The 45620-nt window shown below is 58.2% G+C and carries 29 protein-coding genes, 1 tRNA gene and 1 pseudogene (1 of these 31 running past the window's edge); 18 read left to right on the top strand and 13 right to left on the bottom strand.

The features are described from left to right. Both JJQ51_RS29530 and JJQ51_RS29525 read right to left on the bottom strand, forming a co-directional pair. Positions 1–1105 (bottom strand): ShlB/FhaC/HecB family hemolysin secretion/activation protein (locus JJQ51_RS29530; RefSeq protein WP_269245625.1); only part of this gene is annotated, 1105 nt, incomplete at its 3' end. A 13-nt stretch (positions 1106–1118) separates the two neighbouring features. Beyond that, positions 1119–1796 (bottom strand): invasion associated locus B family protein, encoded by a 678-nt coding sequence (locus JJQ51_RS29525; RefSeq protein ID WP_152095659.1) that lies wholly within the window; start codon positions 1794–1796, stop codon positions 1119–1121. A gap of 847 nt (positions 1797–2643) precedes the next feature. Between JJQ51_RS29525 and JJQ51_RS29520 the strand changes: the two genes are divergently transcribed. Then, complete coding sequence (locus JJQ51_RS29520; RefSeq protein ID WP_152095658.1) at positions 2644–4899, top strand: bifunctional diguanylate cyclase/phosphodiesterase; 2256 nt, start codon at positions 2644–2646, stop codon at positions 4897–4899. Between the two features lie 346 nt (positions 4900–5245). Here JJQ51_RS29520 and JJQ51_RS29515 read toward each other — a convergent pair whose 3' ends face one another. Continuing rightward, complete coding sequence (locus tag JJQ51_RS29515; RefSeq protein WP_269245624.1) at positions 5246–18628, bottom strand: beta strand repeat-containing protein; 13383 nt, start codon at positions 18626–18628, stop codon at positions 5246–5248. 241 nt (positions 18629–18869) lie between these two features. Here JJQ51_RS29515 and JJQ51_RS29510 point away from each other — a divergent pair, with 241 nt between their 5' ends. Continuing rightward, positions 18870–20081 (top strand): hypothetical protein, encoded by a 1212-nt coding sequence (locus tag JJQ51_RS29510; RefSeq protein ID WP_269245623.1) that lies wholly within the window; start codon positions 18870–18872, stop codon positions 20079–20081. Positions 20082–20340: 259 nt separating this feature from the next. Next, positions 20341–21291 carry a transglutaminase-like cysteine peptidase gene (locus tag JJQ51_RS29505; protein WP_269245622.1) on the top strand — a complete coding sequence of 317 codons (951 nt, stop codon included), beginning with the start codon at positions 20341–20343 and terminating at the stop codon, positions 21289–21291. Positions 21292–21349: 58 nt separating this feature from the next. Here the strand turns inward: JJQ51_RS29505 and JJQ51_RS29500 are convergent, their stop codons facing one another. Genes JJQ51_RS29500 through JJQ51_RS29485 form a run of 4 tightly spaced genes read right to left on the bottom strand, consistent with a single transcriptional unit; the run spans position 21350 to position 26843 of the window. After that, entirely contained in the window at positions 21350–21970 is a 621-nt protein-coding gene (locus JJQ51_RS29500) for a ribbon-helix-helix domain-containing protein (RefSeq protein ID WP_269245621.1), read from the bottom strand. A gap of 41 nt (positions 21971–22011) precedes the next feature. Further along, positions 22012–23316: an HlyD family type I secretion periplasmic adaptor subunit gene (locus JJQ51_RS29495; RefSeq protein WP_113420543.1), complete on the bottom strand. Its 1305-nt coding sequence runs from the start codon at positions 23314–23316 to the stop codon at positions 22012–22014. Next, on the bottom strand, positions 23313–25466 hold the full coding sequence (locus tag JJQ51_RS29490) for a type I secretion system permease/ATPase (protein WP_269245620.1): 2154 nt from the start codon (positions 25464–25466) through the stop codon (positions 23313–23315). Before JJQ51_RS29490 ends, JJQ51_RS29495 begins: the two co-directional genes overlap by 4 nt. Before the next feature lie 21 nt (positions 25467–25487). Beyond that, positions 25488–26843, bottom strand: a complete 1356-nt coding sequence (locus JJQ51_RS29485) for a TolC family outer membrane protein (RefSeq protein WP_162750899.1) — start codon at positions 26841–26843, stop codon at positions 25488–25490. Between the two features lie 1210 nt (positions 26844–28053). On the opposite strand from JJQ51_RS29485, the gene JJQ51_RS29480 reads away from it, so the two are divergent. After that, positions 28054–28674 (top strand): GGDEF domain-containing protein, encoded by a 621-nt coding sequence (locus tag JJQ51_RS29480; protein WP_269245619.1) that lies wholly within the window; start codon positions 28054–28056, stop codon positions 28672–28674. A gap of 44 nt (positions 28675–28718) precedes the next feature. Here JJQ51_RS29480 and JJQ51_RS29475 read toward each other — a convergent pair. The 4 genes and pseudogenes from JJQ51_RS29475 to JJQ51_RS29460 all read right to left on the bottom strand — a co-directional run. Then, a pseudogene (locus JJQ51_RS29475) lies at positions 28719–29217 on the bottom strand (IS5 family transposase); the annotation flags it as partial. 75 nt (positions 29218–29292) lie between these two features. Continuing rightward, a complete protein-coding gene (locus JJQ51_RS29470; RefSeq protein ID WP_113366496.1) occupies positions 29293–29595 on the bottom strand; it encodes an H-NS histone family protein in 303 nt (100 codons plus the stop codon). 1056 nt (positions 29596–30651) lie between these two features. Beyond that, positions 30652–31314, bottom strand: a complete 663-nt coding sequence (locus JJQ51_RS29465) for a flavin reductase family protein (RefSeq protein WP_113420548.1) — start codon at positions 31312–31314, stop codon at positions 30652–30654. Between the two features lie 95 nt (positions 31315–31409). Continuing rightward, positions 31410–31865 (bottom strand): winged helix-turn-helix transcriptional regulator, encoded by a 456-nt coding sequence (locus tag JJQ51_RS29460; RefSeq protein ID WP_113366494.1) that lies wholly within the window; start codon positions 31863–31865, stop codon positions 31410–31412. A 146-nt stretch (positions 31866–32011) separates the two neighbouring features. On the opposite strand from JJQ51_RS29460, the gene JJQ51_RS29455 reads away from it, so the two are divergent. The 3 genes from JJQ51_RS29455 to JJQ51_RS29445 all read left to right on the top strand — a co-directional run bounded on the left by JJQ51_RS29455 (position 32012) and on the right by JJQ51_RS29445 (position 35636). After that, positions 32012–32932, top strand: a complete 921-nt coding sequence (locus tag JJQ51_RS29455) for an alpha/beta fold hydrolase (RefSeq protein ID WP_269245618.1) — start codon at positions 32012–32014, stop codon at positions 32930–32932. Positions 32933–33434: 502 nt separating this feature from the next. After that, complete coding sequence (locus tag JJQ51_RS29450; protein ID WP_269245617.1) at positions 33435–33728, top strand: hypothetical protein; 294 nt, start codon at positions 33435–33437, stop codon at positions 33726–33728. A 1380-nt stretch (positions 33729–35108) separates the two neighbouring features. Then, a complete protein-coding gene (locus tag JJQ51_RS29445) occupies positions 35109–35636 on the top strand; it encodes a cupin domain-containing protein (protein WP_269245616.1) in 528 nt (175 codons plus the stop codon). Positions 35637–35725: 89 nt separating this feature from the next. Here the strand turns inward: JJQ51_RS29445 and JJQ51_RS29440 are convergent, their stop codons facing one another. Both JJQ51_RS29440 and JJQ51_RS29435 read right to left on the bottom strand, forming a co-directional pair. Beyond that, a complete protein-coding gene (locus tag JJQ51_RS29440; RefSeq protein WP_269245615.1) occupies positions 35726–36814 on the bottom strand; it encodes a Fic family protein in 1089 nt (362 codons plus the stop codon). A gap of 247 nt (positions 36815–37061) precedes the next feature. Further along, a tRNA-Ser gene (locus JJQ51_RS29435) sits at positions 37062–37151 on the bottom strand. 305 nt (positions 37152–37456) lie between these two features. On the opposite strand from JJQ51_RS29435, the gene rplU reads away from it, so the two are divergent. From rplU to modB, 11 genes are all read left to right on the top strand, one after another. Then, on the top strand, positions 37457–37774 hold the full coding sequence (gene rplU, locus JJQ51_RS29430; RefSeq protein WP_028753733.1) for a 50S ribosomal protein L21: 318 nt from the start codon (positions 37457–37459) through the stop codon (positions 37772–37774). 32 nt (positions 37775–37806) lie between these two features. Further along, complete coding sequence (rpmA, locus tag JJQ51_RS29425) at positions 37807–38076, top strand: 50S ribosomal protein L27 (protein WP_004127267.1); 270 nt, start codon at positions 37807–37809, stop codon at positions 38074–38076. Positions 38077–38204: 128 nt separating this feature from the next. After that, the gene (locus JJQ51_RS29420; protein ID WP_113352816.1) at positions 38205–38840 is read left to right on the top strand and encodes a GNAT family N-acetyltransferase; all 636 of its coding nucleotides are present in this window, start codon (positions 38205–38207) and stop codon (positions 38838–38840) included. Then, positions 38837–39424 carry a GNAT family N-acetyltransferase gene (locus JJQ51_RS29415; protein ID WP_113333478.1) on the top strand — a complete coding sequence of 196 codons (588 nt, stop codon included), beginning with the start codon at positions 38837–38839 and terminating at the stop codon, positions 39422–39424. Before JJQ51_RS29420 ends, JJQ51_RS29415 begins: the two co-directional genes overlap by 4 nt. Positions 39425–39691: 267 nt before the next feature. Further along, positions 39692–40783: a GTPase ObgE gene (gene obgE, locus JJQ51_RS29410; RefSeq protein ID WP_269245614.1), complete on the top strand. Its 1092-nt coding sequence runs from the start codon at positions 39692–39694 to the stop codon at positions 40781–40783. Further along, positions 40780–41949 (top strand): glutamate 5-kinase, encoded by a 1170-nt coding sequence (gene proB / locus JJQ51_RS29405; protein WP_113420554.1) that lies wholly within the window; start codon positions 40780–40782, stop codon positions 41947–41949. Before obgE ends, proB begins: the two co-directional genes overlap by 4 nt. Continuing rightward, a complete protein-coding gene (locus JJQ51_RS29400) occupies positions 41942–43225 on the top strand; it encodes a glutamate-5-semialdehyde dehydrogenase (RefSeq protein WP_269245613.1) in 1284 nt (427 codons plus the stop codon). The genes proB and JJQ51_RS29400 overlap by 8 nt, the downstream gene beginning before the upstream one ends. A gap of 37 nt (positions 43226–43262) precedes the next feature. Next, complete coding sequence (locus JJQ51_RS29395; protein ID WP_269245628.1) at positions 43263–43844, top strand: nicotinate-nucleotide adenylyltransferase; 582 nt, start codon at positions 43263–43265, stop codon at positions 43842–43844. Between the two features lie 53 nt (positions 43845–43897). Then, positions 43898–44071, top strand: coding sequence for a hypothetical protein (locus tag JJQ51_RS29390; protein ID WP_162750795.1), 174 nt, complete (start codon positions 43898–43900; stop codon positions 44069–44071). Between the two features lie 330 nt (positions 44072–44401). Beyond that, a complete protein-coding gene (gene modA / locus JJQ51_RS29385) occupies positions 44402–45199 on the top strand; it encodes a molybdate ABC transporter substrate-binding protein (RefSeq protein ID WP_269245612.1) in 798 nt (265 codons plus the stop codon). An 89-nt stretch (positions 45200–45288) separates the two neighbouring features. Continuing rightward, positions 45289–45620 carry the 5' end (the start) of a molybdate ABC transporter permease subunit gene (modB, locus tag JJQ51_RS29380; protein WP_113395784.1) on the top strand. The gene runs 370 nt beyond the window's last position, so only the first 332 of its 702 coding nucleotides appear in the window; the start codon lies at positions 45289–45291; its stop codon lies off the right edge, out of view.

Genomic DNA, 45620 nt, shown 5'->3' with positions numbered 1-45620 from the left:
TCCTGTTGCCGAGCAGGAAATTGTTGGTTTCCTTGTAGGTCAGGCCGCTGTTGAAGGTGGTGATCGAATCCTTGTCCCGGAAGATTACGCGATCGGCGCCGATGCCAACCTGCTTGCTGTCGCCTGACGTATTGAGCGGCCCGAAATTGCCGGGAACGGAACTGTCGTACTCATACCAGGAGCCATTGGCGGAAAAGGTCCAGTAGCCATAGGGCACGCTGACATTGCCGGAATAGCTGTTGCTCTTGCCGTGACCATCATCGCGCCAGGGGTAATCGGGGCCGGTATGCTCATAGCCGAAATTCCACTGATCGTTGATGCCGAACAGATTGTCGTAGCCGATGGAGGCCGAGCTCTTGGAATAGCCGGTCTGCTCCTGGCCGAGATTGCTGCTGCCGAATGACAGATGCCAGGGATGGCTGGGCTTGTTCTCGATATTGAGGATGGAGGTGCCATCCGTCTTGCCGGGCAGCATCGCCGTCTTGGCATTGTTGGAGGTCAGACGATTGATCTGGTCGAGCCCCTGCTCGATATCGCGCAGATTGGTGATCTTACCCCTCATGCCGGGAAAGGCCGTGGCGATCACGCCGGAGCCCGCCGCACCGAAACCCGAAACCGGCTTGCCGTTGATGTAAATATCGGCAAGCGAGCCCTCGACGGCAACGAGGCGCAGCACCTTGGTCTTGGCGATATCCTGCGCCGGCACATAGACACGGGAACTGACAAAACCCTTGTCGAGATAGAGATGCGTCAGGTCGCGCAGAAGCGCGTTGATCTCGCCGACGCCGACGCAGCGGTTCGCGTAGGGAGCGGTGACCTTGTCGATCGCGCCGGCCGAAAACTGCTTGGCGCCCTCGACCTCGATATGGGTGATGGCAAAGCACGGGCCAGACTTGCCGCCACCAGCCTTCTCCGGCTGCTGAACTTCGGCCGCAGAGGGCTTCGGCGTCATATGACCCAAGCTCTGCAGCCGCTGCTGCTCCGCTTCCTGCGCCTGACGGCGCGCGAAGTCATCATTCGGAGTTTGGGCGGCCGCGGTCGACACCACGAGGACCGCTGCCAAAAGCCCACCGATGGCGGTCGCCGCACGCGAGATTGAGGTCATAGGCTCGCTCGGATCAGTTGGAGGCGGCCTTCTGGAGCGCATCGAGCGCCGCCGACAATCCCTTCAGCGAGAATTTGATGTTGACCTTCTGACCATTCATCATCTGGACATGGCCGGTACCATCCGACGCCTTGGAAAGAGCCGACACCATCTTGGCGTCCAGCTTCTGTTGCGCCCAGCAACCCGCCTGATTGCAGTTGCGGTAGGCAAGCTGCACGACGGGCTTGTCGCTTGCATCGATGCCGATGCCCGCTGGCAGAAACATATTGAGCGGCACGAGCGTCGTCAGCACCAGTTCACTGGCCGGTTGCTTTGCCGCCTTCTTGTCCGTCGTGGCGGGCGCCGCAACCTTGGCGATCGCCAGCGTCAAAACGTTGACGTCCTGGTCACCCTGCTTCACCGTCGCAATCTGCGCGACTTCGCAGTTCGTCGTCGCTGAACCGTCCGCCGCCTTGCCGTCAATGCAGCGATAGTACCAATCATCGAATTTCTGAACGCGTGCCTGCGGCGCGGGCTGCTGCTCACTTGCCGCGGCAGAGGAGGCCTGAGCAGAACCGGTGTTGGACGACGTATTAGCTGCAGCCGGAGCAGGCTGTTCCTGCGCGGCCGCCGAAAATGCAACCAGCGCCGAGGAAAGGAACGCGATAGCGGTGAAGCTCTTGAAGGAGAAAGACTTAATTGCGGGGGGCATACTAACTACCAGGTCAAAGCCATCCGCTTGCGCAAGGCGCACGTACCTTGCTCAATCGGCATGTCGGTCGAAAATCAGGAAGGTTCACCACAGGGTGGCGTAGCCGATCATGGGCCTAATCCGCTCAATAGCAGATTTCTAAAAAAGTACAGCAAAAAGTAGCAAGCACATGAGCGATTCACACGCTCGTTTTTAGATATGCGTGTAAAATCTGCAACACCGACGTTCAACAATTGAGTAAAATTGTTGTTTGCTCTTGAAGGCACCTCTCCGGCCGATGGGCGGAGCGCGCCCGAGGAATCCTATCGTTTGGAATGATGCCAATCATCCACCTGCTTTTGCTGTTTAAGAGCGCATCACCGATTATGAGCTGCCATTCAGCGCGGATTTTAAACCCAACTCACCCCAGCAGGCGGCTTAGTTTAAAGCGTTTCGATGGTCCAGCGCGAGGGGCTCATGAATGGACGGCCTTCCTTGGCAAGGAATTTTGGTGTGACAGCGACTTGGTCGGGCGCAGGCACTCCAAAACCGGCTCAGTTCCGCGTCGAACCAACAGCAAAACAACCGCAATGATGATACGTTCCGACCATTAGAGCGCATGGTTTGAAACAAATGTAACCGTTCCCAAGTCGGGAGCGGGAAAAACTTGGGGTAAGGATCTTTGGCAATCGGGTGCTTTTCTGGAAGTGGTATTCGTGACAGCTCGGATCTCTGCAATAACAATATTCAGACTTCCAATTTAAGAAAAGCGGACAGCTTTCCTCGACAGTAGGTTAGTGGTGGACCTTAGCGTTGCTTTAAAGAAGCTGTGCAAGGATGCAGGTGCGTCTCATATACCGGCAACCTGATGAAGTTTCGAAAAAATCCAAAGATATTGCGTGGCTTCGCGAGTTCTGCAGTAAACCATACTAGCGCATTTGCTCCGGCAATATTTGCGACGATCATCGCAGTAATCGTCGTCTATGTTGCAACCAACTGGCGGCTGGAACGATCACTCGCCGACGAGCGCTCGCTGGTTGCCGGCGAACTTGCTACCATATCATCTCGGCTTCAGACGAACCTCAACAGCAATGTGAAGCTGCTGCAAGGACTGGCGGCCGGTATAACAGTCAACCCGGCAATGGACCAAAGTGCCTTTTCGAAACTCGCCGCGGAGATTTTGCAGCCGGATTCACAGTTGCGAAGCTTCGCAGCAGCCCCCGGCATGGTGGTCAAGTGGGTTTATCCAGAAAAACCAAACCAAAAAGCGATCGGTCTCGACTATCGAACGAACGAAAAGCAACGCGATAGCGCAATGCTGGCGCGCAATACTCATAATATTGTCCTGACAGGTCCTGTGGACCTCCTTCAAGGCGGAAGGGCTTTCGTTGTCAGATGCCCAGTTTATATCACGGACGGAACAAGCCAGATCTTCTGGGGTCTTGTTTCCGGAATCGTAGACATACCGAGGCTCTACCAAGATAGCGGTCTGGTATCTACCGATCTCGAGATTGCCATCAGCGACACACCGGAACCGACGATACCCAAACAAGTTTTTCTCGGCGACCTCGATACTTTTTCGAAGAATCCGGTCGTAGCATCCGTTGATATGACTTATGGCCGATGGACACTTGCCGCAGTACCTCGGGACGGATGGGGTCAAAACAGGGGATTGGCCACTTTCGAGCTCTATGCTTGCTTATTGTCCGTGTGTGTCCTTGCACCGATTGTCTGGATAGGCTTTCTGACCAAATCACGCCAAAGGACCATCGAAAAGCTTCGCCTTCACAAGAAAAAGCTTGTTCGAGCACGGCAACGGCTCGAGCACCTGTCTTTGCACGACGCGCTAACGGGCCTTCCCAATCGCCGATTTATTGACCAGATGATCTCACAGCCGCCGAGGCCGGGTCCGAAAGATTGTCTGATACTGATTCATATCGACCTGGATCGATTTAAGGAGATCAACGACACCAAGGGACATGCCGGAGGTGATACGGTCTTGCAGGCGGCAGCTTCGCGCCTTGTCGACTTGGCCGGCCCAAACGACGTGGCGGCTCGGATCGGCGGAGATGAGTTCATCTTCGCTAGCTGGAGCGCCGATCCCGCGCCGAGGGCAACTAAATTGGCTCAACAGATCGTCGATACACTCAAGCTGCCCTTGTTCGTTGACGGTTTAGAGTGTGTGGTCGGAGCAAGCGTCGGCGTGGCCTGGGAGACTGAACGTGCACAGCGAGATCTCAGTCAGCTGCGTCTCAACGCCGATTTGGCTCTATACGAAGCGAAGAAGAGGGGTCGGGGCCGGGCGGCCATATTCACCGAGGAGCTTCGCAGTGCTGCCATCCATACGAAGGAATTGGCGGACGAATTCAATCATGCGCTCGATTGCGATGAACTGGTTGCGTTCTTCCAACCGCAGTTTCATGCAGACACATTGGATATTGCGGGCGTCGAAACACTTGCGCGTTGGGATCACCCGCAAAAAGGTCTGCTCACCCCGGATAAATTTCTCGCGGTCGCGGAAAATTTGGGACGCTCCGGCGACATGGATCGGCTGATCCTCCAAAAGGCGCTGTTCGAGCTTACAAGATGGGACAGCTTGGGAATGCGCATCCCCCGCGTCTCGGTCAATATTTCCGCGCGTCGACTGGCCCAGCCAAATCTGCTTGCTGAACTGGCTGAGCTTCCTTTAGTCAAGGGTCGCCTGTGTTTTGAGCTGCTTGAAACAATCTCTTTTGACGATCTTCAACCAGCTCTCGACGAGATAATTCCGGCCGTCAAAGAGCTCGGTATCGAAATCGAGATCGATGATTTCGGCACCGGACATGCCAGTATCGTCAGTTTGCTTAGATTTGAGCCACGACGGCTTAAAATCGATCGGGAGATTGTCAAGCCGATCGTGACATCTCCATCTCAGCGCCGCCTGGTCTCTTCGATTATCGAAATCGGCCGATCGCAGAACATCGACATCGTCGCCGAAGGCGTGGAGACGATGGAGCATGCGAAGATCTTGAAAGAGCTTGGCTGCCATTTGCTGCAAGGCTATGCTCTGGCAAGACCAATGTCCTCAAAGCGGTTAATCGAATTTTGCCGCACGAAGGATAAGAAGCTCAAGCTGGTGGGATAGTCCCGGCCATCAGGAAGACTTCAGCATATCGACATGGCGATGGACGGGCTTCCATTCCCACTCCGCAGGCCGGAAGACCTTCATCAAGCGCAGCGACATCGGAACGATATCAGGGCCTGACTTCCTGACTTTGGTGTGCTGGCCTCCTGTCCAAAAGCCGGTTTCCATCCGGCGAGTTTCGAAAGACTTCGAAACTGCCCGTGCCTCCCTCCTTAAACGAGACGGTCCTTTTCGAGACGTTGACCGCCGCCGCGCCTTCCATCCTGTCCGGGACGGAGGAAAGAATGCACGACAGCGCCATCGATGAAAAGCGTTGCTTCCAGATACAGGTTCCGACACCAGGCCGTCAGGCGCCGGCGGTCTGCGCATGGGTCGCAAGCTGCTCCTCATGGTTGTTGAACAGTACGTGGACTGCATCGTGACCCGTAGGTGCGTAGTTCTGCAGCGTGGCGACCACATGGGTCTCCGAACCAGTGTTGACGCTGATCTTCGTCGAATTCGCTGCAGTATCGACCTCGGCAGTCATCGACGCGACCGCACTCGCCTCGGTCATGCCCGGATGTTCGCCGACCAGCGCATTGAGCAGGTTCGAGACATCCAGTTTGTCGCCGTCTCCCTTCGGGCTGAAGTCCGTGATGACATCCGCCATGTTGAGGTTGTGCAGGGCCTTAACATCGAGAACGAAGGTATCCGCACCAGCGCCACCTGTCATGATGTCGCCACCGCCGCCTGTCAGCAAATCGTTTCCGTCAGTGCCATAGAGGTGGTCGATCCCGCTGAAGTCGATCTCGGCCGATGCGCCGTCATGACCGAGTGAGAACTCACTGGCCGAATACTCGCCCGTGAGACCGATGGAGGCGGTGTGGGTGCCATCGGTGACGGTCAACACGCCGCCGGTCTTTGCTGCGTTCTCCGCATAGGAGAAGCTGGCGGTCGCGGCGGAGATGTCGCCGAACCGCAAGGCGTCGTTGCCGTCGAGGCCGGCGATCGTGCCGCTGAAGGCAGCCGCGTGGTCGATGGTGATCGTAGCCTGAGCGTCCTTGCCAAGCGTGATTGCCTCGTTGAACGAGCCGCCGATTTCGAGGTTGGCATGACCGGACAACAGCACGGTGCCGGTGCCGCTGACATTGCCGTCGAGATTGAGGTCGCCGCCATTCGCCCACAGCAGGCCATTATTGACGACATCGCTGTGGATATGGAGGCCACCCGTCCCGGTCGCCTCCAGCGTGCCGGTGTTGCTCACCGCATTGACGCCGGTGTCGATGACGAGCGCGTGGCTGCCGTCGGCAATGATCGTGCCTGCGTTGACCAGCGTGAGGTGGCCATCGCCGATCTGGCCGGCGCCGGAGATGGTGTTGTCGATATTCGTCAGCGTGACATGGTCACCGCTGCCGAAAATGACATTGGATGCGCTGTCGGACAGTGTCACCTTGCCGCCGCCGGTCAGCGTGAGACCTTGTTGAACGATTTCGAAGTCCGTCTCGCTGCCGGCCGAAGAGATATGGATGCTGCCGATGTTGTCGAGCGTACCGCTGAAGGGCATCAACGCACCGTCGGCAATCACCATGTCTCCGCTATTGTGCGTAACGACCGCTTCGTTGAAGAGGAAGTCGTCCGCAGTCAGCGTCGCGGCGCTGACACCTGCCAGGGTAATGGTCTCGCCATTGCCGAGTGTAATGACGGCATTGCCGGAGGCATCGCTGGACAGATGGGCCAGAGCATCGGCGAAGCTGTTGAAGCCCGCAAAGCCGATAAGGTCGATCTTGTCATGCGCCACATCGAACTTGTGCACGACGTCTGTGCCAATGGTGTTTGCAAAGACCAGTACGTCGCTGCCGCTCGATGCTGTCAGCGTGTCGTCGCCCGACCAGGCAAAGATCGGCGAACCCTTGGCATAGGCCTCGACATTATCGGCCACGGTGGCCATTCCAGTCGAACCATCGGCATTGGTCCAAGTCTCAGTGACCTGGAGAACCACCGCACCGGTTACGCCATCGGGCGAAGTCACCGTCAGCGAGGACGGATTGTTCGTCACCACGGTCCAGGTGCCGTCGGCATTATGCGTGCCTTCGTTGAGCACCCAGCCGGCGGGAAGGCCGGCAACGCTCAACGTGACCGCGCCGACGTGATGCGACGGATCTGTGACCGCGAGGTTGATGGCCTCACCGGAGACGCCGGCAGGCTTGAAGGCGTCCGAAGAGCCGCCGATTCCCGAATTGCCGGCCAGATCGGTATAACTATTCGCGTCGACCGTCACATACTTCCAGCCGTTGTTGTTGGAGTTGTAGGTGAAATTCACCGTATAAACGTCCTGGCCTGAGCCGTTTAGGCCAAGGTGCTGGAAGTTGAAAAGACTGAGAATGTTAAAAGCTGTGATGTCCGCAGCCGTAAATCCAGATACCGCCTGGCTGAAAGTGAAGGTGAAGGTGCCGACTCCGCTCCCATGGGTTTGCGTTATCGCGACTGTCGGCGGCGCGGTATCGATCTTGATGTCATAGGCGCCACTCTGCGATAGCGGGCTGGTGGTACCCGCATCCGTAAGCGAAGCCCTGAAGTTATAAGTCGATCCGTTCGTCAGCGTTGGTGTAGTGATATCGACATATCCATTGCTGATGTCGATCGCCGTCAGCGTCACCGCGGAGCCGAGTACGGTCGTGCCATTATAAAGCTGCACCGTATCACCACTGACGGCACCCGTGCCGGCCAGGCTCACCCGGATATCAAGATTGGTGTCATCCGTAACCGCACCGTCAGCCAGGCTGCCTTTGATCGATCCAACGTTGTCCGTGACCCTGCTGATGCTTGGTGCCGCCACCGCCTCGTTGGCGCCGTGGATGGTTACAACAATATCCTGCGAAGCTGTTCCATCCGCGGACGCTACAGTCAGCTTATCCGTAACCGTCTGCCCTCCATTCAACGCCTGAACATTCGATGCAGAGTTGTTGAGCGTGTAGCCCCATATACCGGTCGTCGCATTGAAGGTGAACGTGCCGTAGGTGCCAGTCAACGATGCCGGCGTCTGGAAATGGCTCTGACCGTTGTCGACGTCGGCAACCGTCAGCGCGCCATTCGCCGTCAACTGGCCATCCTCGGTGACCGAGCCGGTCGCCGTGCCGGAGATCGACGCTGCATCATTCGTGCCGTTAACTGTCACCACGACCGTCTGCGTCGTGAGACCGCCCTGGCCGTCACTCAGCTGAACTGTGAAGTTTTCCTTCGGATGATCAAAGACATTCAGCGGATCGGCCTTCGACTGGTCCAGAACATAGGTCCAGATGCCGTTCGCATTGACGTTCAGCGTGCCGTAAGTGCCGGTGACCGACCCACCCCCATTGGCAGTCTGGCCGCTGCCGGCGACTATCGACCACGCCAGTAAGGTGCTGTCGACATCAGCCCCGGTCAGATGGCCCGAGATCGTGTTGTGAGCGCTGTCATCGGCAACACCAATGCCGGCCTCGGTCACGGCGCCGCTGGCGCTATCGCCATTGGCGATCGTGATCGTCGGTGCGTCGTTCGTACCGTTGACCGTCACCACGACCGTTTGTGTCGTAACGCCACCTTGGCCGTCGCTCAACTGAACCGTGAAGCTTTCCTGCCGATGGTCCGAGGCCGTCAGCGTATCAGCCTTCGACTGATCCAGGACATAGCTCCAAGTGCCGTCCGTACCAACGCTCAGCGTGCCGTAAGTGCCGGTGACCGACCCACCATTGGCAGTCTGGCCGCTGCCCGCAACCACCGACCACGTCAGGGTCGAGCTGTCGACATCAGCCCCAGTCAGATGACCGGAAACCGTGTTGTGAGCGCTGTCGTTGGCAATGCCAATGCCGGCCTCGGTCACGGCACCGCTGACGCTGTCGCCGTTGGCGATCGAGATCTTCGGCGCATCGTTGGTGCCGTTGACCGTCACCACGACCGTCTGCGTCGTCACCCCGCCCAGGCCGTCGCTCAGCTGAACCGTGAAGCTTTCCTGCGGATGATCGGAGGCATTCAGCGGATCGGCCTTCGACTGATCCAGCACGTAGGTCCAGGTACCGTTCGCGCCGACGCTCAGCGTGCCGTAGGCACCTGTTACCGAGCCGTCGACATTGGCGGTCTGGCCGTTGCCGGAGATCAGCGACCAGGTGAGCGACGGGCCGTCCACATCAGCACCCGTCAAATGGCCGGTCGCCGTGTTGTGAGCCGCTTCGTCAGATACATTGACGCCTGCCTCGGTCACACTGCCGGCGGCGCTGTCGCTGTCGACAAGCGCAATCGTCGGCGCATCGTTCGTACCGTTGACCGTGACCACGACCGTCTGCGTCGTGACGCCACCCTGGCCATCGCTCAGCTGAACGGTGAAACTCTCCTGCGGATGATTGGAGATATTCAGCGGATCAGCCTTCGACTGATCCAGCACGTAGGTCCAGGTACCGTTCGCGCCGACGCTCAGCGTGCCGTAAGCACCGGTCACGGAGCCGTCGATATTGCCGGTCTGGCCGTTGCCAACGACCAGCGACCAGTTAAGCCCCGGGCCGTCCACATCTGCACCCGTCAGATGGCCGGTCGCTGTATTGTGAAACCCGTCATTGGGAATATTGACGCCCGCCTCGGTCACACTGCCGGCGGCGCTGTCGCTGTCGACAAGGGTAATCGTCGGAGCATCGTTCGTGCCGTTGATCGTGATGTCGATCTGTTGGGACGTGCCGTCCGCCGTCGTCACTGTGACGATGTCGTGCAGCGTCGTGTTATTGCCGGTGCTGTTCAGCGCCTGGACGGCACTATTACTGTTATCCAGCAGGTAACTCCAGTGACCGTCAGCGCCGATCGTGAAGTGACCGTAGCTCGTCGCCACGTTGCTTTGAGCGGTAAACGAAGGATCGCTATCGACATCCGTCGCCGAAAGTATTCCGCTCGCGACGGGCACCCCAGCCGCCCCGTTGTTGACGCCACCGGCTTCCGTGACACTGGCAGATACGTCACCGGTGATCACCGCAGCATCGTTTGCGCCGTTGATCGTGATGTTGAACGTGCCGCTGCTTTTGCTGCCGTCACCATCAGTCAAGGTATAGCCGATCGACAGGATCGATGTGTGACCCACTGACAGGGCATCGAACGCAGTTCCCGGCGTAATGGTCACATGGCCGGCGTCGATCGAGATCATCGACGGGCTCAGCGTCAAGCCGGCGAGATCACCCGTGGCCTTGACGCTATCGACATGGATCGCACCGTTCGCGGCCGCCCCATCGGCGCCGAAAGCGATGGTGCCAGCAGCAAGAGTAAAGGTTGGATTGTCGTTCTCAAGCATAGACCCAAGCGAAACGGTGCTTGCGATCGGCTTGTCGTCGCTGATGTTGAAGGTCAGTGTCGCGGTCTGGCTTTCACCGTCAATCGGCGCATCGCTGATTTTGACCGCGAAGTCGTCATGATTGCTCGCGCCGCTGGTCGCGCCGGTCAGCGTATAAGTATAGTTGATAGCCGTGGTAGTGACGCTGAGGATATGCAGCGTTCCATGGGCGCCCTGAATGGTGGCATTGGTATCGCCGTTGGCGATAGCGGTGCCGACGTTGAACGTATGGCCATTGATCGTCACGATCGAGGGCGCATCGCCTGCGGTGATCGCGATGCTGCCGGAATGGACGTTGGCGACGCCGGCTGTCCCCGTGCCACCTGGCAAGCCGCTTTCGCTGACACTTGACACCAGGCTCGCCGAAGAGATTGTCGGAAGGCTGTCCGTCGCCGACTGAACGACAATGGTTGCGGAACCGCCGCTCAAGGTGACGGAATCGCCGTCGAAATCCGTCGCTGTCAGATATTTCGAGAAGTCGAGCGGCAGCGTCTTGCCGCCGTCGATCGGATGGTAGAGATCGAATATGGCGTGACCGGTCGCAGGATCGACGGTCAACGTGAAGACCGTGACGCCTCCGGCCGAGCCGGTGATCGTGTGCCCATCCGCGCTGGCAAGCGTGATGGCCGCGCCGTTGTAGGTCAATCCGGTACCGCCCGTCAGGCTGCCGGACGACGTTCCAGTGGTGATGGCGTTCACCGACCAGATCAGGGGACTATCGGCGCCAGCGTGAACCAGCGAGGTCAGATCCAGCGTTGTCTCAGCGGGGGCATTGGTGGGCGTCGTCGTCGTGTCGATAACATGAATGTTGTCGAGCGTGATCGTCAGCGAATTGTCATGCGGATCGATCTCGAGTGACGTCAGTTGTTTGCCTTCGAGGGCGGTGCCGGCGGCAGAGAAGGTCGTACCAGTAGTCGTCACTGAATAGGTGTTGCCATTGGCATCGGTGCCGATGATCGTGACCGTCTTGGACGACGCACCTTTGTGGTCAAACACACCTATATCCATCTGGGTGAGGACAAAGGTCGTTCCCGTATTGGACACGAGCACGATATCGCCCCCCTTGGACGACGATTCCACATGGCCGTCGCTGACACTGCCCTCGCTGACCGTCAGTTTGGCAGCCGCAGGGTTCACCGTGTCGAAATCGATCGCGTAAGATGCCGTCGTCACTGCGGGAGCATTAATGGTCGTTTCCGAGACGGTCGCGGAAACCGAGGCATGATCAGCTAGCGTCGGCACATCATCGATCACATCGACGGAGAAGCTCTGCGTGCCGGTCGTGGTGTCGCCGTCGCCGTCATGTCCAGCAACCTGGAAGGTCAGCTTGATATCCGAGAGGTTGGTTTGATCGTTGACGTCGTCGAGCGACTTGTAAAGCGTGAAGTCGTAGGCGCCGGTGGCGTGGCCGCTGTCCTGAGACAGGGCAACCTTAAAGACCCAGCTCGACTGGTCGGCGGCGTTGCTGCCCGTATAGGCGATCAGCGTCATACCGTCGCTGCTGACCGAGTAGGACAACGCATGGCCGCCGGAGCTGAGCTTGGTCGCATCCAGGCTCTGATTGTTGCCGTAGCTCGCGGTGAAATAGCTGCCGTTCGAATGTGCCACGAAGGTAACGGCATGGGCGGCCGGGCCATCGGCGCCGAAGGCGAAATTGAGCGCAACCGCGCCGGTGCTGACGCCGGAAGGCGACAGCGAGCCCGAATTCGTCACAAGATCATGCTCGGCGAGCGTCTTCGTCGAGACGGCACCGCCAATCGACGGGCCGTCATCATCGAAACGAATGCTGCTGCCGATGGAAACAGACTTGGCGACAGTGTCGCCGTCGCTATCTGTCGCGCTCAGCACCGCCGAGAGCTTGCCGGTAAGATCGACCATATCGCCGTCCGACTTAGACGTGTTCGGGTTGGCGAGCGACATGTACTGTGCGATGCTGACCTTGCCGCTGTCATCGATGCGGATCGCAAAGGCGATTTCGCCGTCGCCGATCTTGCCGACAACCGTGCCGTCCGCGAGCTGCGAGAGCGTGATCGGCTGACCAGCACTCGTCTTCAAGCCGGAGTCGGCATTGTCGATATGAAGCGTCAGGCTGCTCGACGTACCCGGCGCATCGTCAGCGCCCATGGAGATCGACGGCGAAACGACGTTGTGCTGAGCGTAGACCGTCGACATATAGGGATCGGTGCCGCCGGTGATGCCGGCAAACAGGCTCTTGACCGCATTGCTGGCGCTGACGTCGTTGTCGCCGCTGCCGCTCTCATCGATCGTGATCGAGCCCGTGAGGGCCAGATCGACCCTCGGCGTGTCATCGACGATCGTGACTTTCAAAGCACCGGTCAGTGTCACGCGGTCGCCGTCACCGTCAGTCGCTTGAATGACCGAGCCGAAGTCGATGGCCGAGATCGAGCCATTGCCCGAACGCAGATCGTTGCCAGGACCGGCAACGTTGTCGAGCTGATCGTATTGCTGAAAGGTGAAATTGCCGCCGCCAGATAGCGACAATGACAGGACTGGCCGGTCGACAAGCGGATTGAAGCCGCTATGGTGATCGTTATCGACATAGCCGATGATCACATTGTTAACGACGGCATAGGAGAGCGCTTCGCCACCCGAAGTCAGATGCAGCGCGGCGAGCGTCGATGTCGCGTTGGAGGTGAAGCTGAAGCCGCCGCCGACAGCTGCGCCATCGGCACCGAAGGAGACGGTGGACGCAACGGAGCCAGATACGGTGGCGGCAAAGCCGAGACCAATCAGAGCGGGCTGCGAGGACGATCCGTCATGCGTGCCGTCGAGCGGGCTGTTGCCCTGCGACAGGGCGTTGTAGATATCGCCTTCGTCTGCCCTCACCGAGATGGTCGTGCCGGAAGCAACCGGGACATCGTCCGTAATGGCAATCGCCAGCGAACCCTTCGCTGCATCGCCGTCACCATCCGTGACCGTGAAGCCGAAATTCAGCTTCAAGCTGTCTTCGGTGGTCGACGATGTCGAATGAACGAGCGGCGCATCTGTGGTGAAGCTGTAGGAACCGTCCGAGCCAATCGTCAGAACTGCAACGGTGGCATGACTGGATACGCCGGTTGCCGTCCAGGTCGTCACGCCGTTCGTCGAAGACGACGCCCACGTCACGGATTCCTGGTGGCCGATGCCATGGCTGTCGAGATAGATCGCCTTCAGCGTCGGGAGGCTGTCCATCGACACGCTCTTGACGCCATCGGCGCCAGCGGAGAACAGGGCTCCTGCATTGCCGTTGATCGTGTTGACGTCCGCGCTGCCGCCGTCGAGGTTGCCATGTGCCTGTGCGTCGTCGTTAAGTGGCGTCGAGGTGACATCAACCTTATAGGCGATCGGTGCGTCGTCCTTGACGGTAATCGTGAGCGCGCCGCTGGCCGTATCGCTGTCGCCATCGGTAACAGTGAAGTTGAAAGTCAGATCCTGCGTATTTTCCGCAGTCTGGCTCGCGCCATGAGCAATCGGTGCACTCAGCGTGAAACTGTAGGAACCATCCGTGCCGATCGTCAGCGTCGCGACCGTCTGGCCGCTGTCCTTGCCCGTCGCGACCCAGATCGTCTCGCCGCCCGCCGCCATCGTCGGGCTGCCCCAGACGACCGACTCGACATGGGCAAAGCCGTCCTTGCCGGTATAGATGGCGCTGAAATCCGTGGTCGCTCCGAGCGTTACCTGATGAACTCCGTCCGCGCCGCCCGTAAAGAGCGTGCCGCTCGTGCCACTGACGCTATCGGTGTCGGCGACACCGACCGTCTCCGGGTTTCCGCCCTTCAGGGCATCGTCGTTCAACGTCACGCTGGTGACGGTGACGGTGTTTGACAGCGGCACATCGTCCGTAACATGCAGGGTCAGCGAGCCGGTCGACGTGTCGTTGTCGCCGTCCGTCACTGTGAAGGTGAAGGTCAGCGGCAAGCTTTCTTCCGTTGTGCCGGAGGTCGGATGCACGAGCGGCGCACTGGTGCTGAAGCTATAGGAGCCGTCTGCATTGATGGTCAGCGTGGCGACGGTCTCGTGGTTGGCGCTGTAGGCAACCCAAGTCGTCGCACCGCCGGAAACCGTCGGCTTGCCCCAGGTCACGTCTTCCTGCTGCGCGAAACCATTGGCATCGACATAGATCGTCTTCAATGCCGGCAGGCTGGATTGGTCGATCGAGACACTGGAAAAACCGTCGGCGCCAGCGCTGAACAGGGCACCGGCAGCGCCCGAGACGCTGTTCGTGTCGGCGCCGTTGCCGTCCAGGTTGCCGCCGGTCTGCGCATCGTCGTTGACCGATGAGGCCGTATTGTCAACCGTGTGAGCGATCGGCACGTCATCCTTGACGCCAACCGTCAGCGAGCCCGCTGCCTTGTCGCCGTCGCCATCGGTGACGGTGAAATTGAAGGTCAGGGACAAGGTCTCTTCATCGGCTTGCGCGGTCGGATGCGCAAGCGGCGCACCGGTCGAGAACGTGTAGGAACCATCGGCATTGATGATCAAGGTGGCGACGGTCTCATGATGTGCGCTGCTCGCAACCCAGGTGGTGCTGCCATCAGTGACCTGCGCCTTGCTCCAGCTCACGGCTTCCTGATGCGCAACGCCATCCGCATCGGTGTAGATCGTGGTCAGCGTCGGCAGATCCGAATGAGCAATCGCGACCTTCTTAAAGCCATCCGCGCCCGTGTTGAACAGACTGCCCGATGCGCCGCTGACGCTGTTATATTCATCGGTCTTGTCGGGGTTGCCGCCCGTGAACATATCGTCGTTGAGGAGATGCTCGGCTGTGACGGTGCTTGCGGTCGGAAGGCTGTCGGCGACGTTGAGCGTCAGCGAGCCCGTCGACTTGTCGCCGTCACCGTCGGTGACTTCAAAGCCGATCTTGAAGTTCTCATTGTCAGAGCCCTTGGCGTCGGCAAAGGCGCCGGACTGAACATAGGTATAGCTCCCATCGGCATGGACGGTCAGCGTGAAGATGACGTGGCCGGAATCCCTGCCGGTCGCGGTGTAGATCGTGTCGCCGGAGTCGTCCCTTGAGGTGCTGTAGGATAGACCTTCCTTGTGAGCTACACCGTTTTCATCGATGTTGATGGCCTTGAGACCGGTTGGATTGGTGAAGGTCAGTCGCGCGAAGCCATCGGCGCCGGTCGTGAACAGGCTGCCCGCTGCGCCGCTGACGGAGTCGCTCTTGGCGCCATCCGCCGGTGGCGAGCCTTCGCTCGGCTGCTCGACAAGCAGCTGGACGGGAGATGGATTCGTCTCCGAGGACGTCGACGTGGTGTCATGGAGGCTGCCCGATTCGACCGTCACGTTGTTAGCGACCGGAAGGCTGTCGGCGACGTTAAGCGTCAGCGAGCCTATCGCCTTGTCGCCGTCGCCGTCGGTGACTTCAAAGGAGATCTTGAAATTCTCGTTGTCGGAGCCCTTGGCATCGGCGAACGCGCCGGATTGCACGTAGGTATAGCTGCCGTCCGCACCGACGCTCAGGGTGAAGAGAACCTGGCCCGATTCCTTGCCGGTTGCGGTGTAAACGGTATTGCCCAGATTGTCCGTCGTTGTGCTATAGGACAGGCCCTCCTTGTGAGCGACTCCGTTGGCATCAATATAGATGCCCTTGAGGCCGGTCGGATCCGTGAAGCTGATTTGTTGGAAGCCGTCAGCACCGGCAGTGAACAGGCTGCCCGATCCGCCGCTGACGCTGTCGGTAGCACCTTCCGACGGGATTGACCCCTCGCTCGACTCGACGAGTGGGCGGAGCGGCATCTGCTCAGTCGGTGTTGTGTCGTAAAGACTACCTGTTCCGACCGTGACGTTGCTGGCGACAGGTTTGTCGTCGGCGACAGTGATGGTGAAGCTGTTCGTGGCGGTATCGCCATCGGAATCGGTGGCCGTGTAACCGAAGGTCAGTGTGATGGCGTCCGAGCCCTTGGCGTCGTCGAGCGACTGAACCAGCGTGAAGTTATAATGACCGTTGTCGGTGTCGGAAACCGTTGCATAGAAGACGATATTCGAACCGACCACACTCTTTGCATCTGTGACAGCGGTCGGAGCAACATCACCGGTGTAGCCGACCAGCGTACCGTCAGCGAGCAGTGCCGTGTGCACTGCAAGACCGTGTGAGCTGAGCGTGCCGTTGTTCTCACCCGTCGCCACAACCGTGGCATTGGTGAAGGCGACCGAGCGGTCGCCGGCTCCGCCTTTGTCGGTATTCGCGTTATCAGCACCCCAGGAGATGTTGAGCGAGCCGGTGGCCGTTGCGGCGCCGGTATCATGGGTCAGGGCTGCGTTGCCGGCAGCCAGCACCGCCTCGGTGACGGAGCCAGCATCGCCGGTCGAGGCGACGGGCTTGTCGTCGGCGACCGTGACGGTGAAGCTGTTCGTGGCCGTGTCCCCATCCGAATCGGTGGCCGTGTAGCCAAAGGTCAGCGTGATGGCGTCCGAGCCCTTTGCGTCGTCGAGCGACTGGAGCAACGTGAAATTATAGTGGCCATTGTCGGTGTCGGAAACCGTGGCGTAGAAGACGACGTTGGATGCGGAGGTGGCTGTCGGAGCAACATCACCGGTGTAACCGACCAGCGTACCATTGGCCAAAAGTGCCGTGTGGACGGCCAGGCCATGCGAGGTCAGCGCACCGTTGTCCTCACCCGTCACCGCAACCGTGGCATTGGCGAAGGCGACCGAGCGGTCGCCGGCTCCGCCTTTGTCGGTATTGGCGTTGTCAGCACCCCAGGAGATGTTGAGCGAGCCGGTGGCCGTTGCGGCCCCAGTATCATGGGTCAGGACTGCGTTGCCGGCAGCCAGCGCCGCCTCGGTGATCGAGCCCACATCGCCGGTCGAGGCGACGGGCTTGTCGTCGGCGACCGTGACTGTGAAGCTGTTCGTGGCCGTATCACCATCGGAATCGGTGGCAGTATAGCCGAAGGTCAGCGTGATTGCGTCAGAACCCTTGGCATCATCGAGCGACTGCACCAACGTGAAATTATAGTGGCCGTTGTCGGTGTCGGAGACCGTCGCATAGAAGACGACGTTGGATGCGGAGGTTGCCGTCGGAGCCACCTCACCAGTGTAACCCACCAGCGTACCATTGGCCAAAATCGCCGTGTGCACGGCGAGGCCATGTGAGGTTAGCACGCCGTTGTCCTCACCCGTCGCCGCAACCGTGGCATTGGTGAAGGCGACCGAGCGATCGCCGAGACCGCCCTTGTCGGTGTTTGCGCTATCAGCGCCCCAGGAGATGTTGAGCGAGCCGGTGGCCGTTGCGGCGCCGGTATCATGGGTCAGGACTGCGTTGCCGGAAGCCAGCGCCGCCTCGGTGACCGAACCCGTCGTACCGACGGCCGCAACCGGCACGCTATCGGTGATGTCGACGCTCGCGACAGCCGAAACCGTGTGGCCGCTCGTGTCGGAGACCGTGTAGCGAAATTGCAGTTCAAGCACATCGCTGGCCGAATTGGCACCGCGTGGATGGTCGAGGGCAGCCAGCTGGGTGAAGGTGTACTCGCCGGTCGAGGCGTTGAATACCAGCGTGAAGACCGTGACGCCATTGGCGACGCCGGTGACGGTCTGGCCGTTCTGGGTGACAACAACCGCAACACCGCCGGAGGTCAGGCCCGACAGCTGCTGTGTGCCGCTGCTGGTGATTTCTGCCTCGCCAACCAGCGTGACAGTGGTGATCGAGGCATTGTTGCCGCCGAAGCCGAAGCGGCCGGTGCTGCTTGAGGTAAGGAAGGCGCCGGTGCTGCTGCCGCGCTCGACCAACGAGGCCGTTTCAGTCGCCTGCGGATCGATGAAGGGAACACGGGTTTGGGTGCCGGAGAGATTGCCGCCGTTGCCGCCTCCGATTAAGTCACCAGGGCCGAGAAGGCCGATCAGATTCAGCGGAGTGCGCGGATTCCCGGCCTGGCTGTCCGTGAACTGGTGACCGGAGTCCGCGCCATTGCCGGCGTGAACCGAACCATCGGGACCTTCGGCGACATTGATGCCCTGCTGCTGTAATGCCGCGACGACGGCCTGCTGCGGCAGCGTCACTTCCCCGATCAGGAAGGTCGGAACATGCAGAGCACCGTTGATGATGACAATGCGCGTTCCGTCGGCCTGGATGAGAACAAGGTTGCGTCCCTCGACATGGATGTCGTCGATAGAAGTGTTCGGCGGCAGATGAACGACGTTGCCCTGATCCGGCACGATCTGGATCGGCGCCGTGGCGGGAGCATTTTGCGGCTCGCTCGCGCCTAGCCGCCCCGTTTTGCCATTCGCCTGTTGTTCCTCGGCTTGTGCCACCTCGAATGCAGCGACATCAGCATTCTGCGACAACGTCGGCGCATAACCGGGGCCAGCATCGGCTGCAATGCCCTCGTCCCGACCGCTTGATGCGAAATCATGCGAAGCAGCTTCGTGGTCTACGGTCGAAATGCGCAAGTCGTCCATGGGTCTGGCTCCCGGTGTCTATCAATTTGCCGCAATCAATTACGGGAGCAGGACGATTGCAATACTTCCTTAACCTCATCGATATAGCCGGTTATGCAGCACTGCAGAATTATTTTACCGATGGTTAACTTAACCAAAGAACAAGTCGTTAAGTATACCGCTTGACTTTACGTCAGCTGCGGTGTGCAAATGCGGCCCGATAGGCTGTTTCGGCCTGCCATAGAGAATCGGGGGAGTAGTTGTGCCGTTTGCGATCAGCCTTTCGTTGGACCTTTTGACCGAGCGGCTAGCGCGCAGACTGCATCGGCGACCAGCACGCGGTGCGGCCCTCATCCTCTGTGCCGGCATCGCCGGCTGTCAGATGGACGGTGTCGGACTTGAGAACAACAGCAAGAAGGACGACATAAAAATGCCGTCCACCGCCATTGAAGAGACCTATGGTGGCGACAGCGGCACGGAAATCACATTGCTGCTGCGCAAGGGCGCGGCCGGTCTCTACGAAGGTCCAGCCCGCGACATACGCGATGGGGCGGTGCTTGGCGTCGGCGAACTCGGCAACAATCAGGTTCGGCTGCGCGTCAAGGATGTTGGTCCGGGTCTTGCTGGCGTTGCCGCACAGGTCGCGGCGGCCAAAGGCCGAAATGCCGCTTTGATCGTCAGCTATTTGCCGCCGGCCGAGACTGCGGCCATTGCCGCCATTCCTCCCGCACAGCGCCCGCCATTGCTTAACCTTGCGAGTGCGACTGCGACAACGGGCGGCGACGTCTTCAATCTCGCCTCGGGCGAAATCGACAGCGCGACCGAGGGCGTCAAGGCGGCAGGTCCCGGGGGTCATAAGAAGGTATCGGCGCTGGTGCCCGCAGATTTTTCTCAATCCGAAACAACGAGATTGGGCAGCGCCATCTGGAACAGCGGCAACACGTTCATGGGCCTAGGCCGTTACGGCGCAAGCGATCAGGCCGCCGATATCCTGGCCAAGAACCGGCCGTTGATCCAGTCAGCCGAAATCGTAGTCATTCTCGGAAACACGTCGGAAGTCGGCGTGGCAGCAAGTGCCGTGCGCAGCGCCGCCATTCCCGGCCAGTTGTTGGTCGGCACCAACAACTGGCCGCAAGCAGCATATCCGGCTCCGGCTGTTGCAGGCGCATTCGTCGCGACCGACGATACGCAGAGCGGCGGGCTCATTGCCGAGCGTTACCAGCGCCATTTCAATCACCCGCTGACGACCTCTGGCTCCTATGGCTACGACGCCATGGCGATCGCCTCCGGCCTCGTCCGTTCCCAGGGGCCGCAAGCCATCACTAGCGCCAATCTGACAAACAAGGTTGGCTTTCGCGGCACCACCGGACTTTTCCGCTTCAATGCCTCCGGCATGGTGGAGCGCAAGATGGTGATCAATACGATAGAGGGCGGCAAATTGAAGATTTCCACACAGCCCTCGCAATCGTTCTGAAGCCGGACAATCCCATAGAGCACATTGCACGTCGTTGCGGCGCGGTCACCATCACGATGGCGCCAGTTCACCGATGCGGTCTTAGGACTGAACTTACTTGGCAGCCTTGGCTGCATCAGCCTTAATACTTTCTAACTGGATCTTGTAGAACTTTATACTTATTTGATCGCTTAATTTATATTTAATTTATCTACGTTTCCGAACGCCATATTCAGAAGTATCGCGCACTATTCTCTCAAACAGGGGAAATAGTGCACCAATGGAACGCAAGAACAAAAAAAATATACTTGCAGCGCTTGCTGCAGTCTCCTTCGCTCTCGGTCTATCATCACCGACCGCTAGCATGGCGGCGACAGGCGATACCGTGCGCCCAGTCGTCAAGCTGCTTCAAGGCCCTCTGGTGGATACGGCCATCGATCTCTTTGCGCCCACCATAGGAAACGCCGCAAAGGCGATTAGCGGCGTCGACCTCGCTACGCTGAACCAGAGTCTTGTCGCTGCGCCAGGTGGTCTTCCGCATAATGACCTGACCGCATCCGAGCCGTTACGTGCCGCAAAGCCAAGCAACGTTCCTTTAGGCGACTCGGTATTCGGAACCGTCGCCATTCCCTTCAAACATCTTGCCGCGCTTAACAATTTTGCCGGCCCGCTCGCCGAAATCCGGTCAGGTAAATCGCTCGATTGCGGTGCGGGTGGATGCAACGCAGCCGAAACCGCCATAGCCGCGGCTGAAACAAAGATTGCTAGCGCCTCGATCCGCGACAAGATCAATAACATCAATTACACGGTCAACCATGCCATCCGCTACGCCAGCGACATGGAAACCTATCACGTGGCGGATTACTGGGCGAAACCGAGCGAGGCCCTGTCGCACCAGCAGGGCGACTGCGAGGACTATGCGATATTGAAGATGGCAGCACTCTACAATGCAGGCGTCGATCTCGACCAAATGGCGCTGGTCGTTCTCTTCGATCAGCAGCGGCATTTCTATCACGCCGTCCTGTCGGTCTCCGTCAACGGAAACAACCTCATCCTCGACAACATGCGCGATGAGGTTTTGTCCGACAAGCGCATTGCAGAATATCTGCCGCTCTATTCGATCGTCGCTGGCCGCGGCTATCTGCATGGCTCGCGCGATCCCCATGCGCAAGCGGTTGCCGCCGCGATGCCGCTCGCCAAGGTGGTGCCCGGCGAAGGCGAGGTCAACTAACCGAATCCACCCAGTTCAGCATAGCCGAGCGTCACGCATAGCGAAAGCGATGGCGCCCTCAGTAGACGGAAAGATAACCGATCAGCATCAACGCCTCGTGCGTCGGCGCCAACGCCAGATTGATCTGGCCCGTCAGCGATTGCGAGCCGAACCCGATCTTGAAGCCAGTGTTCAGCGTCTTGCCGCGATTGATCGATAAGACGGAGAGTACCTCTTGAACCTGAGTGTCAATTGACAGGCGCAACGTGCGCGCCGTCTGCTGAACATCGTCGATCAGCGTTAGCCGATGGCGTAACATCTTCAGGAAGGCATCGTTGAAGAGCTTGATCCCGCGCTCTTGCGTCAATACCACTGCCGGTGTCGGCGACGCCTGAAGGACGGCGTTGAGATTGGTCAACGATGCCACATGCTCGACGGCATCAAGACGGTTCAGCGCCCATTTGAAGCTCAGTACGCGCAGCAAGGATGTGAGATTGCCGGTTTCCGGCATTTCAGCCGCCGTATTGGAAACCAGTTCGCCGATGCTGATGCCACCGGCTTCCGACATCCGCCCGAGACCATCCCAATAGATACGCTCCAGACGAATGCCGCGACGCTCGCCGCCGCCGGTTACGGCGCGGAAACGCGGCTCCAGTTCATCACCATCGACCGATGGCAACGCCTCCTCTCGTGCTATCATAGCGGCTTCGTCTTTCCCGCCTCCTTTGCGCATGACCACCCTCACCGCTCTGTCAGCGCTTCGGAGCGCGCTTTGTTGATCGGCTTCATCAGGTAGGCCAGGATGGTCTTGCGGCCGGTCATGATCTCGGCGGAAGCCACCATGCCGGGAATAATCGGATAGTGCTTGCCGTCACGCTCCAGCGCCGATTTGTCGGTCTTGATGCGTACGAGGTAGTAAGTCTCGTTCTTGTCCTTTTCGACAAGGCTGTCGGCGGAGACATTGACGACCTTACCGTCCAAGGCCCCGAAGATTGAGAAATCATAAGCCGAGATCTTGATGACCGCCGGCTGGTCGATCCGTACGAAAGCAACGTCGCGCGGCGAAATCTTTGCCTCGATCAGAAGAGTGTCCGCTGTCGGGACGACACCGGCGATGACCTTTCCGGCATCAACGTAGGCGCCGATCGTGTTGACCTCCAGCGTATTGACGATGCCATCGACCGGAGACCGGATATCGGTATGCTTGACCCGATCGGACGCACCGCGGATCGTCTCATCGACGACGGAAAGTTCCGACAGTGCCTGTCCCTTATCGGTCAACGCCTGCTGGCGCAGTTGCAGCCCAAGGTCGGTAGCCTGTAATGTCGCCTCCTTGACGGCCGCCTGCAGCCGATCGAGACTTTCGACATAGACTTTGAGCTGTCCTTGCAGGTCGACAAGGTCTCGCTGGACCTTGAGAACCTCCGTTTGCGCAACGAGCTTTTTTTCACCGAGCGGTCTCAGCAGATCATACTGCTTCTGGGCGCCGGCGATATTCTGCGTTAGACGATCTATGTTAGCGTGGGCTTCGTCCAGCTCGTTTTGATGTTGCTTCAGGCGCTGATCGAGAACATCGAGCTTGTTCTTGTAGGAAGCCCGATCCGCCTCGAAGAGCTTTTCCTCGTTGTCGCAAACGTTTTTTGCGGTAGCAAGAATATCAGCCGGACAGACGAACTGCGCGTCGAAAGCGCCCGCCTCCTCCAAGGCCAGACGCTCGACTTTGGCACCGAGCGCTCGAGCTTTGGCAACCGATTCCCCGAGCGTCGATGCCGTCGTCGTATTGTCTAGCTGGATCAGAATATCGCCTTTGTGGACGACCTGTCCGAGATTGACATTGATCTGCTGGACAATACCAGGCTCGGACGATTGCACGATCTGCGTCTTCGATACCGGGATCACCTTTCCTTCGCCGCGCGCGATCTCGTCAATGTCAGCGAAGGCCGCCCAGGCAACGAACGCAACGATCATCGAGGCACAGAGGCCAAGAATCAGCCGGGCGAATAACGGAGGATTGTCGGGAGTATTGCGGTGAGAGGCACGCATCATTGCACCGCCTTGCGCTGCATCGCCTCGATCACGGCGTTTTTCGGCCCGTCGGCGATAATGCGTCCCTTGTCGATGACGATCAGCCGGTCAACGAGCTCCAGCATGCTATGGCGATGGGTTGCTACTAGCAGTGTCGTTTGCGGGCCGAATGCATTGGTCAGCTTGTTGATCAGATGACGCTCGCTTGCCAAATCCATCGCGCCCGACGGCTCGTCGAGGAAGACGATCTTCGGCTGGGTCAGGAGCAGGCGGGCTATGGTCAATGCCTGCTTCTGGCCGTTCGACAGGTTCGCGCCGCGCTCGCCAACTGGCATATCGAAACCACGGGGATGCGTGGAGACAAATTCATCTACGCCGGTCATTCGGGATACGGCCAGAAGCTCATCATCGGTGGCATCGGCTCGGCCAAGCAGCAGATTTTCCTTCACGGTACCGGAAAACAGCTCCGACGATTGGCCGGCGACAGCGACGGCGGAGCGCACCTCCGCCACGTGATACTGGCGGATGTCGACGCCATCGATCAGTACACGGCCGCTGGCCGGCTGGAACAGCCCATCGAGAAGCCGGCCGAGAGTCGTTTTGCCCGAACCAATGCGGCCGATGATCCCGATCTTTTCGCCGGGCGCAACGGTGAAGGAGAGCTGATTGATGACAGCCTGATCGGAGCCCGGATATTGGAAGGAAACGTTCTGGAAGCTGAATGCGCCGCTGCGAATCTCCCGGTTGACGAAACCGACGGTGGACGGTCGATCATCAGGCTGCTCCATGATCTTGTCGAGAATCCGCAGCGACATGGTAGCCTGGCGGAAGCGCGCCAGGGTCATCGCAATCTGTCCGAAGGGCGCTCCCGCGCGACTCGCCAGCATGACGGTTGCGACGATCGCGCCCATGGCGATTTTTCCGTCGGCGAATTCGTATGTGCCTGCCACCACGATGAGTACACTGACCATCTGTTGCAAAAACATCGTCATGTTCATGGCATTTGACGAGATGTGCTTAATGTCCTCGCTGGTCCGGCTCGAATATTTCGTTAGCTCCTGCCAGCGGCGCAGCATTGTTGCCTCTGCGCGCAAGCTTTTTAGCGTCTCGATCGTCGAAATGGTCTCGACAAGCAGGGACTGACGGCGAGAGGCTTCGTTCGTCGCCGTCGCCATGCGCTTGCCAATTTGTGCCTGGGCGACAAGACCGATCGTCACCGAAAGGACGAAAGCAACAGCCGGAATGATCACGAGCCAGCCAGCGATCAAATATATGACGATCAGGAAGATCACGACGAAGAGGCTGTCGATTAGCACGCCGATCGTGTTCGAGGTAAAGAATTCACGCACGAATTCATACTGCGTCACGCGATTGGCATATTCTCCGGTCGACATCGGGCGGGATGCCAGCGTCGAATTCAGGATCTTGTCGAAGATCAGATGCGACAGCCGCAGGTCCGCCTTCCGACCGGCATAGTCGATCAGAGATGCACGGGCTGTCTTCAACAGAAAATCGAAGAGATAGGCCAATGAGATGCCGGCGGTCAGCACCCAGAGCGTTGGGAACGCCTTGTTCGGCAGGACCCTATCATAGACGTTCATGGTAAAAAGCGGTGAGGCCAACGCGATGACGTTGATGAACAGCGCCGCGAGCATGACGCGGGCGTAGGTGCGCCAATACGGTACCAACGCCGTTGCCAACCAGTGCCGCTTCTCGATCTCCATGGCATGGCCGACGCGCGCTTCTTCTGACGAATTCTGATAGTAGAGGGTGAAGGCAAATGCCGCTTGCGGATTAAGCGCGGTAAGCTCCTCCCGCGTTAAACGGGTTGCCGTGCCGGCGACCGGTACAATATCGGTGACGTAAGAACCGCCGTCGGTCATTTCGAGCAATGGCAGAACGCCACCATCAGCAAAGGTGACGATGGCGGGACAGTCGAAATTGCCGAGCCGGCAATCTCGTTCCGTATGCTTCAGGACTTGCAGACCGATCCGTTCCGACAACCGTTCGACATCGTCCAGCTCCATCGCTTCCAGGATTTCGTCCGGAACGCCTGAAAACAGTACAGTATCCGAGTTCGGGCGACCGTAAAACGCAGCGACCGATTTGAATGCCGACTTGAAAGTCTGCAGCAAGACGCTCGCAGACACGTCAGGTGCTACGTTCAACATGGACTATCCAATTCGTAACGATTAACGAATCGGCTCGAGCAGATCCATCGGCAAGCCGGGCTTCTGATGCGAGTCGTATTTGGTATATCCGGGATCAGCCGTATTCGACGAAACAGCGAACTGATCACGGGCATAAGGCGTCGCCTGATCAACCGGCTTCAGCTTCATCGTCGACAACAGGCTGCCCGACGCTGCAAGGATCTTGTATTCGGCAAAGAGCGACGCAACTTCCGCCGTCTTGGCCAACACCTCCGTGTTGAAGCGAGTGTTCTGGGCATCCAGCAGATCCAGCAACGAGCGCTGACCGACCTTGAATTGCTCGCGATAGGACGTTACGAGCTGAGCATTGGTCTTTTCCTGGCCGTCCAGGATATGAGCCAGCTGTCCCTGGTTGGCGCGCTCGCTCCACGCTGAGCGGACAGATTCATCGACCTCGCGGTAAGTCTGGCTCAGTGCGAAGCGCTGTTCGGCGGCGCGACGAACTAGCTCCTGTTGATGGGCGGTATCGATGCCGCCATGGTAGAGGTTCCACTTGGCGACGACACCGACCTGGACGTCGCTTGTGTTACCCTTGTTGCCGTCGACATCGTCACCGATGCGGGCGCTTCCCACGAGGTCGAGCCGCGGCAGAAACGCAGATTTGGAGCCGCGGACGTCGGCATCGGCAGCATTGACATCAGCCTTGGCCGACGAGATCTGCGGATTGTTCTTCTGGGCGATGAAGACTGCGTCGTCCAACGTCTTAGGCAGGTAACGCGCAACGGAAGCGGGACGATTCGCATTGCTAATCGGCTCACCGACGACCTGAAGGAAACGGATCTTCGTCGCGTCGAGTTCCTTCTTTGCCTCCTGAAGGCGGGCGTTGGCCGCCTGCAGGCGCTCGCGACCTTGAAGACGATCGGCATCCGTGAGCGCGCCACCCTTGATACTGTCCTCGATGTTGCCAACCATCTGCTTGTGAAAGGCGACATTCTTTTCCGCAGCCGCAACGATCTCCATTTGCAGCTGATACTCAAGATAGTCCTGGGTCACTTCCAGCGCCAAGGCTTCCGAGCGCTGCTGGACCCGAAAGGATGCACCGTCGACACGAGCTGCCTGCTTGTCCTTCTGTGCCTTGCGATCACCGCCGTCAAACAACGTCTGAGTAATAGTCAAGCTTACATCAGCAGGATTCAGGTAATCGTGAGTACGCGACAAGGCTCCGGATGTGACATCTGACAGTCTACGGCGACCATAACCGGACTCGAGGTCGACCGAGGGCAGGTAAAGCCCTCTCGCCTGACGCAATTGGAACTCGGTTGCCTCCCGATCTTGCGCGGCCTGCATGATCTGGGGATTGGTTTTCATTGTCTTGTCGATCGCCTGCTGCAATGTCATAGCGCCAGCAGAGCCACTCGATAAAGAATTCATGGCCATCGAAATGCCGATTGCCGCCATCAATCGCGTCTTATAAGCCACGCCTAATATCCCTTCCCCAAACTATACTTTGTAGATACCATTTATAAATCTTGTTCATCTACATGATGTAGACGAAATCACGTTTATTTGTAAAACGGATTCATACTTATTCTCCTGAAACGGTTAATATCGGAGAGAGCAAGCCTTTGCACTGCAAACTCATTGACTATTTTTGGGATATTAACCATCACAATTTATGTGTTGCATGCTCGCAACAAACATATTAGTCAACAAACATAGAATTTACATAATTTTTCCAGCCACGCGCCGCCACAATTACGCGTAAACACTAGTAATATCAGAAAGAACTTACTGGCGTGCAGTCCCCTCCGGAAGCACGGATGACGTTAAAGCGAGATTGACAAATCTTCGAAGACTGAGGAGGCCCATCTTGTCCGCAGGAGCGACGGTGCCGCCGAAGCACAACCCATGATAATTGGTGTCGGAGTTTACTGCGGTTAGACTCGTCTGCAAATGTGAAGCGCCGTCACGGGCTGTCATTGTTTCTTCGAACCTGTCTTATAGCGCGCTGGATCGCGCTGTTCCGTGAACAACTTGCAGCGACATGCCATCTACGGGGGACCAGATCAGGTCGAATAGCAACCATGGTACAAATTCCTTTGCCACTGAAAGAACTGGATAGACCGAGTTGCCCTACCGCCTTTCATCGTCGCGATCCTTCAATTGCCCTAGGCTAAGGCCATTGACGTTGACTGTCGCCGTCCATTTTTGATCGGACGACGATTTTTGGATCTATCGTGTTCCGGCATTCGGAAGTGTGAATAATATTTCCTGGAAATTGTTGCTACAACTCTCGGTCAACCCGCTCTTAGGGCCGGCGTTTTTATTTGCGCTGAGAGCTCACCTCGATCAGCTCTAAGCTCAAATCAACATACTGTGCAAAACAACAAATTTTACAGAATTTCTTAAGCCGGTTTTTTCGAGCCTCTGTTTAGCTGACCTAGCATTAGAGGAGGGGGATAACTCCGACATGGTTCTACAACAGCGACATCCCTCTGCCACCACCTTCAAAGCCCTGCGGAGGGCCACACTCGGCGCGCTATGCACCGTGGTCGGCTCTGTTGGTCTTTTACTTCTATTAAACCTACTGATCCCAGATCGGCCATTTTTGGTCGGATTTGTCGGTGGAGCGCTTATTTCCGCTTTCGTGGCCTTTCCGCTGCTTTTTTCCCTGCAGCTCAACAACAGCGCCCTCCGCCAGATGCAGGAAAAGGTCACCCACGCGGCTCGCTACGACAGCGTGACGAAGACGCTGAACGGAACTGCCTTTGCCGCGGCCGTCGAGCATTTTATCGACCGGCGCAAGCATGCTGCCACCGATGCCGGCGGCATTGTCATCGCCGTCATCGTCGACACGCTCGACGACATTGGTCGCCGCTACGGGCCGCAATGGGCTGACACCGTGATGCAATCACTTGCCTCGATCGTCCAGTCCTCAGTTCGTCGTGACGATCTCGTGGCGCGGCTTGCGACCAACGAACTCGGCATTTTTCTGCCTGGCGCCACGATCGAGGACGCCCGCGACATCGGTACCCGCGTCCGCACACGCCTCTCCGAAGCTACCTTCAGCGCCGACGGCGCGCCGCTTTCTGTCGCCATCCGCCTCGGTGGTATCTCCTTCGACGGCCCGGCCGACTTCAACCAACTCCGCCAGCTCGCCGACCAAATGGCCTTCGAGCGCGGCGACGAGGACGACGACATCCCGATCAGCGTGCTGGCGGCCGCATGAGGCTGGCACCCCGCAGCCGCGGCAGCGGCGGCAACTCCAAATGCTGCCAGGAGTATCTGACCAGGCCTGACAGTTTCAAACATATCGACGGCCGAACGCCCGCCATGAGCCTGCTCGGCTGTAAGCTTCAGTCGGATTGGGCGGCCATCGGCATCGACGAGGGCATGGATTTTAGTTGTCAGCCCCCACGCGAGCGACCCATGCAACCGGATCTCTCGTCTGTTTTTGACCGTTGACGGCATGCTGGTGAACGCGGATGGAAGAGCTGTCGATCATCTGGATATCGCCATCGTAAGCCTCTGATATTGCGTTGAGAATACGTGCCCAATGTCCCGCATGGCGCCATCGGTTGAAGCGGTTTACACAGGTCATATAGGGTCCATACCGCGCAGGAATGTCCGCCCAAGGCGCACCCGTTCTCAGTCGCCAGAGAATACCATTCAGCACCCGTCGGTCATCAACCCGCGCCTTGCCATGAACCTTGGTCGGAAGGAGAGGCTCAATTACCGACCATTCGAAATCCGTCAAATCAAAGGGCGCCATCACTAACGTCCCACCATCAGAAACAGTGAAGCACAAACTATATTCAAATCTAAAACTATTTTATGGGTATGTGATCTAGCCTGCGTGGACTTCAAAATCTTCTAAATTTGCGCCGCCATCAATTTTATCTTTCAGCCACTGAGGCATTCGACCTCTGCCGCGCCATGAATTTCCTTTGTCGTCTTTATAGATAGCCTTTGAACTAGGCACTTCTCTTGCGGCCTTCCCTAAGCCTGCTTTGGATAGCTTATCAAGCTCGTTCAGCTCGGCGAGAAGTTGCGACCTGCGGGTCGAGATGATCTTGTTTCGAGCCGTGACTGCATCAGCAATGATTTCATTCAATTCTTTTAGCGACGCCTTGGAAAAATCAATTTTCATCTAAACCGTTCATTTCGTTAATGTGTTTCCACCTGTTGCGTCGATTGCCTTAAGCAACGTAATGCAATTAAAGCGTATCCGAGCACTTTACGAGTGCCATTCTCTATAGGACCATTTGCGCCTAATGTAGAGTCTTTTTGGCGCTGTTATTGGTTAAACTTATTCGAATGAAAGATACCAAGCTTGAGACGCTTAAGGAGCGTTGGAAATCCGCGCGGATATCAGCGGACCGCCATGTCCCCGAATTGAGCCGCCGCAGGTTGCACCCCAACTTTGGCCAGCGAGACAACCAGGCGCTTGGTTTTTGGTCCTAAGAGCCCGGCCGAGAGTAGTTAAAGAGAGCATTTCCGGCAGGGGTGCAAATACTCAATGACCCCCGGCCTCAAACAGAACTACGATGCAGTTATTGATTTTCGCACGTAGGAGCATCGACTTCTTATGAAATGCGAGCCTGCGCACCCCCGACATCATCCCGAGCGATGCACCTATAGGCAAGGAGTGTCTTTAGTGCTATTTTTCGCACATTAAGCGGCGCCGTTATACCAATTGCGGCGTATTAGGTCTTTTGCAGTTATTTTTTGAAGCGAGAAGAGCGTGACGGAAACAGAAAAGCGTAAGCTTGCCCAACTCATCATGATGAAGCTCCTGCTGATTTTCGGTGGATTAACTGCGTTCGCGGCAGTCGCTCTTTCAACAATAAACTGAGAGTCAAAAAGCATTTTTTGGGCGAGAACTGGATCGCTCGACACCTATGCAAGACGTCAATCTTCATTGATGCCGGTCATTCGCCGAAGATCGAGGGCGTCGCCGGTCGGCGTCTTCGGCGCTTCAAACAAAATTACGCGCGATTGTGGTGGACCGTTCAGAAGGGTGGTCAACCACAGGCAAAGGCTGGCTGAATTATGGACATCACACGCATGAGATTGACGGAGTTCCATTGAGTTCGCGCTACTCTGGGACGAGCTGAGCGAACGGCCGTGAGTTAACTCGCGTGATGGGCCATAACTTCATGTGCGGCCCCAATTTCTCAGTTGGGCGTCGTTGCGATCGGATGCATCATCTCTCGGCCTTGAACGTGCGGCCGAGATCCGGCCCGATGCCGAAATAATGTCGAAACACGTAAATCAGCGGGCTCCACCTGCTGGTATCGATATGATGGGTGCCGGCGACGACGATATCCTTGTGCGCGTGGACACGAAGAACCTTCGCCTCGATGATGGAGAAGCCTTCGGCACGCTCCGAGGGCCAATCCCCGCCGGGGGGATACGCCGCCACCACCTCCGCCTCGAATTGGATCGGACATTCAACGATGCGCAGAGGCCGCACGAGATCGGCTGTCTGCGGCGTAAAGCCGCCCACGTCGAATTTATCGGCCTCGAAACGATAGCCGATCTTTTCCTTATGCGGAGGAACGGGATCGCGGCCCGTCGTCGGTGCGATCGCCTCGACCTTAGTCCACAGCTCCGGTGACGGGAAATTCAGCACCAGTTGGCGCTCGCGCAGGAGATTTTCTCGCCCCTTGCTGGTCGATGTCAGGCCAAGGACGATACGATCATATAAAGCCCAAACCGAGGACATCGGCGAGATATTCGTCGTGCCATCAGGGTTGAGGCTCGTAATCAGCACGACGGGAGTGCCGACATAAAGCACGCTGGGCTTGATTTCGATATGCTCGCGGTCGCCATCGGCCGCGCGGGATTCGGCTGTCTTCGTCAACATTGCAACTCTCCTTTGAGAGTTTCAGTGTAACCGACATGGAGTCTCAAATAGTTCGGCCGTGACCGAACTATTTCCTGACGACGGGCGCGCCAGCCTCATTCCTCAGGCGACGGCGCTACGATCATCGTATCTTCAGCCATAAGCATCCGCCCATCCTGCGCCCGCAGTTCCAGCCGCCGCACCGGCAGCTTTGTCGCTCTGTCGACCAGCATCACATGCGGCTCATTGGGCTCGAAAAAGAAATCCTCGCCCCATTGGCGAAGCGCGACCAGCAGAGGAAACAAGCCCTGCCCCTTCTGTGTGAGCACATATTCTTGATAAGGGCTACCGTCGGAGGCCGGCACGGTAGCCATGATGCCGTGCGCGACGAGATTGCGCAGCCGGGCCGAGAGGATGTTCTTAGCAAGCCCGAGGCTCTTCTGAAATTCGCCGAACCGCCGCAGTCCATCGAAGGCATCACGGATGATCAGCAGCGACCACCAGTCGCCGATCGCATCCAGTGGCCGCGCCACCCCGCACATCGAATCCCTATGACTCACTCTCTTGGCCATGCCACCCTGCCCTCGCCTATTTTCATGTCTGCCGTCACGACCGCGATCAGACGTCTGATCAGGAGTTCAATGTATTGGTTGCAAAATAAAACCGCAAGGGATAATGGGATTAAGGTTTCAAATTAAAACCACCTGGGAGAACTACTGTGATTCCTGCCAATGAAACATTCGCCGGTACATTCCCCTTCGCACCGCATTTCACCGAGGCACCTGGCTTCCAGATGCATTATGTCGACGAAGGACCTCGCGACGGCGAGACCATCCTCTGCCTGCATGGCGAGCCGACCTGGGGCTATCTGTTTCGCCATCTCATCTCGACACTGAGCCGCACACACCGCGTCGTCGTTCCCGACCACATGGGGTTTGGCAAAAGCGAAACGCCGGCCGTCCGTAGCTATTGGCTGCAGGATCATATCGCCAATCTGGAGACCTTCGTGCTTGCGCTCGACCTCACAGACATCACGCTCGTCATGCATGATTTCGGCGGCCCGGTCGGCATGGGCTTTGCCGCTCGTCATCCTCACAGGATTCGCCGCATCATCTCGGCTAATGGACCAACGTCCTTCGGCCAGGCCGATGTTATCGATCGGGCGGTAGCGAACGCCGCCGTATCGCCGTGGTTTCAATGGATCATCAAGGCCGAGGCCGACGGCACGCTGGAGCCGGTGCTCCACAATCTCGGCTACAACATTCTCAGCACGCTCAAGCTCAATGGCTTCGAAAACAATGCCATCATCAACGGCACCTGGCTCGAAGCCTATGGCACTCCTTTTGCCACCGCGGCCGAGTGCCTTGGCGCGCTCGGCTGGGCCAAGGGCTTTGCGACCGGTGCCCACCAGTTCGAGATACCCGATGCGGCCGCCGAGCGCATCATCCGCAGCAAACCGGCGCTCGCCATCTGGGGCGAGGCGGACCGGACGCTGCATGGCGAGCATTTCCTGCCGCTCTTTACCGCCCTCTTCCCGTCGGCGCCAATCAAGCACCTTCCAGGCGTGGGCCATTATTGCTTCGAAGATGCGCCGGAGACGATCTCAGGTCTGATCGCGGATTTCCTGCAGCGGACATGAGGCCATCAGGTCAAGGCAATCGCAACCGAAAACAAGAGAGCGGGAAACCTTCCCGCTTGCACTTCGTCGATCTTGCCTCTTCCTTGCCCATGGCGCGTCCAGACAGGACACAAAGCCCAACAATTGACACCTTAACTAGATACCTATCCAATTGGCATTCTCGGTGTTCGCGACGCCGTTCCACGTGGTTATTCACCAAGCGTTTGAGGCAAATGACCACACGATCGCAAGCCATTGTCACGACAGCCGAGGACCGCCCGCGCGACGGATGAAACGATCCTGTCAACGGCTCCATCTCCTCGTAGACGCTGCTCGTCAGCGGCATCATCCGCAACCGAAGCATCAGCGCCGCATCGTCGACCCGCCCCTCAATTTCGAGGATACCGGATTAGCCCGCAGGGAGCTATTTTTTACGGGCGGAGCAAACTGACGGTAGATATGAATGTATCGCCGTGACGATGAAGCCCAATAGCTGCTTGAGACGTTACTGTTCACGCTAAATGTGATCGTCGACAATGAGGAACACCGGCACCGGATCACCCAAGGCTTTCTGGATGCGAAGCAATTGATAGCCACGAAGTATAGGGACGAATCCAATGCTCAACCGGCCGTAGAGGCATGCCTTAGAGAGTTCGCTACCCTCAAGGATGCGAATGATTTTGCCGCAGCCGGGTGGATGATGGCTGCGATCCGGGAGCGGTTGACCGGGCAGGACCTGCCGGAGTTGGAAAAGCGCGAAAAGCTTGCATACGAGGCGATGTCATTCCTGCCCGTAAAGAAGCACCGTATTCAGTAGCGTGGCCGCCGACCTCATATCCAATGCGCCTTAGCGGGAAAGAAAAGATATAGGGATGCACCTATATGGCGAAATCCCGCTCTAGACATTCGCGTAGATTTAAGAATTAATCCGATCGGCGGGGCCACGAACGGATGACAGACGCGATGGACGAGGATCTTCATAATATTGAACCAGAATGGAAAAGTGCCTTGGCAATTGTTGCTCTGGTGCTTGCCTGTATATTTCTGATTGCTGGTCCCTTTGGGCTCTGACACGCCATGTCACCCGCTTATCCATGACTTTGGGTTTCGCACCCGGATGATAGTGAGATGCGGAGCTTTAATGCCCCTGAAGAATTCAGCGTGCAGGATAATTGCGCGAAACTGGCGCCTCCCTATCAAAATTTCGTTTGAAGCGCCCTAAAATCTCTCTTTTTAAAAGAGAAGACCACAGAATTTGGAATCGTGCTCAGGGTGGCTCGGCTGTATTATCGTTTAGACCAACAGACCGGATGTAAATCTCGGATATGAGATTTGAATTCCTCGAATCACAAACGTCGAGGGTCCCGGATCTACACCTATGCTGCAGTCCCCCAGTGCAAAGGGCCCGGCCGAAGGCGGACCAAACGAGGGTATCGACCGGGTCCTCTGAACCGCCGCTTTCGCAAAAAAAGCCCGATGTTAAGTCGGGCTAAGCTTGGTGGGAAAGTATCAAACTGTATCGCCTATCAAGGCTATAATCGTCTGAAATGAATGCCCTGCCCGGTGGGGCCAGGCAGGGCGGCTACGTGGCACTGTTGCGCGAGTCGGGGCCGAACTGGAGTTTAGTAACCTGCGCAGAGTGAAAGTATCACCCCGTAGTGGCTTTGTGAATAGGAGAATAGTCTCAGCATAAAGACAGCATCCCTCACATTACGGCTCGTCAGGTAGAAATATAGCTTGCATATTAATACGAGCGTTACCTCTTGTGCCACCGTCTCATAGATACATTTGGATAAAGAGAGTTTGATTGGTCGCGATAGCATTGCTTCCGAGTGCCTTGACGCGCTCGACTGGGGTCAAAGGCTTTGATCGGCGCCCATCAATTCGAAAGATCAGATTCGGCCGCCGAGCGCATCATCAGTAGCACGCCGGCGCTCCCTATTTGAGGCAAGGCAGACAGGGCGCTATATGCGGAGCATTTCCTCCCGCTCTTTTCCGCCCTTTTCACGCCGGCGCCCATCGAGCGCCTCCTAGGCGTCGGCCGTTATTGCTTCGAAGATGCCCCAGAAACCACCTCGAGCCTGATTGCGGTCTTCCGGCGGCGGAGCTGGGCGGCACGATCTCAAAAGTCGAAACTAAAGAGTGGAGGGCCATCCGCTCCGGCCGGCAATGTCGTATCGGCACAGCCTCTTTCATCATGGCGGATCTCGCCCAACTACAAGCCGGCCGATCGGAACTTGGCAGCGGCCAATTGACATTCGGTATCGTTGTGACACCGTTCCGCGTGATTGCCGACCCACCGTACCGAGGCAAAATGACAAAGCGATCGCAAGCCGTTATCACCACAGCCGACGAACGCCCGCGCGACGGATGGAACGATCCCGTCCACGGCTCCATCTCCTGGCACACACTGCTCAGCAGCGACATCACCCCCACCGACAGCATGAGCGCCGGCATAGCCGAACTAGCCCCCGGCGGCGAACTCAAGCCGCATCGCCACGACCCAGCGGAAATCTACTTCATCTTCGAAGGAACCGGCATCGTCCGGATCGACGGTCAGGATACAACGGTCAAATCAGGCACAACCGTTTTCATCCCCGGCAGCGCCGAACATGGCATCCGCAACGAATCGTCAGCCAATTTGAAGTTCTTCTACGTCTTCCCGACGGGGTCGTTTGCCGACGTGGTTTATCGGTTTCCGGAGAATCGAGACACGCCTGGCTGACTTTCAGCAGATCACCGTGATCGACAGCGGTCTGAAACAAAGGGCGAAATGGCGGAGAGGATGCCAAGAATTATCCCGGCAGATCCTCATCACTCAGATGCCTTTAAAAATAGGGCAATTAGCGGCTCATTGATGTAGTAATTGTTGCGCCCACTCTGTTGTTTGCTCAAAATTCCGGCATCGGCGAGCGCATCGAGATAGCGAGCCGCCGTCTGGCGCGTAACATTCAGCTCTTTCTGCACGTAATCGATCCGCGTGTAAGGATGCCGGAATAAGTTGTTCAGCAGATCCTGCGAGTAGATTTTCGGAAATTCCGTTCGGAGTCGCTTTTTTGCTGTCGCCATCTGCTGGCGAATATTCTCGACCAGGTCCAGCGTCGTTTTAGCGGTCTCATCGACCGCTCGCAGCATGTAGATAAGCCAATCCTTCCATTCACCGGTATCGCGCACACGTTGCAGCAGGCGATAATACTCACCCTTCGAGTTGTTTATGGCGCGGCTGAGATAGAGAATGGGAATTTCGAGGAGACCCACTCGTGTAAGGTAGAGAACGTTCAGGATACGCCCTATGCGGCCATTGCCATCCGGGAACGGATGAATGCTTTCGAATTGATGGTGGATCAATGCCATTTTGATAAGCGGGTCGAGCGTTGAGAGCGCATCATCATTTACGAAACGCTCAAGCCCGCTCATTGCTAGGTTAATGTCGCACTGGTCCTGGGGAGGCACATAGACGATCTCACCCGAGCGATCGTTTCGGAGCGCTGTGCCTGGCGTCTGGCGAAAACCATCCGTGCGCCGTTTGAGAAGCTGAAACATACCGATGATAGTCGCATTCGTAATCAGACCTTCGGTTTGCCGAAGATTGTCAAAGCCGAATTTGAGGGCATCTCGATACAGAGCGACTTCTTTTGCTGCAGGAGACTCCAACCCCTCTGGAAACAGGTCCGCCTGAAACAATTCGTCCTGGGTGGTGACGATGTTTTCGATCTCCGAACTTGCTTTTGCCTCTTGCAATGCAAGCGTGTCGATCAGAATTCCCTGATTGGGTATTGCCGCGGCTCGCCCCTTCAACTCAGCGAGTGATCTGTTCGCGGCGGCGAGTGCCTTGAAAACTTCGATGGTTTCTAAGCCATGAAGCGATGTCAGATCAGGAAGCTGATAGGATGGGTTTAACATGTGCGACTCGATATGTTAAAAAAACCCTATTTCTTTAACATATCCGTCGCGATCTGTTAAATCTGCCTCTATGCTTGCCCATGGGAGTCAATCCAAGATCTGAGTTGAATGCGAGAAAGAGATTCTATGTGTTTCCGACGGGATGTTTGCCGAGGTAGTCTATCGGTTTCCGGGGAGTTGAGGCGTTTTAGGCTATTGCGGCTGCTTGTTCAGTTCACTTGAAAGTGACGGGTAGCGAAAGCCAAAATGGCGGAGAGGGTGGGATTTGAACCCACGATACCCTTGCAGGTATGCCGCATTTCGAGTGCGGTGCATTCGACCACTCTGCCACCTCTCCGGTTATGCTGGTCGGCGCTTGTTCGGCGCGGGCTGTCTCATAGCGACAGAAGAGAAGGATGGCAAGGGTGAATATGAAAGCTTTTCATCCTTTTGCCTTGACAGATCAGAGACGCTTATATATCCCGTGCGACGCAATAGGTGTGGATAAGTCCGTGCCTTGCCCGCCCTGCTTTGAGCAGGGTTTCACCGGCAGAACTTTTTGAAGGCTCAAACCTTTGGAATCCCTGCTAAGTTTCGACTGATAAAAAGACGGCCGCTCGTCCTTGAGGCGAGAGAGCCGGAACGAACATGAAAGGATAAAAAATGTTCGCAGTCATCAAGACCGGCGGTAAGCAGTACCGTGTGGCAGCCAACGACGTGCTGACCATCGAGAAGCTCGAAGTCACCGCCGGCGACACCGTAGAATTCACCGAAGTCCTCGTTATCGGCGAAGGCGCCGACGCTGCGATTGGTGCTCCCTTCGTCAAGGGCGCTTCCGTCAAGGCCGAAGTGGTCGAGCACAACCGCGGCAAGAAGGTCATCGCCTTCAAGAAGCGCCGTCGTCAGAACTCGAAGCGTTCGCGCGGCCATCGCCAGCATCACACGGTTGTCCGCATCACGGACATCGTGGCTGCTAAGTAAGTAACGGGATCAAGGTTTAAAGGAGAACTCCAATGGCACACAAAAAAGCTGGCGGTTCCTCGCGCAACGGTCGCGATTCCGAATCCAAGCGCCTTGGCGTGAAGAAGTTCGGCGGCGAAGCCGTCATCGCAGGCAACATTATCGTGCGTCAGCGCGGCACGCAGTGGCACCCGGGTTCCAACGTTGGCCTCGGCAAGGATCACACGATTTTTGCGCTTACGGCGGGCAACGTGAACTACCGTACGAAGGCCAATGGCCGCGTGTACGTGTCTGTAATGCCGAAAGCGGAAGCAGCGGAATAAGCCGGTAGCGCTCTAAAACAGCCGGCGTCTCATCGACCCGGCTGACCGCATCAGGTTCAGTCCAGAAAACAGGGGAGATGGGGCGCCATCTCCCCTTTTTCTTACCCTCAACCAAGGAGGACTGAACCATGCAAGGCGAATTGTTAAGGGAAGACCAATCGAGGTCTCCCGAAGAACGGCTGAGGCCGGAGCGGTTAAGGACCGATTGCCCTGTCTTACTGTCGGAAAGGCTCGTTCTGCGCGCGCCCCACGAAGAAGACATCGACGCCCTTGCCCATCTCGCCAACAACGCCCATGTCGCCACAATGGTATCGCGTATGCCGCACCCGTATACGACCGCCGATGCCGCCGATTTCGTGCGACGCACGAAGCTTGGCGAGATTGGCAAGTGCGTCTATGCGATTACCAAAGCCGACAACGGCGCCTTTCTCGGTTGCTGCGGGGTTGAACCCACGGGCGACCCGAACACGGTCGAGATCGGTTACTGGCTGGGCGAGCCCTACTGGAACCAGGGCTATACGACGGAAGCGGCCCATGCCCTCATCGACATGGTCTTCCGCACGCGTGAGAATGTGGCGCAAATCGATGCCCGTTGCCGGGTAACGAACGTCGCATCGAGGCGCGTCGTGCAGAAGTGCGGCTTCCAGTTCCAGGGATCCGGCCTTGCTGCGTCGCTGGCGCTCGGCAGCACCGTGCCGGTCGAATGGTACCGGCTCGACCGCAAGACCTGGATCTCGCTGCGCAGCTGGGGAGGCATGAGATGAACGCTCTCGCCCTCACCCGCCGCGATACCCGGATTCTGACGCCCGGGCCAACGCCGGTCATCCAGACCGGCCGACTGACGCTGCGCCCGCACCGGCTCAGCGACGCCGATATGATTGCGGAATCGCTTTCGGATTTCGCCGTCACCCGCATGCTGGCCCGCGTTCCCGCGCCCTATGACCGGCAGGATGCGCTCGACTGGCTGGTCGAGCACACCTCCGGCCTCGGTGTCGATTGGGAGCTCGCCATCACCGAGCGGGATGATGCCCATATCGGCTGCGTCGGCATCGAGCTTCGCCACGGCCGCTGGCACCTCGGTTATTGGCTGAACCGCTTCTACTGGCGGCAAGGCATCATGACCGAAGCGGTCAAGGCTGCGCTCGAACGTTTTGCCCGCCGCATGCCCGAAGTCGCCGTTTATTCTGGCGTCTTCGCCGACAATCCGGCGTCGCTCAAGCTGCAGCAGAAGCTCGGCTTCGAGATTATTGGCTGCTCGGAGATCTACAGCTTTGCCCGCAACACCATGGTTCCGCATATCGAAACCGTGCTGAAGCCGGGCGCGCTGCGGCTCTCGCAGGCGGCCTGAGCCATGAGAATAGGCCATCGCCGGCCCGTCCGGCGATGGCCGTCATATCAATCATGCAGTTCCGCCCCTTTATGGCGCTGGAGCCGCACGATATTCTTTGACCTCAGCCCGAAGCGCCTATATCGAAGGCGACATGACGGGCAAACGGCCGCTCGATGTTTCTTTTAGATGCAGAAGGAGCGGCAGACATTGAAAAGAGCGCATAGGCTTTTGTGAATCCCATTCGATCCGAGGGGATATGCGCCGACACCGGGTGACGGACGTAAGATGAAATTTCTCGATGAAGCAAAAGTCTATATTCGCTCAGGCGACGGCGGCGCGGGCAGCGTCTCCTTCCGCCGCGAGAAATTCATCGAGTTCGGCGGCCCGGATGGCGGCGATGGCGGCCGCGGCGGCGATGTCTGGGTCGAGGCCGTCAATGGCCTGAATACACTGATCGATTTCCGCTACCAGCAGCACTTCAAGGCGAAGGTCGGCATGCATGGCATGGGCAAGAACCGCGCCGGCGCCAAGGGCGACGACGTGACGCTGAAAGTGCCCGTGGGAACGCAGATCTTCGAAGAAGACCAGAAAACGCTGATCTGCGATTTGACGGAAGAAGGCCAGCGCTTCCGGCTGGCCGCAGGTGGCAACGGTGGCTTCGGTAATGCCTATTTCAAATCCTCGGTCAATCAGGCGCCGGACTGGGCCAATCCCGGTCTTCCGGGCGAAGAAAAGACCATCTGGCTGCGGCTGAAACTCATCGCCGATGCCGGCCTCGTCGGCCTGCCGAATGCCGGAAAATCGACGTTTCTCGCAGCCGTCAGCCGTGCACGGCCGAAGATCGCCAATTATCCCTTCACGACGCTGCATCCTAATCTCGGCGTTGCCACCATCGACGGCCAGGAGTTCATTTTGGCCGATATTCCCGGCCTGATCGAAGGCGCCCATGAGGGCGTCGGCATCGGCGACCGCTTCCTCGGCCATGTCGAGCGCACGCGCGTGCTGCTGCATCTGGTCTCCGCCCAGGAAGAAAAGGTCGGCAAGGCCTACAAGACCGTGAAGCACGAGCTGGAAGCCTATGGCAACGACATCACGGACAAGCCGGAGATCGTTGCCCTTTCGCAGATCGACGTGCTGGACGATGAAACGCTGAAGAAGAAGACGCGCGAACTGGCGCGGGCCTGCGGCAAGACGCCCTTCCAGATTTCCGCCGCCACCGGGCGCGGCATGACGGAAGTGCTGCGCGCATTACGCGACGTCATCGTCGAAGCCAATGCCGGCGAAGCGGACAAGCCGGCGAAAACGCCGAAGCTGCGGCATCGCGACATGCAGTCCGCCGATGATGTCGGCGCTGACGACGAGGACAATCAGGGATGACTGCCCGCAAGCCGCTCGATCGCTACCGCCGCATCGTCATCAAGATCGGCTCGGCCCTTCTCGTCGATCGCAAGACCGGCTTGAAGAAATCCTGGCTCGACGGCATGTGCGCGGATATCGCCGCATTGAAGGCCAAGGGCATCGATGTTCTGGTCGTCTCCTCGGGCGCGATCGCGCTCGGCCGCTCCGTGCTCGACCTGCCCTCCGGTGCACTGAAGCTGGAGGAAAGCCAGGCGGCAGCGGCTGTTGGCCAGATTTCGCTGGCTCGTGCCTGGTCGGAAAGCCTGTCGCATGACAATATCGTCGCCGGCCAGATCCTACTGACCCTCGGCGACACGGAAGAGCGGCGGCGCTATCTCAATGCGCGCGCTACCATCAACCAGCTCCTGAAAATCGGCGCGGTGCCGATCATCAACGAGAACGATACGGTCGCCACCAGCGAAATCCGCTATGGTGACAATGATCGCCTCGCCGCCCGCGTCGCCACCATGACCGGCGCCGACCTTCTCGTGCTGCTATCTGACATCGACGGGCTCTATACCGCCCCGCCGCATCTCGATCCGCAGGCGAAATTCCTCGATACGATCGCGGAGATCACGCCCGAGATCGAAGCCATGGCCGGCGGTGCCGCCTCGGAGCTGTCGCGCGGCGGCATGCGCACGAAGATCGATGCCGGCAAGATAGCGACCGGAGCCGGCTGCGCCATGATTATTGCTTCCGGCAAGACCGACCGGCCGCTGAATGCGATCGAGAGCGGCGCCCGCTCCTCCTGGTTCGCGCCGTCGGGAACGCCCGTCACCGCCCGCAAGACCTGGATTGCCGGGCAGCTGCAGCCGGCCGGCGAATTGCATGTCGATGATGGCGCCGTCACCGCGCTTGGCGCCGGCAAGAGCCTGCTGCCGGCCGGCGTGCGCCGCGTCGTCGGCCATTTCGGCCGCGGCGACACTGTTGCCGTCGTCGGCCCCTCCGGCCGTGAGATCGCCCGCGGCCTTGTCGGCTATGATGCCGAAGAGGCCCGCCAGATCACCGGCCGCAAATCGGCGGAGATCGAGGCGATCCTCGGCTATGCCGGCCGCGCCGCCATGGTGCATCGCGACGACCTCGTCATGACCGCTTCCGTCAAGGCGAAGGCCGAGAAATCGAAGAAGGATGAAGCTCATGCTTGATACTGTCGCACAAAGCCCCGACATCGACGCGCTGATGAACGATATCGGCCGCAAGGCGCGGGCTGCGTCGCGACCGTTGGCCTTCGCGTCGACTGAAAGCAAGAACAAGGCGCTGAATGCCATGGCGGACACCATCCTGGCTCGCAAGGATCATATCCTCGCTGAAAACGCCAAGGACCTGAAAGACGTCGAAGGCACCGATATGCTCGCCTCCTTCGTCGATCGCCTTACGCTGAACGACAAGCGTGTCGCCGAAATGGCCGAAGGCATTCGCGCCATCGCCGCTCTGCCCGATCCCGTCGGCGAAGTCATCGCCGCCTGGGATCGTCCGAACGGCCTGAAGATCGAGCGCGTCCGCACGCCGCTTGGCGTCATCGGCGTCATCTTCGAAAGCCGGCCGAATGTCACTGCCGACGCCGGCGCACTGTGCCTGAAGGCCGGCAATGCCGTGATCCTGCGCTGCGGCAGCGATTCGCGCCGCTCCTCGCAGGCGATCCATGGGTGCCTGGTCGAAGGATTGAAGGCCGCCGGCCTGCCGGAACATGCCATCCAGCTCGTGCCCGTCAGCGATCGCGCCGCCGTCGGCGCCATGCTGCGCGGCCTCGAAGGCAATATCGATGTTATCGTGCCGCGCGGCGGCAAGAGCCTCGTCGCCCGCGTGCAGACCGAGGCGCGCGTGCCGGTCTTTGCCCATCTCGAAGGCCTCTGCCACATCTATATCGATGCCTCGGCCGATCTGGAGATGGCGAAATCCATCGTCGTCAACGCCAAGATGCGCCGCACCGGCATCTGCGGCGCCGCCGAAACGCTGCTGGTCGACAAGAAGGTCGCTTCCACCCATCTGAAGCCGCTGCTTGACGGACTTGCCGCGGCGGGCTGCGAAATCCGTGGCTCCGCCGATGTCCTGCAGCTCGTTCCCGGCCTCAAAACGGCAACGGAAGAGGATTGGACGACGGAATATCTCGCCGCCATCATCTCGGTCGCGCTGGTCGACGGGATTTCCGGGGCAATCGGCCATATCGGCAAATATTCATCGAACCATACCGAAGCCGTGATTGCCGAAGACCCTGATGTTGTCGAGCGCTTCTTCACCGAGATCGATTCGGCGATCCTGCTGCACAATGCCTCAACGCAATTTGCCGATGGCGGCGAATTCGGCATGGGCGCGGAAATCGGCATCGCCACCGGCAAGATGCATGCGCGCGGGCCTGTCGGCGTCGAGCAGCTCACCTCCTTCAAATATCGCGTTCGCGGCACCGGACAGATACGGCCCTGACGTGCTGAAAGAAGAGGTTGATCAACGCTATCTGCGCATGCCCCATACCGAGCGCGGCATGGTGGTCGGTCTTTTTGGCGGCTCGTTCAACCCGCCACATCGCGGTCATGCGCTGGTCGCCGAGATCGCCATTCGCCGGCTTGGCCTCGATCAGCTCTGGTGGATGGTAACACCGGGCAATCCGCTAAAGAGCCGCAATCATCTGGCGCCGCTTGCCGAGCGCATCGCGCTGAGCGAGCAGATCCTCCACAATCCGCGTATCAAGGTGACAGCGTTCGAGCAGACGCTGGGCATGAGCTATACCGCCAATACGCTGGCCTACGTGAAGGCACGCAACCGCCAGGTTCATTTCATCTGGATCATGGGCGCCGACAGTCTGAATACGTTCCATCGCTGGCAGAAATGGCAGGAAATCGCGCAAACCTTCCCGATCGCCGTCATCGACCGGCCGGGATCGACGCTCTCCTATCTCTCGGCCAAGATGGCAAAAACCTTCCATTATGCCCGCGTGGATGAAGATGACGCCCGCGTGCTCTGGAAGAAGCGTGCGCCGGCCTGGACCTTTATCCATGGACCGCGTTCGGCACTGAGCTCGACCGCCTTGCGCGCCGCTCAATAATTCCGCCAATTTTTCGGGAAGCCTGAAAAATAAAAAGCCCGACGCGGGAGGAGGTGCGTCGGGCTTTTGAACCTGATCAGCAACTGGGAGGAGGAGAGTTGCTGATCCATATCGAACGGCATTGGGAGGAGGAGATCGCCGTTTCGATGATTATGTTTTACCAGATTTTACCGATTGATAAATGGGCGATTGCGCAATGCAGCAATGCATATGACGCATGGCTATGAAAATTTTCTGCCCAAAAAACGCTTCTTTTGCGAATTTCTCGCCGTTTGATTTTCAGTATCGGGCTTAATTCGGCGAAAGAATGGCGCAAGATCCCACGGTTCGTAACGTTACGTCGTACTTCGTGAGCGTTCGCCAATCCACTGAGCAAATTCAGTCATGCATTTTTGTAATGCCCAAAACCGCTCATATGCGCTGCGTCGCGGAAAATCCATAAAATTCGTAGGTTTACGCGATCATTTCGCGATATATTTTTGCAAATACATCCCTAGTCAAGTCTCGCGTGTCGTTATATCTCTCAAAATATGTCGACATCTTTGGAGAGAATTAGGATGACCACCAGCCGACGCCAATGGATCAAGCTCGCAACCGCCGCGGTATCAGCCGCATGGCTCGGCCTTTCGGTCATTCCGGCACCGGCCCTCGCCGCCGACAAGATCGTCGTCTTTGCCGCCACCAGCATGAAGAACGCGCTCGACAACGCCGATGCCGCCTTCACCAAGGAAACCGGCAAGGAGGTCACTGTCTCCTACGCGGCGAGCGGACCGCTTGCAAAGCAGCTTGAAAACGGCGCGCCGGCCGATGTTTTCATCTCCGCCGACACGAACTGGATGGATTATGTTGCCGGCAAGAAGCTGATCAAGGACGATAGACGCGTCAACCTGCTGGGTAACAAGCTCGTTCTCGTCGCCGCCAAGAACAAGGCGAAGCCGGTCGAGATCAAGCAGGGCTTCGATCTTGCTAACCTGCTTGGCGACGGCAGGCTGGCGATCGGCCAGCCGGAATCGGTACCAGCAGGCAAATACGGCAAGACGGCGCTCGAAAAGCTCGGCGTCTGGGCTTCAGTCGAAAAGAAGGTCGCTGGCGCTGAAAGCGTTCGCGCAGCCCTCGCGCTCGTTTCGCGCGGCGAAGCGCCTTACGGCATCGTCTATCAGACCGATGTCTCGGCCGATCCTGGCGTTGCGGTCGTCGGCACCTTTCCGGCAGACAGCCACCCGCCGATCGTCTACCCGATCGCCATCACCAGCAGCAGCAAGAACCCGGACGTACAAGCCTATTTCGACTTTCTGAAATCGGCTAAGGCTGTTCCGTTCTTCGAGCATGAAGGCTTCACGATCCTGAAGCAGTGAGCGTCATCACCGCAAGTCGGGTATGAAAAGTTCAGGCCCTCAGGCTCGCTGACTCGTGGCGAGCCTGAGATGTTTTAAGGGGCGGGTATTTGGAAGCGTTGGGTCTGAGCAGCGACGAATGGACTGCAATAGAGCTGAGCCTGCGCGTTTCCATTGTCGCCATGCTGGTCAGCCTACCCTTCGGCATTGTCGCTGCCCTCCTGCTCGCACGCGGCCGGTTCTGGGGTAAATCCGTCCTCAATGGCGTCATCCATCTGCCGCTGATCCTGCCGCCCGTCGTCACCGGCTTCATCCTCCTGATCCTCTTCGGCCGAAAGGGGCCGATCGGATCTTTACTTGATCAATATCTCGGCCTCGTCTTCTCCTTCCGCTGGACGGGTGCCGCACTTGCCTGCGGCGTCATGGGCTTTCCGCTGATGGT

Origin of the sequence: Rhizobium sp. AG207R, assembly GCF_027109195.1 — a bacterium.
Taxonomy (GTDB): Bacteria; Pseudomonadota; Alphaproteobacteria; order Rhizobiales; family Rhizobiaceae; genus Rhizobium; species Rhizobium dioscoreae.
The sequence above is the reverse complement of the archived record's forward strand: the minus strand, read 5'-3'. Positions and strand labels throughout refer to the sequence as shown.

Excerpts from the sequence above, each read along its gene's own strand:
- JJQ51_RS29525 (WP_152095659.1), bottom strand. The coding sequence starts at position 1,796 with ATGCCCCCCGCAATTAAGTCTTTCTCCTTCAAGAGCTTCACCGCTATC.
- JJQ51_RS29520 (WP_152095658.1), top strand. The coding sequence starts at position 2,644 with ATGAAGTTTCGAAAAAATCCAAAGATATTGCGTGGCTTCGCGAGTTCT.
- JJQ51_RS29515 (WP_269245624.1), bottom strand. The coding sequence starts at position 18,628 with ATGGACGACTTGCGCATTTCGACCGTAGACCACGAAGCTGCTTCGCAT.
- JJQ51_RS29505 (WP_269245622.1), top strand. The coding sequence starts at position 20,341 with ATGGAACGCAAGAACAAAAAAAATATACTTGCAGCGCTTGCTGCAGTC.
- JJQ51_RS29500 (WP_269245621.1), bottom strand. The coding sequence starts at position 21,970 with ATGATAGCACGAGAGGAGGCGTTGCCATCGGTCGATGGTGATGAACTG.
- JJQ51_RS29495 (WP_113420543.1), bottom strand. The coding sequence starts at position 23,316 with ATGATGCGTGCCTCTCACCGCAATACTCCCGACAATCCTCCGTTATTC.
- JJQ51_RS29490 (WP_269245620.1), bottom strand. The coding sequence starts at position 25,466 with ATGTTGAACGTAGCACCTGACGTGTCTGCGAGCGTCTTGCTGCAGACT.
- JJQ51_RS29485 (WP_162750899.1), bottom strand. The coding sequence starts at position 26,843 with ATGACATTGCAGCAGGCGATCGACAAGACAATGAAAACCAATCCCCAG.
- JJQ51_RS29470 (WP_113366496.1), bottom strand. The coding sequence starts at position 29,595 with ATGAAAATTGATTTTTCCAAGGCGTCGCTAAAAGAATTGAATGAAATC.
- JJQ51_RS29465 (WP_113420548.1), bottom strand. The coding sequence starts at position 31,314 with ATGTTGACGAAGACAGCCGAATCCCGCGCGGCCGATGGCGACCGCGAG.
- JJQ51_RS29460 (WP_113366494.1), bottom strand. The coding sequence starts at position 31,865 with ATGGCCAAGAGAGTGAGTCATAGGGATTCGATGTGCGGGGTGGCGCGG.
- JJQ51_RS29445 (WP_269245616.1), top strand. The coding sequence starts at position 35,109 with ATGGCGGATCTCGCCCAACTACAAGCCGGCCGATCGGAACTTGGCAGC.
- JJQ51_RS29440 (WP_269245615.1), bottom strand. The coding sequence starts at position 36,814 with ATGTTAAACCCATCCTATCAGCTTCCTGATCTGACATCGCTTCATGGC.
- rplU (WP_028753733.1), top strand. The coding sequence starts at position 37,457 with ATGTTCGCAGTCATCAAGACCGGCGGTAAGCAGTACCGTGTGGCAGCC.
- rpmA (WP_004127267.1), top strand. The coding sequence starts at position 37,807 with ATGGCACACAAAAAAGCTGGCGGTTCCTCGCGCAACGGTCGCGATTCC.
- JJQ51_RS29420 (WP_113352816.1), top strand. The coding sequence starts at position 38,205 with ATGCAAGGCGAATTGTTAAGGGAAGACCAATCGAGGTCTCCCGAAGAA.
- JJQ51_RS29415 (WP_113333478.1), top strand. The coding sequence starts at position 38,837 with ATGAACGCTCTCGCCCTCACCCGCCGCGATACCCGGATTCTGACGCCC.
- obgE (WP_269245614.1), top strand. The coding sequence starts at position 39,692 with ATGAAATTTCTCGATGAAGCAAAAGTCTATATTCGCTCAGGCGACGGC.
- proB (WP_113420554.1), top strand. The coding sequence starts at position 40,780 with ATGACTGCCCGCAAGCCGCTCGATCGCTACCGCCGCATCGTCATCAAG.
- JJQ51_RS29400 (WP_269245613.1), top strand. The coding sequence starts at position 41,942 with ATGCTTGATACTGTCGCACAAAGCCCCGACATCGACGCGCTGATGAAC.
- JJQ51_RS29395 (WP_269245628.1), top strand. The coding sequence starts at position 43,263 with ATGCCCCATACCGAGCGCGGCATGGTGGTCGGTCTTTTTGGCGGCTCG.
- modA (WP_269245612.1), top strand. The coding sequence starts at position 44,402 with ATGACCACCAGCCGACGCCAATGGATCAAGCTCGCAACCGCCGCGGTA.